Raw genomic sequence first — 54819 nt, forward strand, 5'->3', positions numbered from 1 at the left:
CAGCGGCTGCACGCCGCCGCCCAGGCCGTGCCCGGCCTGGTGGTCGTACCGGCCCACGATGCGCGGGTGTGGAGCACCCTGCCGCCCCTCCAGGCGCGGTAGCGCGTCCTATGCGGGCTGGGGCTCCAGGAAGCTGACCGCGGCCACCAGCCCGTCGGGCACCAGGTCGTGCACCACCGTGGCGACCCCGATCCTGACCGGACGCTCGCCGCCGTCCTTGACCAGGAAGGTTGTGTCGATCGTCGCCGGCTGGCCGCCCTGGAGCACGCTCTCCAGCGCCGCGGTCAGTTCGGCCCGGTCGCGCGGCCGCACGATGTCGGGCAGCCGGCAGGCCCGCAGCTCGTCCGCCGAGAAGCCGACCATCTGTGCGAAGCGATCCTCCACCGCGGTGAACACCCCGCGGACGTTGAGGCGCAGCGTCATGACCTGGGGCAGCATCGACAGCGCCGTCATCAGGGCGGTCGCCTCGTGCAGCTGAGTCTGCATCTCACGTTCGGCGGTGCGATTCTGGATCAGCACCGCGACCCCGCCCGGATAGGGGAAGGCGCGGATCGCGTAGCGCCGCAAACCAGGGCCGTCGCCGGGCGCCTCGAAGTCCAGCGCCTCGCCTGTGCGCAGGGCGCGCTTCAACTGCTCGCCCATAAGCGATCGGGCGGTCGGCGGGAACAGCTCCTCCCAGAAGCGCCCGACCACCTGCGAGGCGCTGTGGCCGACGAGGGCCTCGAAGACGTGGTTGACCGCCGTGATGTGCAGTTGGGCGTTCAGGGCCATGAAGGCCTCGGTCACGTGGTCGAGGATCGCCGACTGGCTCGTCTCGAACGAGGTCTCATGGTCCTCGCGAGGATGAAACGACGTGTCTTCTTTCCACGTTGAGTAGTAGTCGGCCGAAACCAGGACCACCCTTGGTCGTCCGTGGTGCGTCACAATAACCGGACCGCCGAGTGCTCGGTCCTGCCACTGTCCAAAATTCCGGCTGATCTCGCCGGCGGTCACAACCGAAGGTTCGCCATGGCCGTTGTTCATCGCTTATCGAGGTTCGTGTGAACTACGCAGATTGCGCAATCCGCGGAACTCTCGCCCCCAAGCTCAACTACGCCTGACCTAACGCTTGCGTTGCTTCGCTCCTGAATGCAACCCAGAAAGCTGCGACAAATTGAACGTGGCGTTTCCGCAAAAGTCCCGGAATTTGCGTAGATTGCGCGATTACTCTGCGCAAAGGCGCGAAGTCGCATCCTCACCAGGCATCGAGGGCCCAAGAAATGGGCGAAAGGTGGGGGTCATGAAGGCGGGTGGGCGGAAAGCGTCTTTCCGACGCGACGAGGACGGGGCCGCGGCGGTCGAATTCGCCTTCGTCGGGCCGATCCTGATCATGCTTATGTTCTCCATCCTCTGTTATGGCGGATACTTCTGGATCGCTCACGCTGTTCAGCAGTTGGCCAACGACAGCGCGCGCGCCGCGGTGTCGGGCCTGGACGACGCCGAACGCACCAGCCTGGCCAAGGCGTCCCTGACCGCCGGGATGGGCCAGTACGCCTATCTGAATCCCAAGGCGGCGGTCGTGACGGTCGCCCACCAGAATCAGGACATCGCCATCAACGTCGTCTACGACGCGTCGGGCTCGGCGTTCTGGGGCATGTCGAAACTCGTCCCGATGCCGTCGTCCAAGATCGAACGGCGCGCGGTGGTGCGGCTCGGAGGCTACTGATGCGCCTGCGTCCGGTCCGGCGGCTGGCGAGCGAGACCGCCGGCAGCGTCTCGATGATCTCGGCCTTCAGCTTCGTGTCGCTGCTCGGCGCCGCCGCCCTGGCGATCGACGTCGGGTCGATGTTTCTTCAGGCGCGCAAGCTGCAGGGCATCGCAGACCTGGCGGCCATGTCGGCGGCCCGTGACATCCCGCACGCCACGGCGGCCGCGCAGGCGACCGCCTCGGCCAATGGCTGGGGCAAGCCGCTCGATGTCGCGGTGAGCCTGGGCGTCTACAAGCCCGATCCGGCCATCGCGCCGGGGCAGAGGTTCGTAGCCGGCGGGAACAATCCGAACGCCGCCAAGGTGGTGGTGTCGGGCGACACCGACCTTTTCTTCGGTCGGCTGCTGGTCGGTACAAGCACCACCCGCATCACGCGCCAGGCCACCGCCGCGCGCGCCGACCTCGCGAGTTTCTCCATCGGAACCCGCCTGGCGGCCCTGCAAGGCGGAATCGCCAATCAGCTGCTGAGCGCCCTGACCGGCAGCACGGTCTCCTTGAGTGTGATGGACTACAATTCCCTGGTCGACGCCAAGGTCGATCTTCTGAGCTATGTCGAGGCTCTGCGAGCCTACGGTTCCCTGACCGGCGTCTCCTTCGAGCAGGTGTTGAAAAGCGACATCTCGACCGGCAAGGCGCTGTCCCTGCTGGCCGATGTCCTGCAGGACAGCGGACAGAGCCAGGCGGCCGCCTCGGCGCGCAAGCTGGCCATCGCCGCCGGCAACGGCACGCCGGCCAAGCTGGACGCCCTGATCGATCTCGGTCCCTATAGCGCTCAGGACCACATCAGCGGGGGCAAAAGCTCCCACGTCGCCATCAGCGCCATGGACATGGCCAACGCCCTGCTGCTGCTGAGCGGGCAGGGGCGCCAGGTCCAGCTCGACCTGGGGGCCAGCGTGCCCGGCGTCACCGACCTCGACGTCTGGCTGGCGGTCGGCGAGCGGCCTAACAACTCCCCCTGGCTATCCGTCGACCGCGACGGCGAGGTCGTGGTGCGCACAGCGCAGACGCGGCTCTACATCAAGGCCAAGGCGCTGAGCGCGCTCGGCCTGCTGGGCATCCAGCCGATCACCGTGCCGATCCTTGTCGAGGCGGCCTCGGGCGAGGCCAAGCTGACCTCGCTGGAATGTCCCGAGAGCGCCGCGGCGCAGGCCGCGACCTTGGCGGTGCGACCTAGCATCGGGCGTGTGGTGGTTGGCGAGGTCGACACCACGAAGCTCAACAATTTCAAACAGAACCTGACGATCTCTCCTGCCAAGATCGCCGATCTGCTGCTGGTCAAGGCGACCGCCCAGGCCGACGTGCATGTGGGCGGCGCGACTTGGAAGAACGCACGCTTCACCCGCTCCGACATCGAGGCAGGGACGATCAAGACCATAGCCACGGACGACGTCGCAGGCGACCATGAGCAGCCTGCTGGGCAACCTCCAGCTCAATGTCTCGCTGCTGGGGATCGGTCTCAATCTCGGCGCGATCACCTCGGCGCTGTCGGGAACCCTGACGGCCATCGCCGCCCCGCTCGACGGCGTCCTCAACGCCCTGACGGGCCTGCTCGGTGTGAAGCTGGGCGAGGCGGACGTGCGCGTGAACGGTTTGCGGTGCCGCGATGCGGCTCTTGTGGCTTAGCGTAGGAGACTTTGGATGTTCGGCCCGCTGTACGATGACATGGAGCCGCCCGACGGGCTGGAGGCGGCTAACGCGCCGCCCGCCGGTGGTCCGCCGGCGCCGCCGGCCAGCATCCGCAGCCGTCTGCACGTGATCTGCGCGCTCTATGCTCATACGCCCCAGCCGGATCGGCGGCTGGCGCTTCTCGACCACCTGGAGAGGCTGACGCTGGAGGCGGCCGAGGCCCTGGCGGCTCATATGCTCGCGAGCGGTTGGCGGCCCCGGACGCCGGACGGCGACAGGTCCGAGGCCGCCTGACGCGTCAGACGCCCGCCGTCAGCAGGGCGACGCCCTCGCTTGCGGCGATACGGTCCTCGGCGATCTTCCGATAGGCCTCGGAGGCCGCCCAGCGCCGGGCGCTGTCCTGGTCGGGGAATTCGATCAGGATCAGCTTCTGGCGGTCCCAACGGCCCTCCATCACCTCGGGCGCCTCGTCGGCCGACAACAGACGCCCGCCGTACGGCTGCAGCACCGGCATGAAGGCGGCCGCATAGCGTCCGTAGCGTTCGCGGTCATGGATAGTGATCTGGGCCACCACATAGGCGCTCATGCCGCGATCTCCTGCGGTGGGCGCTTGACCATCCGGAACACCGCATTGGCCCGCGCGCACGGTTCGCCGTCCGCCGTCACGATCGCCTGCGCGAAGGAGAGAGTGGAGCCGGTCTTGGCGAACACGGTGTCGAACTCCAGCCATTGCCCGACCTTGGCCGCGGCCAGGAAGTCCAGCGTCAGGTTCACCGTGACCAGGCTGGCGCTCTCGCCCAGCCGCCGTGCGCAGGACAGGCCCATGGCGTTATCGGCCAGGGCGCTGATCAGCCCGCCGTGGACCAGGCCCCGGCTGTTGGTGTGGGCGGTGTCGGCGACCAGCCCGAGGATGACCGCGTCATCGGTCTTGCGGCTGTAGAGCGGCTCCCACGGGTCGGTCACCGGGCTCTGGCGGAAGTGCCGCGCAAAGCCCGGTGGGATGGAGACGGTTTCGTGCATCATGCCTCTCCTCACGCAGCCGCCGCCAGCTTGGCGAGGCTCGCCAAGGTCTGGGCGCAGGCGCGGGCGGCTTCCGCCCCCTTGGTCAGGAAGTGCTCCCGGAAGAACGTCTGGTGGACGTCGTGCTCGTGGAAATGATGCGGCGTCAGCACTACCGAGAACACAGGCACCTCGGTCGTCAGCTGCACCTGCATGAGGCCGGAGATCACCGTCGAGGCGACGAAGTCGTGGCGATAGATGCCGCCGTCGACCACGAAGCCGGCGGCCACGATTGCGGCGTAGCGGCCCGTCTTGGCCAGGGTCTGGGCGTGCAGCGGGATTTCGAACGCGCCCGGGGTCTGGAAGCGGTCGACTGCGCTTTCCGAAAAGCCGAGGTCGGCGATTTCCTTGATGAAGCCCTGATAGGCGTTGTCGACGATCTCGCTGTGCCAGCTCGCCTGGACGAAGGCGATGCGGGCCAGGCGATAGGCGCCGTTGGCGGTGGGGACTTCGAAGTGGGTGACAGTCATGGTCATTTCCCTGGGTGGGGTTGAAACCACGACTCAGGGAGACGCCAGGCTGCGGCCGGACGGACTCCACGCACGCAGGCGCGAAGCGACCGGTCGCCGCCAGCGGTTCTCATAACCGGACTCTAACCGTCGGCCCCGGAATCACACCGGATCTGCTGTCCCCGACGAACCTATCGGCCATCGGGCGCCCGCGGGCTTGTGCGGCCTTGGCCGCCATCACCGCCGGTGGGGACTTTCACCCCGCCCTGAGAACGCGGTCGCCGGAACAGCCCGACGACAATCCCAAGGTTAGGCCGATGACGCCACGTCAAACAAGCGTTTAATTCGGGCTAGGCCCGCTTATTCAGGGTGATGGACGTCGCCGAAGCGGCGGGTGCGGCCACACCGCCCTGGCCATAGCCTGTTCCGGTGGCGCGCTTGGAGGCCACCTCGTCGGCGATCGCCTTGACGATGCCCTCGGTCACGGTCTTCGCCGCCTCCAGGGCGCGGCCCTGGCGGGCGAGGACGGCGTCGAACGCTTCGGTCGCACGGATCAGCCGGGTGCGCTGGGCCAGCGGCGCGCCGGCGATCAGGGCCGGGTTGGCCCGCACGCGCGCCGACTCGTGACGGTAGACGTTGGCCAGGCGCGAGGTCTCTTCGATGTTGGCGGCCGCGTCCTGGGGGCGGCGCTGCTCAAAAGCCTGGGCGTCCAGAGCGATCAGTTCGGTCAGGCGTTCGGTCAGAACGATCAGTTGGTCGACGCGGTCGGCCGCGTCCGTGGCGGAAATCGCCATGGCTACTCTCCTAACTCAAACCCTGAAGCTTCAGCATTTCCTGGGCGACGCGGCCGGACAGTCCGATCCCGCCGTTCTTGACCATCTGCTTGGCCATGGCGTCGCCGAGGAACGACTTGAACGCCGCCTCGCCGTGGCCGCCGTTGAACGGAGCCTCGGCGCCGACGTCCTTGAACATCTGGCCCAGCATCACCGACAGAAACGAGGCCTCGAAGTCCTTGGCGGTCTTCTCGATCTTGCCGCGCTTGGCCAGTTGCTCGGCAGTGAGCTCCTGCGTGGGCGCGGTCGGAAGGGCGAGGGCGGGAGCCAAGTCCATCACATCACCTCGATGTTGGCCTGCAGGGCCCCGGCGGCCTTGATGGTCTGCAAGATCGAGATCATGTCGCGCGGAGTGACGCCCAAAGCGTTAAGGCCGCTGACCAGGCTCGCCAACGAGGCGCCATCGCGAAGGGTCAGGAACTTCTTGCCCTTTTCCTCGTCCACCTGGACGTCGGACTGCGGCACGACCGCAGTCTGGCCGCGGCTGAAGGGAGCCGGCTGGCTGACCGCCGGGCTTTCGCGAACGGTGATGGTAAGGTTGCCCTGCGCGATGGCCACGGTGGACACGCGGACGTTCTCGCCCATCACGATCACGCCGGCGACCTCGTCGATCACCACCTTGGCCGGGGCGTCGGTGTCGACGCTCATGTTCTCGACCTGCGACATGAACGAGACCATGTCCTGGCCGCCCGGGGCGCGGACGGTGATGATGGTAGGATTGTCCGCGCGCGCCGCGCCAGGGAAGCGGCTGTTGACCACGTCGGCGATCTTCCGCGCCGTGGAGAAGTCGGGATTGCGCAGAGTCATGCGCATCTCGCCCATATTGGCCAGCTGGAAGCCGATTTCGCGCTCGACGATCGCTCCGCCGGCGATGCGGCCCGCCGTCGGCACGCCCTTCGACACCGATGAGCCCGAGGCGCCGCCGGCCGAGATCGAGCCGGTCTGCACGGTGCCCTGGCTGACCGCATAGGCCTGGCCGTCGGCGCCCATCAGCGGTGTGACCAGCAGGGTGCCGCCCTGCAGGCTCTTGGCGTCGCCCATGGCCGAGACCGAGGCGTCGATCGGCGTGCCGGCCGCCACGAAGGCGGGCAGCTTGGCGGTGACCATCACCGCGGCCACGTTCTTGGTGTTCAGCGTCACGTCGCGGGTGTTGACGCCCAGGCGCTCCAGCATCGCCTCCAGGCTCTGGCGGGTGAACGGCGCGTTCCGCAACGAGTCGCCCGTGCCGTTCAGGCCGACCACGAGGCCGTAGCCGACCAGCATGTTGTCGCGGACGCCTTCGAATTCGACGATGTCCTTGATCCGCGACTTGGCGAAGGCGGGACCCGCGGCCAGTGCGGCGGCGAGCAGGGCGGCGCTGAAGATACGGAACGGACGCATGTGACCCTGACGACGAATGACGCTCGTCAGCGCCTTGCTACAGGCGTGCCAACTCAAAAGGTCAGGAAAATCAATGCGGGAACCGGCCGGGGCGCCGGGGCGTTGGCGACCTGGCGGCAGAAATTGCCCGGCATTAACCATACCATAAGCATGGGCGGCGAAAGTCGGGCTCAAGCATGGTAGAGGACCTTGCATGAAGGTCAGCAGCACAAGCGGCGTCGGTTCGGCGGCAGGGCCTGGAAAGGCCAAGCCTGCGGCTGGCGGGCAGGGGTTCCAGATCGCCCAGCCGGCGGCGGGCGGGGGCGCGGCTCAGGTCGCCCGCGCGGCCGGGGTTTCCGGCGTGATGAGCGTCGATGCGATTCTCGCCCTTCAGGACGTGGGCGGGCCGCTGGAGCGCAAGCGCCGGGCGGTGGGCCGGGCGGGGCGCATCCTGGACGTTCTCGAAGACGTGAAGATCGGCCTCCTTTCGGGAGAGGTGACGGCCGACGATCTAGAGCGGTTGAAAAAGGCGGTTCGCGACGAGCGCGATGCGACCGACGACGAACGCCTTGAAGGTGTATTGAACGAGATTGAAACCCGTGCTGCCGTGGAGCTTGCGAAGCTCGAACGCGCGAATCGTGCGGCTTAACAGCCCGCGTAGAGCGAGGTTCGTTGAAAGCGCATATCGTTTTGGTATAAGCGCGCGACGTAATGTCGAGGGCATGTACCTAGGGGGCGTGAGGCGTCTATGAGCACGGCCACGATGTTGGCGGAAAAGCCTGAATATCGTCCTTCCGAGGACGAAGAGTTTATGAACGAGCGACAGCTCGAGTACTTCAAACAAAAGCTGATGAACTGGAAAGAGGACATTTTGCGGGAGTCCCGCGAAACCCTCGCCCATCTTCAGACCGAGACCGAAAATCATCCTGACCTTGCGGACAGGGCGACGTCGGAAACCGATCGAGCTCTTGAGCTGCGGACCCGCGACCGCCAGCGTAAGTTGATCTCCAAGATCGACGAAGCGCTGCGTCGAATCGAAGACGGTTCGTATGGCTACTGCGAGGACACCGGCGAGCCGATCGGCGTCGCCCGGCTCGAGGCCCGTCCGATCGCGACGCTCAGCCTCGAGGCCCAGGAACGCCACGAGCGACGCGAACGCGTCCATCGCGACGACTGATCTGACATCGGATCGAAAGGGCGGCCCCACGGGCCGCCCTTTTCTTTTCCGGGCTGTCGCCAAGCTTTCACGGAGCTGAGGCCGGAGCGTCACGCCTGCGCGTTAGCGAGCCCCCAAAACAAGCTCGGGGTGCTCCAAGATGCGACTGCTTTCCACCGTGGCCTGGTCCGCGATCGTCGTGGCCATGGCGACTCCTGCCGGCGCAGAAGCCGTCGATGCGACCCAGGTCGAGGACGTCATCGTCACCGGCACGCGGCGCGTGGACCGCACGGCGTTCGAGTCGGCCGCGCCGGTCGATGTGATTTCAGAGTCCGTGCTGGAGAGCAGCGTCTCGGATGAGCTGATGGAGAAGCTCGTCGCCGCGGTGCCCTCGTTCAACGTTCAGCGGCTGCCTGCCGCCGACGGCCAGGCTTTCGTGCGGCCGGCCACCCTGCGCGGTCTCTCGCCTGACCAGACCCTGGTGCTGATCAACGGCAAGCGCCGTCACCGTTCGGCCCTGCTGGGCGGGCGCGGCGCCCAGGGCGCAGACCTCGGCCAGATCCCCAGCTTCGCCATCAAGCGCATCGAGGTGCTGCGCGACGGCGCCTCGGCTCAATACGGCTCGGACGCCATCGCCGGGGTCATCAACCTCATCCTGAACGACCAGGCTGGCGTCAGCGCCTTCGCCCAGGCTTCGCAGTACTACGAGGGCGACGGGCGGGTGATGGAGGGCGGCGTGCGCGCCGGCTGGACCCTCGGCGCGGGCGGCCACCTGGTCGCGACCCTGACCTACACCGACTCCGAGGCCACCTCGCGCACCCGCCAGCGGCCGGACGCCATCGCCTTTCAGGCGGCCAACCCGACCCTTGCGGTGCCAAACCCGGTCCAGCGCTGGGGCCAGCCCGATCGCGACGCCATCCGCTTCGTGATCGATGCGGCCCTGCCGCTGAACGAGGCCGTCGAACTCTACGGCTTTGCGACCTACACCGACTCCAGCGGCGTCACCGACTTCAACTGGCGCAACCCCTCGACCGACACGTCCTATCGCAACAGCGCGGCCTTCCCGGGCTGGAACCTGAAGCAGGTCTATCCGGTGGGCTTCGCGCCCAAGTTCGGCCAGGACGAGACCGACTACGGCGTCAATCTGGGCCTGCGGGGCGAGTTGGCCGGCTGGTCCTGGGACTTCAACGCCTCGTTGGGCGAGGACAAGATTGACTACTTCATCCGGGACACCATCAACGCCTCGTTCGGGCCGCAGTCGCCGACGGCGTTCCGCGCGGGGGTGCTGACCCAGCGCGAGCAGAACCTGAACCTCGACTTCGCGCGCCCGATGGAGCTCTCCTTCCTGGCCGAGCCGGCCAACCTGGCCCTCGGCGTCGAGCGCCGGGTGGAGACCTATAAGATCGGTGCTGGCGATCGGATGTCGTACGAGGTCGGTCCCGGCGCGCCTGCGGGCCTGCCGTCGGGCTCGAACGGCTTTCCGGGCTACAGCAACACCCAGGCCGGCTCCTGGGACCAGACCAGCTATGCAGCCTATGTCGACCTCGACCTCGCCTGGACCGAGGCCTTCTCGACTGACATCGCGGTCCGTTACGAAGACTTCTCGGAGTTCGGCTCGACCACCGACGGCAAGATCGCCATGCGCTACGAACTGACCCCGAACTGGGCGATCCGCGCCGCCGCGTCGACCGGCTTCCGCGCGCCCACGCCAGGCCAGCTCAACAGCACCCGAACCTCGCAGGGGCTCGACACCACGACCCTGCAGCTCTTCACCGCCGGTCGCCTGTCGCCCTCGAACCCCGTGGCGAAGTTCTTCGGATCCAAGGCCTTGCAGGCCGAAACCTCGAAAAACCTGTCGTTCGGCGTCGTCTATCGCAATTCCGACCACGGGCTGACCGCCTCGATCGACTACTACCGTGTCGAGGTCGAGGATCGTTTCGCCGTCTCGCAGAACTTCACCGTCACCCCGGCCATCCGCGCCCAACTCATCTCGCTGGGGGTGCCGGGCGCCGACAGCCTGACCTCGGTCAGCTACTTCACCAACTCCTTCGACACCCGCACCCAGGGGATCGACGCGGTCGGGTCGTGGAAGACGAAGATGGGCGAGGGGGACCTGACCCTGACGGCGGCCTACAATTGGAACGACACCAAGGTGACGCGTTTCAAGCTGGCGGAGGTGTCGAACCTGGCGCGGGTGAACATCGAGGATGGCCTTCCCGAGCACACCGGCAACCTCACTGCGACCTACGCCTTCGGCCGCTTCGAGGGGATGGTCCGCGCTCGCTACTTCGGCGACTGGACCGACGCGCAGTTCCAGTCCTCGGCCGACCTGATCCAGACCTTCGGGGCGCGGACGTTCTTCGACGTCTCGCTCAGCGCGGCGATCACCGATCAGGTGAAGCTGACGCTCGGCGCCGAGAACCTGTTCGACAAGTATCCGGACGAGGCGACGTTCCAGGCCTCGCGCGGCCTGATCTACTCGCGCAACGCGGTCTATGACACCGACGGCGGCCTCTACTACGTTCGCCTGAACGCCAGCTTCTGAGGGACCCCATGATCCAGATCACGCGGCGCGCCATCGGAGGATTGCTCCTGGCCGCCGCGCCGGTCGCGGCGGGTGCGGCGGAGGCCGCCCGCGCTGCGCTCAACATCACCGAGAATCCGTTTGGTCCCAGCGCCGCGGCCAAGGCGGCGCTGGCCAAGGCGGTCAACCAAGTCGAGCACTATCCCCACGCCGAGGAGGAGGCGCTGATGGACGTGATCGCGCGGGCCAACGGCGTCAGCCCGGCCCAGGTCGTGATCTCGACCGGTGCGCTGGAGCCGCTGGCGATGATGGCCGCGTTCTGGACCCGGGATGGGGTGCAACTCGCGCCCGCCTTGACCTACGACACCCATGTCAAATACGCCGCCCGCGTCGGCCAGCAGGCCCGGCGCGCGGCCATGGCGCCGGACCAGCAGATCGACTTCGCGGCCATGGCCTCCGAGCTTAAGCCGGACGTGCGGCTGACCTATGTCTGCAATCCCAACAACCCGACCGGCCTGCTGGCCGACCGCGCGGCCCTGCGCGCCTTCTGCCGGCAGGCGGCCAAGACCGCGCCGGTGATCGTCGACGAGGCCTTCATCGACATGTGCTCGGACCCGGCGACGGAGAGCGTCGTCGACCTGGTGCGCGAGGGACACGACGTGATCGTGGTCGGCACCTTCTCGAAGTCCTACGCCCTGGCCGCCGTGCGCATCGGCTACTGCATCGCCCAGCCCGAGCGGGCGAAGGCGATCCGCATGCTGCTGGCGCCCTCGCGCAACGGCCCTGGTCTCGCCGCTGCAGCCGCCAGCTATCGCGACATGGCCTATCTGGCGGCCTCCAACCGGGCGGTGGAACAGGGGCGGCAGGCGATCTACCGGGCCTGCAAGGCCGCACGACGGCCCTATCTGCATTCGGCGGGCAGCTATGTCTGGGTCGATTTCGGTTCGAGCGAGGCCATCCGGGGGCTGGAGGATCAGGGCGTTCTGGTCCGACAGTTCACCGGCGGCGGCCCCGGGTGGGCGCGGGTGGCGGTCGCCGACCCGGCGGCCTTGCGCGTCTTTGCCGGCGCGTTGCAGAAGCTGGCCGCCTGAGACTGGCCGTTCGCCCCTGGCGAGGCTACATGACGGGGCATGACACAACGTCTCGTGATCGCCGCCGTACAGGCCAATCCGACCGTGGGCGCCGTCGCCCATAACGAGGCTCTCGCCCGCGAGCACCTGCGCAGGGCCCGCGCCGAGGGCGCCGACCTCGCGGTCTTCTCCGAGCTGTTCATCAACGGCTACCCGCCCGAGGACCTGGCGATGAAGCCGGCCTTCTGGGCGGCCGGCAAGGCGGCGGTCGAGCGCCTGGCCGCCGAGACCAGGGACGGCCCCGCCGCCTTGATCGGGGTGATCTGGCCGAACGCCGATCCGCTCAAGCGGCCGCACAACGCCCTGGCCTTCCTGGCTGAGGGCGAGGTGAAGGGCGTGGCCTTCAAGTGCGACCTGCCCAACTACGGCGTCTTCGACGAGAAGCGGGTGTTCGAGCCGGGGGCCGCGCCGTCGGTCTTCGAGTGGAAGGGCGTGCGTCTGGGCGTTCCCATCTGTGAGGACATCTGGTCGAGCGGCGTCTGCGCCCAGCTCAAGGCCCAGGGCGCGGAGATTCTGGTCGTCCCGAACGGTTCCCCCTATCGCCGCACCGCTGATGACGAGCGGATGGTCGTGGCCAAGGCCCGCGTGGCCGAGACCGGCCTGCCGCTGCTTTACGTGAACGAGGTCGGCGGCCAGGACGAACTGGTCTTCGACGGCGGCTCCTTCGCCCTGTCGGCGGGCGGCGAGACCGCCATGCGGCTGCGCATGTTCGAGGACGCCTTCGCCCTGACGGCCTGGGAGAAGGGCGAGCACGGCTGGGCCTGCGTCGAGGCGCCGATGGAGGATTGGGCGACCGGACCTGAGGAGGTCTATCGCGCCATGGTTCTCGGTTTGCGCGACTATGTGAACAAGTCCGGCTTCCCCGGGGTCCTTCTGGGGCTTTCCGGCGGGGTGGACTCGGCCATCGTGGCGGCTGTGGCGGCCGACGCCCTGGGGCCCGACCGCGTGCGCTGTTTCATGCTGCCCTCGCGCTACACCAGCCGCGAGAGCCTGGAGGACGCCGCCGACTGCGCCGGCCGGCTGGGCGTGCGCCTGGCCGAGATCCCGATCTCGCCGGCCGTCGACGCCTTCGCCGAGATGCTGACCCCGCATTTCGAGAACCGCCCGCCGGACCTGACCGAGGAGAACATCCAGGCGCGCATCCGCGGCCTGTCGCTGATGGCGATCTCCAACAAGCTCGGCTTCATGCTGCTGACCACCGGCAACAAGTCCGAGATGGCGGTCGGCTACGCCACGCTCTACGGCGATATGTGCGGGGGCTACAACGTGCTGAAGGACGTCTACAAGACCGACGTCTACGCGCTGTGCCGCTGGCGCAATGGCAACGATCCCTACGGCGTCGCCGCCGACCCGATCCCCGAGCGCATCCTGACCAAGGCGCCGTCGGCCGAACTTCGGCCGGACCAGAAGGACCAGGACAGTCTGCCTGAATACGCCGAACTCGACGCCATTCTGCATGGCTTGGTCGAGGAAGAGGCGACGCTCGACGAGATCGTCGCGCGCGGTCATGCGCCCGAGACGGTCGAGCGGGTCCAGCGCCTGCTGTACAATTCGGAATACAAGCGTCGACAGGCTGCGCCGGGCGTGAAGATCGGCGCCCGGGCCTTCGGCCGCGACCGTCGCTATCCGATCGTCAACGGCTTCCGCGACGTGGTGAGCAGCCGATGAGCGCTCCGGTCGTCGAAACCGAGCGTCTCATCCTGCGCGGCCACACCAAGGCCGACTTCGAGGCCTGCGCCGAGCTCTGGGGCGATCCGGACGTCACCCGGTTCATCGGCGGGCGGCCGTTTGGCAAGGACGAGGTCTGGGCGCGGCTGCTGCGTTATGTCGGCCATTGGCACGAAATGGGTTTCGGCTTCTGGGCGGTCTGCGAAAAAGACGGCGGCCGGTTCGTGGGCGATCTCGGCTTCGCCGACTTCAAGCGCACGCTCGAGCCGGGCTTTGGCGACACCCCCGAAATGGGCTGGGCCCTGATTCCGCAGGTCCACGGCAAGGGCTACGCCAGCGAGGCCATCACTGGCGCCCTGGCCTGGGCGGACGGCCATTTCGATGACCCGCGCACGGTCTGCATGATCAGCCCGGGGAACGCGGCGTCCCTGCGCGCTGCGCAAAAGGCCGGCTTCACCGAGTACGATCGCGTCGATTTCCACGGCGAGACCGTGCTGCTGGAGCGTTTTCGGAAGCGCTAGGCGGTACGGTTGACGCGTTCATCCCGGTCTTGCTTCGCAAGCCGGGATGTCGCTGACGGAAGATCCCCGAAGGGGGCTGCTGAACTCAGGTCAGCTGCGCCACGTCGGTCGCCGCATCGGGACCGGACGGGGCGTCGCGCCGCAGGGCGGGGACGATCTGCTCGATCGTTTCGACCGCGACCCAACTTTCCATGAAGCTCGGCGGGGTCAGGTTCTGATCGACCGTATGCTGGAACAGGTTGAACAGCGGCTCCCAGAAGCCATCTGGATTATAGAACACCACCGGTTTGCCGTGCAGATCCAGACGACGCCAGGACAGCAGCTCCACCACCTCTTCCAGCGTGCCGATGCCGCCGGGCAGCACCACGAAGCCGTCGGTGCGCTCGAACATCATCATCTTGCGCTCGTGCATGGAGTCGACCACCACGGTCTCGACGATGTCCAGCCGGCGCTCGCGCTCCTTCAGGAAGTGCGGGATAATGCCCAGCACCTTCCCGCCGGCCTCGTGCGCGGCCTGGGCGCAGGCGCCCATCAGCCCGACGCCGCCGCCGCCATAGATCATGGTCAGGCCCTCGCGGGCCAGGATGGCGCCGAAGTCGGCGGCGCTGGCCAGCAGGGCGGGGGCCGCCGCATCGGACGAGCCGCAGAATACGCAGACGGACTCGAGGCGTTCGGGCGTGTCGCCCATGCTGTAATGCTCCAGGAGAATCGCACGGCTCGCTTGCCGCCGCGCCGGGAAAGCCCGATTAGGCTCAGGGTCGAGGAGTAAACCGTGCAGCGCGTCCGTTTCAATCCCTTGCCGCCGACGGCCTTCGTCCTCGCGCTCGGCCTTGCGGCCTGCAGCGGCGGCGACGTCGTTCCAGCGGCCGCCGGCGGCGAGGCGCCGGCCTCGCAGGCGGACGCCGGCTATCTCACGGCGCCTGTGGTGCAGTCGGTCGCCGTGACCGCCGCGGGGCCGCGCCTGTCGGGTAAGGCGCCGCCCAACACCAAGGTCCGGCTGGCGACGCCCGAGGGCAAGGCGCTGTTCGCCGAGGCCGACGGCAAGGGCGCCTGGTCGCTGGCCCTGCCGGCCTCGGATCAGGCGCGCATCTTCGGCCTCTCGGCCACAGCGGGCGCGCGCACCATCCAGAGCGAGGGCTATCTGCTGATGACGCCGGACGGCGAAGCCGTGCTGCTGCGCGCCGGCGCGGGGGCGCTGCGGGTCGGCCGCAATGGCAAGAACACCCTCGACGCCGTGGATTTCGACCGCGAGGGCGGGGCGGTCATCTCCGGCCGCGCCCCGGCCGGCGCATTGCTCAGCATCCACGTCGACGGCCGCAAGCTCGCCGAGGGCCGGGCCGACGCCAAGGGCCGCTACGCCATCGCCCTGACCCAGCAGCCGTTGTCGGGACGCCGCCAGATCGACGTCTTCGGGGACGCCACCGAGAACCCGGTGACGCTGGACATCACGCCCGCGCCGCAGCTGGCCGCCGGCCCGTTCCGCGCCAGTGCCGTCGACGCGGGCCTGCGGATCGACTGGATGACGCCGGGCGGCGGGGCCCAGTCGACGGTGCTGCTGAAGTGAGCGGCCGCCCATGACCCCCGGCATGGTCGCGCGCCGCGGCCCGGAAGCGATCGCGGGCGCCGTCTCGCTGCCCGCCGTGAAGTTCGACTTCTGGCGCTCGATGGCCGACCTCGGGGCGCTGGTGATGCGCTCGGGCGCGCCGGGGCTCGGCTGGCGGGTCGGCGCGTCCCTCGCCCTGGTCTTCGTCGGCAAACTGGCGGGCGTGGCGGCGCCGGTAGCCCTCGGTGATGCGATCAATCGCCTGGCGCCCGGGGGCGGCGAGGCGGCCGCGCTCGGATTTGATTTCCTGCTGCTGGCCCTCGCCTTCGTCGGCCTGCGCTTCATCGCCGCCTTCGCGCCGAACCTGCGAGACATGATTTTCACCGTGGTCTCGCAGTCGACCATGGCCAAGGCCGCCACCGAGACTTTCGCTCACGCCCTGGCTCTTGGGCTCGACTATCACCAGGGCAAGCAGACCGGCAGCCTGTCGCGGGTCATCGACCGCGGCGCGCGCTCGACCGATTTCCTCATGCGCAGCGTGGTCTTCAACCTGGGCCCGACGGCGGTCGAGCTGGTCATGGCCATGGTGGTCATGGCTATGCGCCTGGACTGGCGCTTCGCCGTCACCGCCTTCGTCACCATCGTGCTCTATGCGGTCATCACCTTCCGCATCACCGACTGGCGGCTCAGCCACCGGCGCGAACTGAACGAGGCCGACAGCCGCACCGCCGGCCTGTCGGTCGACGCCCTGCTGAACTACGAGACGGTCAAGACCTTCGGGACCGAGGAACGCACGGTCGGCCGCTACGAGGACGCCATGGCCGACTATGTCCGCGCCAGCGTCCGGTCGAACTCGTCCCTGGCCATGCTCAACGCCGTGCAGGCCCTGGTGCTGAACCTGGGCCTGGCGCTGATGACCGTCATGGCCGGCTACGAGGTGCTGAACGGCCGGATGCGGATCGGCGACGTCACCATGGCGATCCTGCTGCTGATCGGCATCTATGGCCCCCTCAACATGCTGGGGTTCAACTATCGGGAAATCCGCCAGGCCTTCATCGACATGGAGCAGATGGTCCAGTTGAAGGCGGTAAAGCCCGATATCGTCGACGCTCCTGACGCACGGCCGCTGCCGCCGGCGACCGGGCGCGGCGCCGAGATCGTCTTCCGCGATGTGGAGTTCCGCCACGACGCCCGCTCGACGGGGCTGATGGACGTCAGCTTCCGCGCCGCGCCGGGCGCGACGGTCGCACTGGTCGGCCCCTCGGGCGCGGGCAAGACCACGGCGGTTCGCCTGGCCCTGCGCCTGATCGATCCGCAGTCGGGCGCGATCACCATTGACGGCGTCGACCTGCGCAAGGTCGCCCAGGCGGACCTGCGCCGGGCCGTCGCCCTGGTGCCCCAGGACGTGGCGCTGTTCAACGACACCCTGTCCGCCAATATCGCCTTCGCCCGACCCGAGGCGAACGCGGCCGAGGTGCGGGCCGCGGCCGACGCCGCCGAGCTCGGCCCCTTCATCGACGGCTTGCCGAACGGCATGGCGACTATGGTCGGCGAGCGCGGGCTGAAGCTCTCCGGCGGCGAGCGCCAGCGTGTGGGCATCGCCCGCGCCCTGCTGGCCGACCCGCGGGTCCTGATCCTCGACGAGGCGACCAGCGCGTTGGACGGCCCGACCGAGGCTGCGATCCAGGAGACCCTGCGCAAGGTGAGGGCGGGCCGCACCACCCTGGTGATCGCCCACCGCCTGTCGACCATCGTCGACGCGGACCTGATCCTGGTCCTGCGCAGGGGCCGGATCGTCGAACAGGGCCGGCACGCTGAACTGCTGGAAAGGGGCGGCGAGTACGCCGCGCTCTGGCGTCGCCAGACGCGCGCGTCGTGACGCGCAACAAACCGCCATCAGCCGCGGTTAGAGAGAGGAACGATCATGACGCGGGGCGGGCGAATGAACCCTTGGCTGCGGCTTTCGATGAACACCTGGATGCTCGGTGTCGAGGCGGCCGGGGTCATCGCCCTGCGCAGCCTCAAGCTGGCCGGCGGCGGCGTGGATGCGGCGAGCGAAGCCCAGCGCATGGTCGCCGAGAAGATCGATGCGGCCGTCGCGGTCCAGTCGGAACTGGCGCGCGGAGCGTTGTCTGGCGCGCCGCACGCCGCCCCGGCGCGGGCTGTCGCGCTCTACCGCCGCAAGGTGCGGGCGAACCGGCGCAGGCTGGCCCGCGCCGGCTGAACCCTTACTCGGCCGCCTTCGGCACGTCGGGATCGTCCAGAACGATGGGGCCAAGCGGACGGCGCGGCGAGGTCTTGCCCCTCACGGCGCGCCAGATCCCGCCGAACCGCCGGCCATAGACCTTCGGCGCGGCCAGCATCACCGGCGTCAGGATAAGGGTCAGCAGGGTCGCGAACGACAGGCCCCAGACCACCGCGCCAGAGAGCTGCACCCACCATTCCGAACCGGGCGCCTTGTACTCCATGTGCATGCCGTGGAAGTTCGGATGCAGCTGGAACATCAGCGGCAGAAGGCCGACGACCGTCACCAGGGTGGTCAGCATGACCGGGCGGAACCGCTGGGTCGCCGCGCGCACCGCCGCCTCGTCGGCGGGGAAGCCCGAACGGCGCAGCTGATAGTAGGTGTCGACCAGAACGATGTTGTGGCCGACCACCACCCCGGCCAGGGCCACGACCCCGGTCCCCAGCATGATCACCGAGATGTAGTCGAAGGTGTGGTGGATGTTGACGACCACGCCCAGCAGCACGCCTACAGTCGACAGCGCCACCGCCGACAGGGTGACCAGCACCCCGTAGAACGAGTTGAACTGCCACAGCAGGATCACGCCCATCAGGAACAGCGACGCGGCCATGGCGACCATGAAGAAGCGCGCGGCCTCCTGGCCTTCCTCGTCGGCGCCGGTGAACTTCCAGCGGACGGCTGGGTCCAGATTGGCCTTCTCCAGCCAGGGGCGCAGCTCGGAGATCTTGTGGCTCGCCGCCACCCCCTCGATGGCGTTGGCCTGGATCACGACCAGCCTCTGGGCGTCGCGCCGCTGGATGGTCGTCACCTGCTGGGCCGGGGCCAGCTTGATGAAGTAGCTGGCCGGCACCGGGCCGAACTGGGTCGGGATCTTCAGGGTGTCGAACGCCGCGACATTGCGATTTTCAGGGGGAAAGCGCACGCGGATGTCGAGCTCGTCGTCGGCGTCGTCGGGCCTGAAGCGGCCGACCAGCACGCCGCCGGTCACGAACTGGATCGCCTGCCCCACCGTGAGGACATCCACGCCGTAGCGGCCGGCGGCTTCGCGGTCGACGGTCATGTTCCACTCGATGCCGGGCGAGGTGCGGTTGTCCTCCAGCTCATAGAGCTGGCGGTCGCCGGCCAGCCGGGCCTTGACGATGTCGGCGGCCCTGTTGAGCGCCGCCGGGTCCTGGCTGCGCAGTTCGACCTGCACGTCCTTGCCGGTCGGCGGCCCGCCCTGCGGCTCGCGCACCTCGACCTCGATGCCGGGGATATTGGTGACGCGCTTGCGCACCTCGTTGGCGATGTCCTTGCCGACCACGCCCAGCGCCAGGCGGTCTTCGTAGTCGACGAAGTCCACGCTGATGCGCCCGACCGTGTCGTTGGGAATGGAATTCTGGCCGCCTCCGGGGCTGGCGGTGCCCGAGCGGACGAAGATCGAGTTCACGCCCTTCAGGCCGATCAGCCGGCTCTCCACCTGGCGCACCAGCTGGTCCTGAGCCTGCGGCGACAGGTTGCCTCGCGCCTTGACGTAGACCGCGACGTATTCCGGATCCTGCTGCAGGAAGAACTCGGTTGGCTTGTTCTCGAGTTTGAAGGCCCAGCCGACCGCGACGATGATCACCAGGGTCGCGAACATGGCCGAGGTCGGGTGGCGCGCCAGGATGTCGATCGTGCGGGCGTACCACCCCATGAAGCCGGTCATCTCGCGCGGATCGCCGCGCTCGGACTTCTCGATCTCCTTCAGGTGCGCCTCGTCGACCGCCGCCTTGCGACCGAAGATCGAGCCCAGCGCCGGGGTGAAGATCAGAGCGATGAAGATCGACGCGCCCAGCACATAGAACAGGGTCATGGGCAGGAAGCTCATGAACTTGCCCGGGATCGAGTTCCAGAACAGGAAGGGCAGGAAGGCGCAGAGCGTGGTCAGGGTGCCGTTCAGCACCGGCCAGAACATGCGCTTCCCGGCGGCCGCGAAGGCCTCTTCCTTGGCCATGCCCTCGGCCATCTTCCGGTCGGCGTACTCGACCACCACGATGCCGCCGTCGACCAGGATGCCGACCGCCAGCACCAGGCCGAACATCACCATCTGGTTCAGCGTCACGCCGGTGGCGTTCAGCATCAGGAAGGCCAGCATGAAGCAGGCCGGGATCGCCGCGCCGACCATCAACCCCTGGCGGATGCCCAGGGTGGCGACGATGATCAGCATCACCAGGATGGTGGCGATGATCAGGCCGCTTTCCAGAACCACCAGGGTCCGGCCGATGAAGTCGCTCTCATCGAAGATGTAGGAGACCTTGACCGTCTCGGGCCAGCGCTTCTGTTCCTCGGCGACGACCTTGCGGACTTCCTTCACGGTGTCGAGGATGTTGGCCCCCGAGCGCTTGGCCACGTCCACCGAGAAGGCCGGCTGGCCGTTGAAGCGGGTGATGAAGTTGGCTTCCTTGAAGGTGCGGCGCACGTCGCCGATGTCGCCGACCGTGATCAGCCGGTCGCCGTTCTTCTTGATGGGCAGGGCCAGGATATCCGCCGGCTGGTTGACCACGCCGGGCACCTTGACCGCGAACTTGCCGCTCCCGGATTCCAGGTTGCCGGCCGGCACCAACTGGTTGTTGCGCCCGATCACCTGGGCCAGTTCGCCGGGCGAGACGTTGGCCGCCTCCATGCGAACCGGGTCGATGGTGACCTCCAGCATCTCCTCGCGGCCGCCGTTCAGATAGACCTCCAGCACGCCGGGGGTCGCTTCCAGCCGGTCCTGCAGGCTGCGCGAGATCTGGAACAGCGTCCGTTCCGGCGCCCCGCCGGACAGCACGATGCCGATGATCGGGTCGCCCGAGGCGTTCGCCTCCTCGATGATCGGTTCTTCGGCGTCGGGCGGGAACTTGCCGCGCGCCAGATCAACCTTGGCGCGCACCTCGGCCAGGGCCTTGTCCTTGTTGAAGTCCGCCTCGAACTCCAGGTTGACGATCGCCATGCCCTGGCGGGCGACGGCGTTCATCTCCTTGATGCCTTCGATGGTCTGCAGCTCGGTCTCGATCGGCCGCACCAGCAGCCGCTCGGCGTCCTCGGGACTGACGCCGGGGTAGGGGACCACCACCGAGATGAACGGGAAGTCGATGTTCGGGTTGGATTCCCGGGGCATCGACAGATAGGCGAAGAAGCCGAACAGGCCGGCGATCAGCGTGACCGCCAGGACGACCTTTCTGCGCTTGATGGCGCCGTCGATCAAAGGTCCGATCATTGGCCTTGTCTCCCCAAGGGGCGGCGGGCGCGCCTAGCGCGCCGCGACCACCCGAACCTTCTGGCCTTCGGCGACGTAGGACTGGCCCACGGTGATGAGGCGGACGGGACCTTTCAGGCCGGTCACCCAGATGCCTTTCGGCGTCTCCTCCAGCACCTTGATCGGCGCGAAGGCCACCTTGTCGTCGGCCAGCACGTAGCGCACGCCTTGCCGTCCGGCCGCGTCCAGCACGAGCGCGGAGAGCGGCACAAGATGGGCAGGGCCCGCGCCCGAACCGATGCGAACGTCCGCCGACAGGCCCGAGCGGGTCATCTGCGGGTTGGCGACCGAAACCTCGACCCGGTAGGTGCGGGTCTGCGCGTCGGCTTCGCGCGCGGCGTAGCGGACCTTGCCGGTCAGGGTCTCGCCGGAAATCAGCTTTGCGGTGGCGTGGGCGCCGACCTGAATCTTCGAAGCCTCGGTCTCGGGCAGGTCGCCGACCACCAGCAGCGGGTTCAGCTCGATCATGGTGCCGCACGGCTGGCCGGGGGACAGATACGTCCCGATTTCGGCGTCGCGCTTGTCGAACACCCCGTCGAACGGCGCGCGGATGCTCATCTGCTCGACGCCCAACTCCGCCTGGCGCACGGTGGCGGCGGCCGAATCCAGATTGGCCTGGTCCTGCAGCACCTGGGTCTGCGAGCGGTATCCCTTGGCGGCGAGGTCGGCCGAGGCCTTCTGCTGCAGCTGGCGCGAGCGCAGGTTGGCGCGGGCCTGGTCCAGGGTCGCCTGGCGGGCGTCGACGTTCAGCCGGCAGAGCACCGCGCCCTTGCGGACGAACGAGCCTTCAACGGCCGGAGTCGCGGCGACCACGCCGGCGGTTTCCGAGCGGACGACAACGCTGCGCGCCGCTTCCGTCCGGCCGCGGATCGCGGTCGCATACTCGCGCGCCACTTCCGGCGTCAGGGTCGCCTGCACGGTGGGCGTGCGCTTCGCATCGGTGGTCTTGGCCTCGGCGGAGCCGGACTTGCCGCCGCGGTTGACAATCGTCCCGATCGCGAACGCGACGACCAGCACGGCCACCGTCACGACCACGAACATGTACTCGGGCTTGAGTCGCATAAGAACCGTTTCCCCCGGAACGCAGCAACGAAGTCGCGACCGCTTTGAATCGCAGTCGTACGCCCGGGCCGCTCAATCAGATTTCTGGACTTCTGATGCCACCGTTCTGCGAGCGCAAATGAAATCGCGGACAGGTGAGCCGAAGCCCGGATATTGTGCCCCGGACGCCGCAGGATTGCAGCAAGGCCTTGCCTGCTCTTTAAGGTGCGCGACAAGCCGCGCCCATTTCGGAAAGAAGGTTCGCCGTCGTGAGATATCTGCACACCATGGTCCGCGTTTCGGACCTCGACGCCTCGCTCGACTTCTACTGCGACAAGCTGGGCCTGGTCGAAGTCTCGCGGGTCGAGAACCCCGGCGGGCGCTTCACCCTGGTCTTCCTTTGCGCGCCGGGCGACGAGGCGGCTGCGCGCGAGAAGAAGGCGCCGACCGTCGAGCTGACCTTCAACTGGGACCCAGAGGACTACAAGGGCGGCCGCAATTTTGGCCACCTGGCCTACGCGGTCGACGACATCTACGCGGTCTGCCAGCGGTTGATGGACGGCGGGGTGACGATCAACCGCCCGCCGCGCGACGGCCACATGGCCTTCGTGCGCTCGCCCGACGGCATCTCGATCGAGCTGCTGCAGGCGGGCGAGCGCAAGGCGCCGGCGGAGCCCTGGGCTTCCATGCAGAACACGGGCGCCTGGTAGTGGCGGGGCGTCTGGCGGGGCGCGCGGCGCTCATCACCGGCGCGGCGGGCGGCATCGGCCTGGGCTGCGCCGAGGCCTTCGCGGCCGAGGAGTGCGATCTCGTCCTTCTCGATCTCGACGAGAAGAAGGTCGCCGCCGCGGCCAAGGACCTGGCCAAACGGTCGGGCCGCAAGGTCCATGCGCTGGCCTGCGACCTCGCCGACGCCGAGGCCGCGCGCAAGGCGGTGATCCGCGCCGCGGCCTTGCTGGGACGTATCGACGTGCTGGTCAACAACGCCGGCATCCTCGCCCAGGGCGACATCCTCGACGCCGAGCTGGAGGACTTCGATCGGGTGATGGCGGTCAACCTGCGCGCGCCCTTCGTGGTCGGCCAGACCGTGGCGCGGCACATGGTCGACGCCAAGATCCGCGGCTCGATCATCAACATGTCCTCGATCAACGCCGTGCTGGCGATCCCAAACCAGCTTGCCTACGTCGCCTCCAAGGGCGGGATCGCCCAGCTGACCAAGGCCATGGCGCTGGGCCTTGCGCCGCACGGCGTGCGGGTCAACGCCATCGGCCCCGGCACCATCGTCACCGACATCCTGCAGGGGGTGATGGAGAACGATGCGGCCCGCCGCCGGGTGCTCCAGCGCACGCCGCTGGGCCGTTTCGGCCAGACCTCGGAGATCGGCCGCGTCGCCGTCTTCCTGGCCAGCGACGATTCCTCCTACATCACCGGCCAGACCATCTATCCCGACGGCGGGCGCCTGGCGCTGAACTACACCGTGCCGGTGGATTGAATTTTCCTCCCCCTTGTGGGGACGGAAGGCTAAAAGCCCGCCGATGCTGCGACTGACCGAACTGAAGCTGCCCCTGGACCATCCGCCGGAGGCGCTGCGCGCCGCCGTTCTCGAACGGCTGGGCGTGGCCGACGCCGACCTCGTTTCCTTCGAGATCTTTCGCAGGGCCAACGACGCGCGCCGCAAGGCTGCGATCCTGATGGTCTATACGGTCGATGTGGCGGTGAAGGACGAGGCCGCGGTCCTGGCGCGCCACGCGGGCGACCGCAATGTCCAACCGACCCCCGACATGGCCTACCGCCACGTCGCCCAGGCGCCTGCGAACCTGGCTCGCCGCCCGGTGGTGATCGGGGCCGGTCCCTGCGGCCTGTTCGCCGGGCTGATCCTGGCCGAGATGGGGTTCAAGCCGATCATCCTCGAGCGCGGCAAGGTGGTGCGCGAACGCACCAAGGACACCTGGGACCTCTGGCGGCGCAGCAAGCTGCATCCCGAATCCAACGTCCAGTTCGGCGAGGGTGGGGCCGGGACCTTCTCCGACGGCAAGCTCTACAGCCAGGTCAAGGACCCGCGCTTTCTCAGCCGCAAGGTGCTGACCGAGTTCGTCGCCGCCGGCGCACCGCCCGAGATCCTGACCGAAGCCCATCCCCACGTCGGCACCTTCCGCCTGGTGACCATGGTCGAGGCCATGCGCGAGAAGGTCGAGGCGCTGGGCGGCGAATACCGCTTCCAGCACAAGGTCGAGGACTTCGACATCGCCGAGGAGGGCGGCCAGCGTCGCCTGCGCGGCCTGCGCCTGCAAGGCGGCGAGTACATCGAGGCCGACCGCGTCGTCCTCGCCCTCGGCCACTCCTCGCGCGACACCTTCCAGGTGCTGTTCGACCGCGGCGTCCATGTCGAGGCCAAGCCGTTCTCGCTCGGCTTCCGCATCGAGCATCCGCAGTCCTGGATCGATCGCGCCCGCTACGGCTCCAGCGCCGGCCACAAGGACCTGGGCGCGGCGGCCTACAGCCTCTCGCACCACTGCTCCAACGGCCGCACGGTCTACAGCTTCTGCATGTGCCCCGGCGGCACGGTGGTGGCCGCGACCTCCGAGCCGGGCCGCGTCGTCACCAACGGCATGAGCCAGTATTCGCGCAACGAGCGGAACGCCAACGCCGGCATCGTCGTGGGCATCGACCCTCAACGCGACTATCCGGACCATCCCCTGGCCGGCATCGCCCTGCAGCGTCATTGGGAATCCCAGGCCTTCGTCGCCGGCGGCGGAACCTACGCCGCGCCGGGCCAGCGGGTCGGCGACTTCCTGGCCGGCCGGCCCTCGACCAGCCTGGGCGAGGTGGTCCCGTCCTACCGCCCCGGCGTCACGCCCACCGACCTCTCGACCTGCCTGCCGGACTTCGCCATCGCCGCGATCCGCGAGGCCCTGCCGGTCTTCGCCCGCCAGATCCCCGGCTTCGACCATGCCGACGCAGTGCTGACCGGCGTCGAGACCCGCACCTCCTCGCCCGTCCGTATCACCCGCGGCGCCGACTTCCAGAGCCTCAACACCACCGGCCTCTACCCGGCCGGCGAGGGCGCAGGCTACGCCGGCGGCATCCTCTCGGCCTCCATCGACGGCATCAAGGTCGCCGAAGCCGTGGCGAAGAGCTTGGCGGGGTAATCGGCTGTTTGGGCCGGATGCGGCCCAGGGCGTCCAGCACCTTCAGGCGTCGCCCAGGAACGCCGCGATACTCGTCGATCGATCGGCGCCCGTCGTGGTCCTCGACAGTGGTGACGAAGCCGGCGAGCGCGCCTGCTCCGGAAAATCGGACGGTCAGTCGGCGAAACGCGTCAACTTGCGCCCCATGCCGATCGCAGAGGCCGGGCAGGGCGTCGGAGTAGGCTCGGACCGCTCGGACGAGGGCTGCCGACGGCTCTGCGCCGGTGATGTCGCCCGCTAGGAAATCGATCTCGATCCAGCCTCCCGGCGAGCGGCCGACTTCGCCGAAGAGGTCGACGTCGTAGACGCCGACCATCAACCCGGCTCCGCTTGCCAGGGAGTCGGCGACGTTGTGCGCGATAGATGTCAGGACGCCCAGCTTCACGGCCGCGCCGCGTCGCCGGGATAGATGTCGAAGGACAGATCCAGGCCCAGTCGAGCCAGCCGGCCGAGCAGGCCGTGCTCGAGAATGTCGCCGCTGTTTCCGCCGTCTATGAACCAGCCGATGAAGAATTCGGCGTTTCCGCCAGAACGGCTCAGCTCGGCAAAGAAGCTCGCCTTGTCTTCGAGCCGGTCAAGAACGCCGGAGAGGGAATCGCCGAGTTCCCGCGGCGGCCAGGCGCCTTCCGCCATGGTGGCCGTCCAGAAGCTCTCATGCCGCAAGCCCTCCAGCGGCCCGTCCTTTCGCGTGGCGTGTGGTTCGCCTGCACGCCAGACGCGGTCCGGCTCCATACCGAGCGCAGCGGTGAACTCGTCCGGATCGCGCGACGGATGATCAAGCCTCAGGCTGATGCAGTAGGAATAGCCGGCCATCTTCCCGCGCCTAGCTCAGCGACAGCGTCATCCGCACCGCGCCGCCGCCTTCGGTCGGCGTCGCTGCGGCGTTGGTGACGAACACCCGGGTGGCGTTGACCTGGCCGTCCTCCATCAGCGCGGTCTGCACCGCCTCGGCGCGGGTGCGGCCCAGTTGCGCCAGGTCCTGGTCGCTGACGGCGACGCGGCTGCGCAGTTTGTCTTCCAGCCAGGTGATCTCCGCGGCCTGGACGGCGGCCTTGTCGCCCTCGGCCTTGGGCGGTTCGGGCTTGGCGGCGAACTGCTTGCGATAGAAGTCCGAAAGGATCGCGTGGCGCGTCTTGCCGTCGGCGAGCGCGGCGTCGACCGCCGCGGGGGTGCTCTTCTTCCCGAGCCGCTCGCCCGCCGCCGCACGCAGTCCAGCCTTGAAGCGCGCCTCGACCAGGGCGGCGCGGTCGGCCTGGGGATCCGACGTCATCGGGATTTCGAGGTTCAGGGCCGGACGCTCGGCCAGGGCCTTGGCCAGTTGCGTCACCTTGGCCTTGCCGGCCTCGTCCAGGGTCGAGGCGCCGGGCGCGAAGTCGATGAACTGCAGATCCTCGCCCCCGCCGCCCAGCGAGCCCAGCAGGGCGAAGGGCGAGGTGACGATCTTGGTGAAGAGGTTGCCGACGATCTTCCAGATCACCGGCCAGACCTTGAACTTCGGGTCGTCCAGGGTGCCGCTGATGGCGATCGGGATGTCGATCACCCCGTGGCGGTCCTTCAGCAAGGCGATGATCAGCTTGACCGGCAGCTTGGTGGCGTCGGCGCTGTCGACCTTTTCGCCCAGCTCGAGCTGGTTGATCACCACCCGGTGGTTGGCGTCCAGCTTCTGGTCGTCGATGCGGTATTCCAGGTCGATGTTCAGCTTGCCCTTGTTGATCCGGTAGCCCGCGAACTTGCCGGAATAGGGGGTGAGCGTCGTCATCTCCATGTTCTGGAAGCTCATCTTCAGGTCGGTGAAGCTGCGCGCGGCGAAGTAATTGATCTGGCCGTCGATCTTCACCGGCGAGAAGCGGTCGACCTCGCCCTCCAGCGCCACGTCGGCCCGCGCGTCCTGGCGGCCCGACAGCCCCTTGATCGTTCCGTCCAGGCTCTGGATGCCCGCCGCGAAGTTCGGGTTCAGGGTCAGGTCGGCGAAATCCATCCGTCCGGCGACGATCCGCACCAGCGCGATCTCGATCGGCAGCGCCGCCTTTGGAGCGGACGGCGGCGGCGGGGGCGGCGCCGGGGCGGGCTTGGGCTTCCTGGCGAACAGCGAGGCCTTCTTCACGGGCGCCGGCGCCGGCGGCGGCGCGGCCGCAGCGGCCTTGGGGTTCAGGATGCTCGTGACGTTCATCACATAGTTCGGGCCGACCACGACCTTGGCGTAGGGCTCGCGGGCCACGACCTCGCGTACCTTGACCGCAAAGGGCTTGGTGGTGGCGCTGAGGCCGTCCAGTCGCAGGCTGCGCCAGTTGACGAAGTCCTGGCCCAGCACGTTGTCGACCGTGTGCAGGCGGTCGATCTGGGCCATGCCGTCGAATGAAAGCCCGCCGTCTGCGAACCTCGCCTTGCCCGCCGCCGAGGCCGCGCCCGACTTCAGCGTCAGGGCGACGCTGTCGCCGAGATAGGGCTGCAGGCGGACGAGATCGAGATTGTCGGCCTGGAGGTCGAGGTCGGCGGAGACTTTGTCCAGCACGACGGTTCCCTTGGCCGCGACCCGCCCGCCGCCGTCGACGCCGCTCGACGCCTCGACCTGCACGGGGGCGGCGATCGGCAGGGCCAGGCCCGTCACCGTCACGTCGAGAGGACTGGCGACGAACCGCACTGGCTTGGCGGGCGACCGCTCCTCGAAGTCGAGCTTGCCGCCGCGCACCCGCAGCTCGGGCAGGGCGACGGTCCAGCCAGGCCCGGGCTTGGCGTCGGTCTTGGCCTGTGGTGGGGCGGGCTTGGCCGCCGGCGCGTAGCGGGCCAGGTTCACGCCGCCGCCGGTCTCGGTCCAGGCCTTCACACTGGGGTTCGTCGCCTCGATCAGGCCCACGCTTACGGCCTGCTTGGGCACGTCGACATGGATTTTCGAGGCCGTGACCTGCGGCAGCGCGATCCAGTCGGCGTCGGCGCCCGCGGCGCGTAGGCCGGTCCCGCTCAGCTTCACGTCGTCCACGTCGACGCCCAGCTTCAGCGCCTCGCCCTTCATGGCGAAGTCGTAGCTGCCCGACAGGTCCAGCGCCCCGCCGGTCACCTCGAATGGGACGGCCTCGCGGGCGATCTCCCACAGGGGGCGCACCTGCACGCGGCTGATCGCGAAAGCCCCGCGCGAGGCGAGCGGGTTGAGGCCCAGACTGCCGCGCCAGGCCAGCCCCTCGCCCCGTTCGGAAAGGGCGTTGAGCACATAGGCGCCGCCGTCGCTGACCGTGCTGAAGTCCTTCAGGGTGAAACCGATCGGGCTGAAGGTCTTGGTCAGCGGTTCGCGCCGGGCCAGGTCGACCACCTCGGCGCGGCCGTTGCGCACCTCCAGGTGGTCGATCATCACCTTCTTGGCCGGCTCGTCGGTCTTCGGGGGGATCAGGTCCTGGATGTTCAGCCGCCGGTCGGCGCGGCGCACCAGTCGCACCTTGGGCGCGATCACGCTGATCTCGTTGAACGCCAGCCCGCCGCGCCAGATCGAAGCTGGGGAGAAGTCCACCGTCAGGGCGTCGAAGCCGATCATCGGCTTGCCGTCCGCGTCCGGCAGCCGGAAGTCGTGCGCCTCCAGCCGGAAGGTGAAGGGGTTGAGCTTCACCTCGCCGATCGCGGCGGTGCGGTGATACTTCTCGGCGACCTGGCTGACCACCTGCGAGCGGATGACCTTGGGCGCCACCCAGAAGCCCAGGCCCGCATAGAGCCCGACCAGGGCGGCCGGCAGGCCCACGCCCCAGGCCGCCAGTTTCAGCAGGCCCGCACGCCGTTTTGGCTGCGTCCCGGACGCAGGAGACTCCGTCGATGAGGACACGCCACCTCTCCTGACTCGCCGAGGCGAAGCGACGATAGCGCAATACCCAGGGTTGGACATCAGAGCGGGTCTGCGAAAGTTCCCACTGCTGACATGGTCCTGCGCAGATGCTGCGATGGTGGCCGGCGAGAGGAGGCGATCCATGCCCAAACCCAAGGCGTCCGCCGTACAGGCGCTCGGCCGCTGCGTCTGTGGGGCGGTGGAGCTGGAGATCGACGTGCCCGCCCGCTGGGCTTGGCACGATCATTCGGCCGCCAGCCGCCTGGCCCAGGGCTGCGCCTACGCCACCTATGTCGGCTCCTGGCGCAGTCGCTTCCGCGTGCTGAAAGGCGAGGATCGCATCGGCCGATATGAGGACGCGCAAGCGCGCACGAGCCGCAGCTTCTGTACGGCCTGCGGGACCCCGTTGTTCTACGAGCGCGCCCGCTCGCCGACCATGGTCAACATCCCGCGGGCGCTCTTCGTCGAGCGCACCGGCCGCGAGCCGCGCTACCACATGAACCTCGGCGAGCAGGCCGACTGGATCTATGCGGGCGAGCCGCTGGCTCCGCTCAAGGGCTATCCGGGCGTGATGTGGGAGCGGCCCCGCCGTCGCAAGCGGCGCGACGAGGAGCCCTTCCTTTAGGCCGTAACCAGGGCCGGGGTCTTCTCCCGGGCGAACCAGGCGACGATCACGCCGAAGGCCAGCATGGCCAGGCCGTTCTTGACTAGGCCCTCGACGCTGAAACTGGGCGAGCGGCCCACCGCCGACAGCGGCATGACGACGTAGTTCATCACCACGTAGATCACTGCGCCATAGACCAGACCCGCGGCCAGCCAGTGGCGTCGCAGGATCGGCGCGCGCAGGCTCGCAAAGACGAAGACCGCGGCGATGATCAGGCCCATCAGGTTCTGCAGCACGAAGCCCAGGGCGATGGTCGCCGCGCCGCCCGTGAAGGACGACTTGCCGATCAGGCCGCTGGCGATGAACTGCATGACGATGCCGGGGTCCTTGCCGCTGATCAGGCTCGCGGCGCCGATGTCCAGCGTCCCGGCGATCAGCCCGCCCAGCAGGATCGCGTTCAGTGCGGATCGGGTGTCGTTCACGAAAATCCTCAGCCTCGCGGCGGCGTTGGGCCGTCGACGAGGGGACGCTAGTGCAAGAACGATGTTTGCTCAACGGCTGTTCAAATGGGAATTTTCTTGCTTAAATCCTTGTATTCAAGGGCGTAACTCCTGAGTTACCTCACGCCCTGGCGAACGCCGCCAGGTCGGCGTTCAGCGGCGCGATATGGGTCGCGAACAGGCCGTGCGGCGCGCCTGGGTAGACCTTCAGTCTTCCGTTCTTCAGCAGACCGGCGGCCGGCTGTCCGGTGATCGCCAGCGGGGCCGAGGCGTCCCTGTCGCCATGGATCACCAGGCACGGCAGGTCGATGGCGGCCATCTCGTCGCGGAAGTCCGCAGTGATCATCGCTCGGTTGCAGTCGACGATCGCCTTCATCGAGGCCTGCATCATCATCGCCTTGATCCAGGTGCGGATCCCCTGGGAGGTCTCGGGAACCACGAACGGGTCGGTGTTGGCGTCCAGCCAGCCGGGGAAGTCGGCCAGGAACGCCTTGCGGCCCATCTCCAGCATCTCCATCGGCACGCCGTTCGGATTGTCGGCCTTGCGCGCCAGGCAGGGCAGGGTTGGGGCCAGGAACAGCACCCTGGCCACGCGGCCCGACTTGCCATGCCGGCTGAGGTATCGGACCGCTTCGCCGCCGGCCATCGAATGGGCGACCAGCACGACGTCGCGCAGGTCCAGCGCGTCCAGCACCGCCGCCAGGTCGTCCGCCAGCGTGTCGTAGTCGTAGCCGTGGCCGGGATCATCCGACTTGCCGTGGCCGCGCCGGTCGTAGGCGATGCAGCGGAAGCCCGCCTCGCTCAGCGGCGCCATCTGGTAGGCCCACATGTCGGAGGAGAGCGTCCAGCCAGCCAGGAACACGACCGGCCGCCCCGCGCCCCAGTCGCGCAGGAACAGGCGGGCGCCGTCCGCGGCGACGACGTGGGGCCGCGCGGGGCCGGTGGCGGGTGCTGCAGCGCTCGGCGCGGCGGCGGTCATCGCTGGGCCGGCCAAGGCGGCGGCGAGCAGGTTGCGGCGGTTCATGTGGCGCTCCTCGATCTGACGACCAAGGGATGCCGCAGGACGCGAGGCGCCGCGATTACGCGTCAGGTAATCGGGACGCTGCGGGCGGATAGGCGTGGCGCGCGCCGTTCGGGTCCTCGACCTCGCCGTCGCCCAGATAGTTCGGACCCACCGGCGCCTTGCCGTGCCCGCCCGGAATGTCGAGCACATAGGTCGGCTGGCAGAGGCCCGAATAGGTCCCGCGCAGGGCCCGCATGACCGCCTGACCCTCTTCCAGGCTGGTGCGCAGGTGCGAGGTGCCGGGCGCCAGGTCGCCCTGGTGCAGGTAGTAGGGCCGGATTCGCAGTTCGACGAAGGCGCGCATCAGGCCGCCCAGGATCTCGGGATCGTCGTTGACCCCCTTCAGCAGCACGGTCTGGCTCAGCATCGGCAGGCCAGCGTCGATGATCCTGGCGCAGGCGGCCCGCGCCGCGGGCGTCAACTCGCGCGGATGGTTGGCGTGCAAGGCGACATAGACCGTCTTGCCCTCGCAGCGCAGGGCCGCGATCAGTTCGTCGGTGATCGCCGCGGGATCGGCGGCCGGGACGCGGGTGTGATAGCGGACGATTTTGACGTGCTCGATCTGCGCCAGCCGCGCCGACAGCTCCGCCAGCCGCCGCGGCGACAGTACGAACGGGTCGCCGCCGGTGACGATCACTTCCCAGATCTGCGGACGCTCGGCGATGTAGGCGAGGGCGGCGTCGAGCTGCGCGGGCGTCAGGTTCGACAGCCCCTCAGGTCCCACCATCTCGCGCCGGAAGCAGAACCGGCAATAGACCGCGCAGGTGTGGGTGGGCTTCAGAAGCACCCGGTCGCGGTAGCGGTGGACGATCCCCTCGACCGGGCTGTGCGTGAAGTCGCCGATCGGATCGGCGTTTTCCAGCGGGCCGCTCTCCAGTTCCTCGCCCGACGGCATGAATTGGCGCGCGATCGGGTCGTGCGGGTCGGCCGGGTCGATCAGTTCGGCCATGGCGGGCGTGATGGCCAGGGCGTAGCGCGCGGCCACGCGCTCCAGCTCCGGCAGCCGCTCCAGCGGCGCCAGGCCGGCGGCGACCAGGTCGCTGGCTTTGCGGATCGTGCTCATCGCCGCGCATATGGCCCATGCCGGGACGGGGAGCAAATGCGTCACCTTCACCGAGTGTCATCCCGGTTTGCGAAGCAAGACCGGGATCCATGGACACCGGATAGATCAGGATGCGGCTCGGCCGCGTCACTTCTTCGAATTCAGACGTGAATGGGTCCCGGCCTCCGGCTACGCCGAAACCGCAATGACGCTTAGGAAAATGGCTCGGCGACCGGCGTCCAGATCACGTCCTCGATCCGGCGCGCGCCGGTCGCCAGCATCACCAGCCGGTCGAATCCCAGCGCCGATCCACAGGCCGGCGGCATGTGAGGCAGGGCGGCCAGGAAGTCCTCGTCGATCGGATAGCGCTCGCCATAGACGCGGGCCTTCTCGTCCATCTCGGCCTCGAAACGCCGCCGCTGCTCGACGGGGTCGCTGAGCTCGCCGAAGGCGTTGGCCAGTTCCACCCCGCAGGCATAGAGCTCGAAGCGCTCGGCCACCCGCGGGTCCTCCGGCTTCGGCCGCGCCAGCGCCGCCTCGCTGATCGGGTATTCGCACAGCACGGTGGGCCGGCCGATCCCCAGGTTCGGCTCGATCTTCTCGACCAGCGCCTTGGAGTAGACATCGGCCCAGACGTCGTCGTCCGAGACCCGCACGCCCGCGGCCCGCGCCGCCGCCGCCAGCCCGTCGCGGTCGGTCTCCCCGTTCGCCCCGACGGTGGCGAGAAGGTCGATCCCGGCGAAGCGGTCGAACGCCTCCTGCAGGCTGAGCCGTTCAGGTTCCTGGAAGGGGTCGGACGAAACCTGCCGATAGGAGAGGGTCTTGGCGCCCGCCGTATCGGCCGCCAGGGCGAGCAGGTCGGCGCAGTCGGTCATCAGCTGCTCATAGGGCTCGTGCGTCCGATACCACTCCAGCAGGGTGAATTCGGGATGGTGCAGCGGCCCGCGCTCGCGATTGCGCCAGACCCGGGCGAGGTCGAAGATCCTCGTCTCGCCCGCCGCCAGCAGCTTCTTGCAGGCGAACTCAGGCGAGGTGTGCAGGTGCAGTGGCCGCCGCTCTCCGGAATTTCCAACGATTTCAGTGGTGAAGGCGTGCAGGTGCGCCTCGTTGCCGGGCGAGGTCTGCAGCGCCGCGCCCTCGACCTCGGTGAAGCCGCGATCCTCGAACCAGCGGCGCACCGCTCGCGTGATCGCTCCGCGCGCCGTCAGGAACGGACGGCGATCCTGGTGGATGTCGGCGCGCCACCACGGCGCGGAGCGATGCTCGTTCATGCGGCCATTTCGATCATGACTGGCGAAAATCGCCCTCTTCGTATAGGTGCGCGGCCAAGACCGCCGCTCGGCGGAATCGCGCGGGGCCGATGTCCGGCCTCCCCAATAGGCTCGAGGACGAACTACGTGAAGGTCGCTGCCAGCTCGCTCAGGAAAGGCGCCGTCGTTGATATGGACGGCAAGCTCTATGTCGTCCTGACCGCCGAAAACATCCATCCCGGCAAGGGCACCCCGGTGACCCAGCTCAACATGCGCCGCATCTCGGACGGCGTGAAGGTCTCCGAGCGCTGGCGCACGACCGAGCAGGTCGAGCGCGCCTTCGTCGACGACCGCACCTACAACTTCCTCTATCAGGATGGCGAGGGCTACCACTTCATGCAGCCCGAGACCTACGATCAGGTCGTGGTGTCTGAAGAGACCGTGGGCGACAACGCTCCGTGGCTGACCGATGGCCTGTCGGTGATCCTGTCGGTGCACGAAGGCGTCCCGATCGCCATGGAGCTGCCGCGCACCGTGATCTTCGAGATCGCCGACACCGAGCCGTCGGTGAAGGGCCAGACCGCGTCGTCGTCCTACAAGCCCGCCACCCTGACCAACGGTCAGCGCATCATGGTCCCGCCGTACATCGCCGCCGGCACCCGCGTGGTCATCCTGACGGAAGACTGGACCTACTCGGAACGCGCCAAGGACTAAGCGCTTCGCACGGCGGGGAGAGAGCATTTTCTGGAAAGAAGATGCTCTCTTTTCAAATGAGTTGGAGCGGATCGGCGGATCCGCCCTAGGCGAACCGCTTGGCCCCCGCCACGCACAGCACCACTCCGGCGGTCACGGCCGCCATGGGCCAGCCGACCGGCTCGCCCAGCAGGCCCGCCGCCAGGGCCAGGCCCATGAAGGGCTGCAGCAGCTGCAGCTGCCCCACCGCCGCCACCCCGCCCAACGCCAGGCCGCGGTACCAGAACACGAATCCGATCAGCATGCTGAACAGCGAGACATAGGCAAGGCCCGTCCAGGCCGGCGCGCCGACGTGCGCCACGCTGATCGGCCAGGCATAGATCGCCACCACCGCCATGAACGGCGCGGAGATGACCAGCGCCCAGCAGATCACCTGCCAGCCGCCGAGCCGCCGCGCCAGGCGTCCGCCCTCGGCGTAGCCGAGGCCGCATACCACGACCGCCGCCAGCATCAGCAGGTCGCCGATGACGGAGCCTTCGGCCCCGCGCGTCATGGCGAAGCCCGCCACCAGCGCCGCGCCGATCAGCGAGAACACCCAGAAGGACCAGCGCGGCCGCTCGCCGCCCAGCAGCACCGCAAAGGTGGCGGTCGCCACCGGCAGCAGGCCGACGAAGACGATCGAATGGGCGGCCGTGATGTGCTTCAGCGCCAGGGCGGTCAGCAGGGGAAAGCCCAACACCACGCCGACGGCGACCAGGACCAGCGGAAACAGGTCGCGCCGCGCCGGCCTCTCGGCCTTCAGCGCCGCCAGCAGGCCAAGCCCCAGCAGCCCGGCGAACAGGGCCCGCGCCGCCGTCAGGAAGACGGGGTCCAGGTCGGCCACGGCGACCCGGGTTGCGGGCAGGGACCCCGAGAAGATCGCCACCCCGATGAAGCCATCGATCCAGCCGCGCGTGCGCTCGTCCATGTCCGCCTCCAGAAAACGAGGCGCGGATATGCCGCCGGCCGCCTGGCCAGGCCAGGAACGGTTGGGTACAATTGTCTCAAACTGTACTGATCCAAAAGGCGATACAATGAGCTTGGAGGGTGGGATTACCCGCGTCGAGCAGGTGATGGGCGCCGTGCGCGCCAGGATCGCGACGCGGGCGCTGCAGCCGGGCGCGCGGGCGCCCTCGATCCGGGCGATGGCGCAGGCGATGAACGTCTCCAAGTCGACCGTGGTCGAGGCCTACGACCGTCTGGCGGCCGAGGGCGTGGTGGAAGCGCGGCGCGGCTCGGGCTTCTATGTCGCCGGCCGGGCTGCGCCCTTGGCGCTGTCCGAGATCGGACCGCGGCTGGACCGCTCAATCGATCCGCTCTGGATTTCGCGTCAGTCGCTGGAGGCCGGGCCGGGCGTCCTTAAACCCGGCTGCGGCTGGCTGCCGGCCGACTGGATGCCCCAGGACGCCATGCGCCGGGCCATGCGCGCCCTGGCCAGGACCGAGCGCGTCAACCTGACCGATTACGGAACGCCCCTGGGTTTGACGTCGATGCGCAGCCTGCTGTCGCGCCGCCTGGCCGAACGGGGCGTGGAGGCGGCTCCGGCCCGGATCATGCTGACCGAGTCGGGCACCCAGGCGATCGACCTGGTCTGCCGCTTCCTGCTGGAGCCGGGCGACGCGGTCATCGTAGACGATCCCTGCTACTTCAACTTCCACGCCATGCTGCGCGCCCATCGCGTCCGCGTGTTCGGCGCGCCGTGGACCCCTCATGGCCCGAACCTCGAAGTGTTCGAGCAGTTGCTGTCCGAGCATCGGCCGCGGCTCTACATCACCAATTCGGGGCCCCAGAACCCGACCGGGGCGACGCTCTCGCCCGTCGTCGCCCATCGCCTGCTGAAGTTGGCCGAGCGGCACGACCTGACGATCATAGAAGACGACATCTATGCCGACCTCGAGCACGAGCCCGCGCCCCGCCTTGCCGCCTTCGACGGCCTGGAGCGCGTCGTGCATATCGGCAGCTTCTCCAAGACCCTGTCCGCCGCCGCGCGCTGCGGCTTCGTCGCCGCCCGCGCCGACTGGATCGACGGCTTGGCCGACCTGAAGGTGGCGACCTCGTTCGGCGCTGGCCAGCTCTCGGCCGAGCTGGTGCTCTCCATCCTCACCGACGGCGGCTATCGTCGCTATCTGGCGGCCTTGCGCGAGCGGCTGGCGCGGGCGCGTGGCGAGACCCTTCGGCGGCTGGGCGGTCTCGGGCTCACGCCATGGATCGAGCCGCAGGCGGGCCTCTTCCTCTGGATGCGCCTGCCAAGCGGTCTCGATGCGGGGCGCGTCGCCCAGCAGGCGCTGACGGACGGCGTCGTGCTGGCGCCGGGCGACGCCTTCAGCCCGTCGCAAAGCGCGACCAGCTACCTGCGTTTCAACGTCGCCCAGTCGGGCGACGTGCGGCTCTACGAGGTGCTGGCGCGCGCGATGGACGCCTAGGCCGGCGCCCGTCGGGCGGTGACGATCTTCACCGGCTTGGCGAGAATCTCGCCCTTCATCACCCCTTCGCCGGCGGTGGGGGATGTGGGTTCGGCCAGGATCTTCTTCACCGTATCCATGCCCTCGACGACCTTGCCGAACGCCGCAAAGCCCAGGTTGTCGCCCGGCTGCTTGGGGTCGGCGTCCATGTAGGTCATGTCGCCGACGCAGATGAAGAAGTCGGACGTCGCCGTCCCCGGCGAGGTGCGGCCCATAGAGAGCGCCCCGTTCACATGCGACAGGCCGGTCTTCGTCGTCGGCTCGTGGGCGATCGGCTTCAATACACGCTTGGGATCGTTCTGCACGCCGCCCTGCACCAGCCCGTATTCCGGCGCGTTGGGCACTTTCGAGGCCCGGTAGAAGGTCGCGCCGTCGAAGCGCTTCTCGTCGACATAGCGAAGGAAGTTGCCGGCCGTGATCGGCGCCTTGTCCGGATAGACCTCCACCAGGATCGGCCCGTCGGCGGTGTCCAGGGTCACGCGGACCGGGCCGGCGGGCGCCGGCTGGGCGTGCGTCATGGCCGCTGCGGTCGCGGCGGCGGCCAGGACTGTAATGAAGAGGCGGCGTTTCATGTGCGGCTCCGAGCGTTGTGCGAGAGCTTATCGCGCGCGGTCGGTCACGCAACGGCGCAAGCGCTCGTTGCCGAGATTTAAATATCGACGTTATTTTGGCGTGTTCGTCGGCGGTATAAGGGCGAATGGTAACATTAGTAATGTTACCGGTTTGAAATAAATGAAAATACTGGACGAATGGGGTTTCGGGACATTGCATTAAATGTAGATAATGGAATCGTGACGTGGGGGCGTCTGTTGCAATGATGATTGGTCCGAACTCTTCGAGTGCAGATGAGATTTTGCAATTACTCGAAGGTTCGAGCCGACCGTTGCGACGGGCCGAGGTGAACGGTCTGGCTGGGCCGCTGGCCCGCGCGCTGCACCTGGATGCAGCCGGGATGATCTCGCTGATGTTCGCCTTGCAGGGCGACTTTCGTCATGCCGTCCAGTTGGCCGAGCGCATCCTGCCGCGGGGCGAGACCTGGACGATCGATCCAGACCCGCGCGTCGGCCGCCGTGGCGGCCTTTGCGTGGTGCGGATCGGCGAGGCGGGGGCGAAGGGAAGCGTCCCGGCCCTGGTCCTCGCCGCGGCGCTGCTGCGCGTGAGCCTCGGGGCCTAGTCCCGTTGCGGGCGTTAAGTGCTGCTTAACCATCGGGGGCGGAACCTCGCCTGTGTCTTCCTTGAAGACACCCCACCATCACCGAACTTCGATGAAAGCCCGGCTCCGGCCGGGCTCTTTTTTTGATCTGTGGGCAAAGTCGATTTGAGCGCTTGCGCACCGCGCCGGGCCTGGGTATATGCCCGGCCTCCAACGTGATCCCCGATAGCTCAGTTGGTAGAGCAGTCGGCTGTTAACCGACTTGTCGCAGGTTCGAGTCCTGCTCGGGGAGCCACTTGGACTTCTGGCCCTGACCAAAGAACTCCCTGACAATCAAGCATATGAACGCGCGACGCTCGGCGCCCTCGACGCTGGCCGCCTGCACGGCTACCACCGGGCGGCTTCGACGATTCAAGGGCGGAAATGCGCATCCACTTCACCGGCATAGCGGGGGCGGGCATGAGCGCCGTGGCCCTCATGATGCGCAGCGCCGGCCACGAGGTCTCGGGTTCCGACGAAGACGTCTTCCCGCCGATGTCGACCTATGTCGAAGGCCTTGGCTTCCCGTTCCACCGCCGATTCGCCGCCGAGAATCTGCCCCAGGGGCTTGACCTGCTGGTGCTCGGCACCAGCGCCAAGCTGGGGGCGGAGGCGAATCCCGAGGTCGTGGCCGCCCGCGCAGCCGGCGTTCGAATCACCACCTTCGCCGAGTTGCTTGGGGAAACGACGGCCGCGCGCGACGTGACCGTGGTCGCCGGCTCCTTCGGCAAATCCACCTGCAGCGCACTTGCGGCTCATATCCTCGACCAAGCCGGCGCCGATCCGGGCTGGATGGTGGGGGCGATCTCGCCATCCTTGCCGGCTACGGGGCAGTGGGGCTCGGGGCCGATGATCCTGGAGGGCGACGAATACGTCGTCTCGACCACGGACCGCCGCTCGAAGTTCGCGCTCTACGCGGCCGATCATCTGCTGCTGACCTCGCTTATCCACGACCACGTCAATGTCTTCCCGACCTTCGCGCAGTACGAGGCGCCGTTCCGCGAACTGCTGCGCCGCCTGCCGGAGGAGGGCCTCGCCGTTCTGCGCGACCATCCGGCCATCCGCGCGGTCGCCCACGAGACCCGCGCCCGCGTTGTCTGGTACGACGCCGAGCCCTGCGAGGGCTGGCACGCACGCGACATCGTCTATGGCGAGACGACCAGTTTCGAGCTCGTGGCGCCGCACGGCCGGACCATTCGCCTGGCCACCGGCCTGCTGGGCGCCCACAACGTCGAGAACATCGTCGGGGTCGCCGCCCTGCTGCTTGAGCGCGGTCTGGTGTCCGAAGACGCCCTGGCCGCGGGCGTCGCCAGCTTCGCCGGCATCCGCCGTCGTCTGGACCGTCTGACCGGCGCCTCGCGCGTGCCGTTGATCGAGGGCTTCGGCAGCTCCTACGAAAAGGCCCGCTCGGCGATCGAGGCCATGCGCCTGCACTATCCCGACCGGCCGCTTGTCGTGGTGTTCGAGCCCCACACCTTCTCCTGGCGCAGCCGCGACGCCCTGCCGTGGTACGACACGGTGTTCGAGGGCGTGGAGCAGGTGTTGCTGATCCCCCCGCCGACCCACGGCGCGGCCAGCCATCACCAGTCGACTTTCGACGAGATCATCGCCCGCATCGCATCCGCCGGCGTCGCGGTGCAGGGCGTGGCGGACGCGCGGTCCGCCACCCAGGTCCTCTCGCACCTGACCGGCGGCGAGGTGGTCCTGCTGCTGTCTTCCGGCCCGCTGCTGGGCCTGCCCGACAGTCTGCCCCCGGTCTTCGACCGCCTTTACGCTTAAGCGTCCTTGAACTGCGCCCGGCGGGGGCCGAGATAGCCGAACAGGAAGGCGGCGACCTTGCGCATCTGGATCTCCTCGCTGCCCTCGGTGATCCGATAGCGGCGGTGGTGGCGGTAGATGTGCTCGAAGGGCTTGTGCCGCGAATAGCCGATGCCGCCGTGCACCTGCATGGCCCGGTCGGCGGCCTCGCAAACCAGGCGGTTAGCCCAGTAGTTGCACATCGAGACCTTGTCCGAGAGCTGCTTCTCGACCTCCTTGTGGGGCATGCGGTCCATCTCCCAGGCGGTCTTGCGGATCAGCAGCCGCAGCATCTCGGTCTGGGTCGCCAGCTCGACCAGCGGCCACTGGATCGCCTGGTTCTCGGCCAGAGCCTTGCCGAATGGCTTGCGGGCGCGGGCGTATTTGACGCTTTCCTCGATGCAGTAGACCGCCGCGCCCAGCGACGAGGCCGCCTGGCGGATGCGGTTCTGGTGCACGAAGGACTGGCCGAGGCCCAGGCCCCGATCGATCTGGCCCCAATAGCTGTCCTCGGGGATCCACACGTCGGTGAAGCTGACCCGCGGATGGTCGGTCGGCATGTTGAAGGTCCACAGCCACTCCTCGACCTTCACGCCGGGCGCGTCGGCCGGGACGATGAAGCAGGTGATGCCGGTGGCGTCGCCGTCCTCGCCGCTGGTCCGTGCGAACACCATGCAGTGGGTGGCCACATGCATGCCCGTCGACCACATCTTTTCGCCGTTGATCAGCCAGCCGGGCTGGCCGTCGCGATCCTGGCGGACCGCGCGCGTCTCCATGTGGGTGGCGTCCGAGCCGTGGTTCGGTTCGGTCAGGCCGAAGATGGTCCGCATCTGACCGGCCAGCAGCTTGGCCGAGTCGCGCTCGTACTGGGCGTTGGTCGCGAACTCCTTGAACATCAGGATGAAGGGGTTGTTGCCGACGATCGAGTGTTCGTTCTGCAAGTCGTTGTGCAGGCCCAGCCCCTTGGCGGCCAGGTGCTCGCGGATCACCGCCATGTCGAGATTGCTGCCGTTCTTGCCGCCCATCTCGCTCGGCCAGGCATAGCGCAGGTGGCCGGCTGCATCGGCGCGGCGGCGGGCCTCGGCCAGCAGCTGCTCCCACTCGTGCTTGGGCAGGCCGCCGGCTTCCCAGTCCGTGCGCTCGTACTCCCGCCGATGGTCGAAGAACCGGATATTGTCGTTCTCGTTCTCCAGCGGCTTGATCTCCTTCTCGATGAAGACGTCGAGCTCGGCCAGATAGGCGACAAGTTCCGGCGACAGGCTGAAGTCCATTGGCGTCTCTCCCTCTTTTGGGAGCAGCCTAACCCAGGTTTTCGCTGACGCCGGGTCATCCATCGGTTGACGTGGCGTCGCCGTTTACAGCCGGCCCCCGGCGGCGCCTGATGGCGAAAAGGCGGGAGAGGGAGGCGATGTCGGATCTGGTGCGCGCGGGGCTTGAACGGCTGGCGGCCCGCCTCGGCGGCGAGGGGGCGCGACTGGCCGATCTCCAGCGGCTCTCGGGCGGGGCGAGCATGGAGACCTGGGCCTTTGCTGTCGAGGGCGAGCGCGGCCGCCAGGACCTGATCCTGCGCCGCCGGTCCGCGCCTATGGACCCGGGGGAGGGGCGTTCGGTCTCGCTGGCCACGGAGGCAGCCCTGATCGTCGCGGCCCACGGCGCCGGCGCGCCGGTCGCAGAGCTCGTCCATCTGGCCGCGCCGGACGATGGCCTGGGCGAAGCGCACATCACCCGCCGTGTCTCCGGCGAGACCCTGGGCCGCAAGATCGTCTCCGATCCGCGCTTCGAAGCGGTCCGTCCGCGCCTCGCCCGCCAGTGCGGAGAGATTCTGGCCCAGATCCACTCGGCGGCCCCTCCGCCGGCGCTCAAGACCGTCGACGCGCTCGAGGAACTGGCCCGCTACGAGGAGGCCTATCGCAAATCAGGGGCGCAGCGCCCGATCCTGGAACTGGCCTTCCAGCATCTGAAGAAGCACGCGCCGCCGCCCATGGCTCCGGTGTTGCTGCATGGCGACTTCCGGAACGGCAATCTGATGATCGACCCGGACCAGGGCGTCGTCGCCGTGCTGGACTGGGAGCTGTCGCACTGCGGCGACCCGGCCGAGGACCTGGGCTGGATCTGCGTCAATTCCTGGCGCTTCGGCCGCGCCGATCGCCCGGTCGGCGGCTTTGGCGACTACCAGGACCTGCTTGACGGCTACCGCGCCGCGGGCGGGGCCGACATTCCGCTCTCGCGGCTCCGCTACTGGCAGGCGCTGGGTTCGCTGAAGTGGGGCGTCATGTGCCTGATGATGTACGCCAGCTACGCGAGCGGCGCCGAAAGCTCAGTCGAGCGCCCGATGATCGGCCGCCGCGTTTCCGAGACCGAGATCGACCTCGTCACCCTGCTGGAGAAGGGCCTGTGATCGAGCATCCGAAAGCCGAGGAACTGGCCCAGGCCGTGGCCGGCTTCCTGGAAAGCATCCGCTCCCAGCTCAATCCGCGCGACGCCTTCCTGGCGCGCGTCGCCGCCAACGCCATGGGCGTGATCGGCCGCGAACTGGCTGGCGGCCGGGCCGCAGAAGACGCCGCGGCGGCAAGGCTCTCGGCCCTGCTCGGGCGCGAGGGGGCGCTGACCGAGCTCAACGCCGACCTCTGCGCGCGGCTGCGGGCGGGCGAGATGGACGCCGCCACGCCGGGCCTGCTGTCCGCCCTGCGGTCGAACATCACCGACCAGATCGCCATCGACCAGCCAAGCTACGCGCCTGAGCCGCGTTAGCAGGGCAAAATCTTGCTCAAGATCCCCTCCCGGACAGCTTGAACCAACCCAATCGGGAGGAGCGGGGGCGTCCTTCGTAGTCAAAGCGGGAAGGGCCCTGGCGGAGGTCGTCGTTCGCGGATAGAGCGGCGACATGTTGACTCGTGAAGACTGTCAGGACCTCGACGCGCAGGACCCGCTTTGCGGCCGCCGCGAGCTGTTCGACCTGCCGGACGGGGTGATCTATCTCGACGGCAATTCGCTGGGCGTGCTTCCCCGCAATGTCCCGCCCCGTCTGGAGGCGGCGGTGCGGAACGAATGGGGCCGCGACCTCATCAAGAGCTGGAACACCGCCGACTGGATCCATCTGCCTCAGCGGGTGGGCGCCCGGATCGCCCCGCTGATCGGCGCGGCGGCCGACGAGGTGATCGCCGCCGACTCGACCTCGGTAAACCTCTTCAAGCTGGCGGCCGGCGCGCTGAAGCTGCGGCCCGGCCGCAAGGTGATCGTCACCGAGCCGGGCAACTTTCCGACCGACCTCTACGTCCTCCAGGGCCTGCGCGACCTGATCGGCGACGTGCAGCTGCGCGTGGTCGAGCCGGCGGGCCTGGAGGCGGCGCTGGACCAGGACGTGGCCCTGCTGCTGCTCACCCACGTCCATTACAAGAGCGGCCGGCTGCACGACATGGCGGCCCTGACGGCCCGGGCTCATGCGGTCGGCGCCCTGGCGATGTGGGACCTCAGCCATTCGGCGGGCGCACTGGCCGTGGACCTGAACGGTTGCGGCGCGGACCTGGCGGTCGGCTGCGGCTACAAGTACCTGAACGGCGGGCCCGGCGCGCCGGCGTTCCTATTCATCGCCAAGCACTTGCAGGGTGATTTTAAGACGCCGCTCAGCGGTTGGATGGGCCATGCCGCGCCCTTCGCGTTCCACGACGAGTATACGCCCGCGCCAGGCGTCCTGCGCGGCCTCTGCGGCACGCCGGCTGTGCTCGGCCTCACGGCCCTGGAGGCGGCGTTGGAGGCCTTCGACGGAGTCGACATGGGCCAGGTTCGCGCCAAGTCCCGCGCCCTCGGCGACCTCTTCATCGACCTGGCGCTGGAACGCTGCCCGCAGTTCGGCCTCGGCTGCTCTCGCGACTCCGCCGGCCGCGGCAGTCAGGTCGCCCTGACCCACGAGGCCGGCTACGCGATCATGCAGGCCCTGATCGCCCGTGGCGTCATCGGCGACTTCCGCGCGCCGGAAGTTCTGCGCTTCGGCTTCACCCCGCTTTACCTGCGCTATGTCGACGTCTGGGACGCCGTCGACATCCTGGCCGACGTCATGGGCACGGAACAATGGCGCGATCCCCGCTTCCACGAGGTCTCCGCCGTCACATGAGCGACAAACTGCACACCCCGCCGGCCATGAGCTACGGCGACTATCTGGGCCTCGACACCCTGCTGGCCTCCCAGAACCCGCGGTCGGACGAGCACGACGAATTGCTGTTCATCGTCATCCACCAGGCCTCCGAGCTGTGGCTGAAGCTGTCGCTGCACGAACTGCGCGCCGCGCGCGAGCACATCCGCGCCGACGATCTGGGCCCGGCCTTCAAGATGATCGCCCGGGTCAGTCGTATCCAGGGTCAGCTCATCCAGTCCTGGGACGTGCTCGGCACCATGACGCCCAGCGATTATCACGCGCTGCGCCCGCACCTGGGACAAAGCTCGGGATTCCAGTCGTTTCAGTACCGGATGCTCGAGTTTCTGATGGGCGCCAAGGACGCCTCCATGCTGCGCGTCCATGAGGGGACCGAGGTCCACGCGCCACTGAGCGCGGCCCTGGCCGAGCCCAGCCTCTACGATGAAGCGGTCCGCCTGCTGGCGCGGCGCGGCTTCGCCATCCCGTCCGAATTGCTGGAACGCGACTGGCGCACGCCGCACGTCTCCCACCCGGCTGTCGAGGCGGCCTGGGCCGCCGTCTATCGCGACCCGGACGAGCACTGGGATCTCTATGAACTGGCCGAGAAGCTGGTGGACCTGGAGTTCCGCTTCCAGCAGTGGCGCTTCGCCCACCTGAAGACCGTCGAGCGGATCATCGGCTTCAAGGGCGGCACCGGCGGCAGCGCCGGCGCGGCGTACCTCAAGAAAGCCTTGGAAGGTTCGTTCTTTCCAGAACTTTTCCAGGTTCGCACGACGCTCTAGGGGGGCGCGACCGCCTGTTCGATCGCCCGGCCCAGGGCGTCCGACAGCAGCGGCTTTTCGACGATGTCCACCCCTGCGGCCTGGGCGCGCCGACGGACCTGCGCCGTCGGGTTGGTCGTGATCAGCACTGCGGGCAGACGCACGGAACGCCGACGCAGGGCTTCGATCAGCGTCAGTCCGTCCATTCCCGGCAGCTCGTAGTCCACGATCAGGCAGGCGTGGTCGGCTGGAAGCCTGGCGCAGCGCGCCAGGCTCTCGCCGTCGGGAAAGGTCTCGACCCGGTATCCGTCGAGCTCGAAGGCGAACTTCAGGGCCCGGCGGACGGCCGCGTCGTCATCGACCAGGAAGAGCGAGTCGCCGACCATAGGATCAGGCCGCCGCCTTCCAGGTCGGCTCCAGCGCCTGGTGCGGCGGACAGGGCGCGACTGCGGTCTGAGGCAGGCCCACCATTTCGTTGGCGAAGCCGTGGTTCACGTCGCGGTGGTGCGCCTCGTCGGCCCGGACCACCAGCACGACGTCGCGCAGGGTCGCGGTCTCGGGCAGGCCCCAGTAGCGCTTGGCGATTTGCGGGGCGGGCACGTTCTCGCTGCGGCCCTCGTCGATCTCGGCCAAGTAGTGGGTGTAGCTGATCACCGCCTCTTCCTCGAAGTAGCCGACCACGCGATGCGCAGTCTTCGGGGAGACGACGTAGAGGCCGAAGAAGAACAGGTAGAACACCCACTGCACCGCCACGACCACGAAGCGTTCGAACAGGGTCGGCTTGCAGACCTCGATGAAGGTCATCAGGTGCATGCGCTCGTTCTCGGCCTCGTCCATCAGCGTCTTGATCCAGCCGCGGTCGTCGCACATGCGGCGCAGGCACTTCAGGTGGGTGAGGGTGGCGCCGACCATGCCCGGCACCGCCGCGACGGTCTCCAGCACCACCGCGCGGTGGCCATAGCGCTTGGCGAAGAAGGTGTCGGCGAAGAATCGAAGCATCTTCACGAAGCCGAACGCGACGGTGTCTGAGACGCCGGTCGGGCGATGGTGCACGGAGGTGTCGACGAGGGGAGGGGTCATGTCCGGAGTCCTACTTGGCCGCCGCGATGGGGCTGGGCATGGAGAAGGAACTACGCCCGCGCTCCGCTGGACGACATCCGTGTCTTGTTCGTAAGGGGTATCCCTTAGCCTCTACGGCGGGACCGATCGGGTATGAAGCGGTTGAGCAATTTCGCCTGGAGCCGGAGGATAACCCTGCAACAGCTCTGGACCGGCGCCCTGCTGGCCGTGCTCGGGGCATTGGCGGGCGCGGCCGCCCACATCGTCCTCAAGCCGGTGCTGGGCGATCAGGTCGCTTTCCTGGTCTTCGTGCCGGCGGTTGTGGTCGCGTCGGCCTATGCTGGCCTGATCCCCGGCGGCCTCGCTGCGATCCTGGGACTGGCGGCCGGCCTCTTCCTTGCCCTTCACGACCACGCCTTCAGCAACGCCGACGCGGCCAGCGCCCTGGTCTTCGCCGCCGTCGCCTGCGCGGTGATCGCCGGCGGGGAATCCTTCCAGCGTTCCCGCCGCGAGGCGATCGCCGTCAACCGCGACCTCGCCGCGCGCGAGGCGCACCTCAGCTCGATCCTCGACACGGTGCCCGACGCCATGATCGTCATCGACGAGCAGGGCGTCATGCAGTCGTTCTCAGCCACCGCCGAGCGGCTGTTCGGCTGGGCGGGGGACGAGGTGATCGGCCAGAACGTCAAGATCCTGATGCCCGCGCCGCACCGCGAGGCGCATGACGGCTACCTGGAGCGCTACTACCGCACGCACGAGCGGCGGATCATCGGCATCGGCCGCGTCGTGGTCGGCCAGCGCAAGGACGGCTCGACCTTTCCCATGGAACTGGCCGTCGGAGAGATGCGAACCGAGGGCGGCCGGTTCTTCACCGGCTTCGTCCGCGACCTGACCGAGCGCCAGGAGACAGAGGCGCGGCTGCAGGAACTGCAGTCCGAGCTGGTGCACATCTCGCGCCTCACCGCCCTGGGCGAGATGGCCTCGACGCTGGCGCACGAACTGAACCAGCCGCTGTCGGCCATCGCCAACTACCTGCGCGGCTCGCTGCGCCTGCTGACCAACGAGGACGTGCCGCGCGAGCGCCTGGCCGAGGCGCTCGACAAGGCCTCGGAGCAGACCCTGCGCGCCGGGGAAATCATCCGCCGCCTGCGCGACTTCGTTTCCCGCGGCGAGACCGAGCGGCGGGTCGAAAGCCTGCCCAAGCTGATCGAGGAGGCCGGAGCCCTGGCCCTGGTCGGCGCCAAGGAGCATGGGGTGCGGGTCGCCTTCGACCTCGACCCCGAGGTCAATCTGGTGCTGGCCGACCGCGTCCAGATCCAGCAGGTGATCCTGAACCTGATCCGCAACGCTATCGACGCGATGGACGCGAGCCCGCGCCGCGAACTGCGCATCGCCGTGCGGCCGGACGGCGAAGACATGGCGAGGATCATCGTCGCCGATACGGGCCCCGGCGTGAGCGCCGAGGTCGCCGAACATCTCTTCCAGCCCTTCATCACGACCAAGCGTCATGGCATGGGTGTGGGCCTGTCCATCTCGCGCACCATCGTCGAGGCGCATGGCGGGCGGATCTGGGTGGAGGAGACGCCGGGCGGCGGCGCGACGTTCAACTTCACCCTGCGTAGCGTGGGAGCCGAGGAACTCGATGGCTGAAGACCTGGTGCACGTGATCGACGACGACCCCGCCGTGCGGGATTCGCTGTCGTTCCTGCTGGAGACCGCCGACCTGCGGTCGCGCACCTACGAATCGGCGGTGGCGTTCCTGGAAGCCCTGCCGGAGGTGAAGGGCGGCTGCGTCGTCACCGACGTGCGCATGCCGGAAATGACCGGCATCGAATTGGTCCGACGGCTGAAGGCTCAGGGCTTCGCCCTGCCGATCGTGATGATCACCGGCCACGCGGACGTGCCGCTGGCGGTCGAGGCGATGAAGGCCGGGGTCGCCGACTTTATCGAAAAGCCGTTCGACGACGAGGCCCTGCTGTCGGCGATCCGCACCGCCCTGGCGGACGGCGAGAAGGACCGGCAGGGGGCGGCCGAAGCGGCTGAAATCGCCACGCGCCTGGCGTCCCTGTCGGGGCGGGAGCGCGAGGTTCTGGAAGGCCTGGTGGCGGGCCACGCCAACAAGGTCATCGCCTATGACCTGGGCATCAGCCCGCGCACCATCGAGATCTACCGCGCCAACGTCATGACCAAGATGAAGGCGGCCAGCCTGTCGGAGCTAGTCCGCATGGCCATGCGGGCTGAGCGCGCCTAACGCTTGCCGCCCATCGCGCTCCAGACCGATACGCCGCCCAGCGTCAGGGCGAAGGCCGAAAAGGCCGCGACCACCAGGCCGAGATAGAGGGTTTCGAAGGACATCGGGCTCTCCTTTGCTGAGCCCACGGTCGCGCTTGCCGGGCGTCGGCGAAATTCGTGAGTGCTCCTTAAGGGGACTTACGGAGGCCCCGAACGCCGGCTTGCGAGAAAACCTAGCGGTCGCTAGATATTATTCCTAGTGCTCACTAGGAATCGGCTCGCGTGTTCATCGGCATCGACTGCGGCGGCGGCAAGACGGCCGCGGCGCTCTGCAACCGCCAGGGCAGGGTGCTGGCCCAGGTCCGCGACATCGGCGCGGCGATCGTCGGCCTGCCGGATCTGCGATTCTACAAGGTCGTCGGCCGGGTGCTGGCGCGCCTGGCCGAGCAGTCGGGCGTTCGGCTGGACCAGGTGGAGCGCGTCGCCCTCGGCCTCAGCGGCGTCGACTACGCCGACGAGCAGGCCCAGCAGCACGAACTGATCGCCGCCCGCTTCAAGCTGGAGGGCCGCCTGGACCTGGTGAATGATGGTCTGGTCGCGCTCTGGGGCGCCTCGGCCGCGCCGGCCTCGGCGCTATTCCAGCACGGCACCGGCGTGACCACGGCGTACCGATCCGACTTCGGGGGCGAGGCGATCTTCGACAGCCTCGACGTCGCCCAGGTCTTCGACCTGCGCCGCGCAGCCTTCGCGCTCACCGCACGGATGATCGACGGGCGCGCCGAGCCGACGCGGCTGAAGGACCGCGTGCTCGTCCGCTGCGGCGTCGAGCCGGGACGCTTCGCCGAATGGGCGTTCCGCGATCCGAACGCCCGCACGGTCCGCGCCGCGATCGCCTCGGTGGTGTTCGAGGCATGGCGGGCCGGCGATCCGGCCGCCGCCGGGCTCGTGGCTCAGGCCGCCGACGACTACGTCCTGACCATGCGGGTCATGGGCGAGCGGATCGGCCGACCGTTCGAGGCGGCCTTCGGCGGCGGCGTCATCGCCCTGGGCGGGGCCGATTTCCAGCGGCTGCTGGGCGAGCGGCTGGTCGCCTGCGCGCCCGATGCACGGCTCGCCCCTATCGCCCTGCCGCCGGAGCGCGGCGCCCTCGTCCTCGCCGCCCACGGCTGCGGCGCCGATCCATCCGACCTCTTCGCCAAGCTCGCCGCCCTGGAGCCCGCCTCGTGAGATCCATCGTCCTCTGTATCGTCGGCGCCGGCGGCAGCTATACGCCCGAGATCATCGAGGGCGTGCTGGAGCGACCCGGCCTCTCGGTCGCCCAGATCAGCCTGACCGACAGCGATCCCCAGCGCCTGGGGGTGATGGCGGGCCTGGCGCGCCGCATGGTCCAGGCCTCTGGCCGCCGGATCGAGGTGCGTGAGAGCGTCGACCTGGCGCAGGCCGCCCGCGGCGCGGACTTCGTCGTAACCCAGATCCGCGTCGGCGGCATGGCCGCGCGCCAGATCGACGAGACCATTCCCCTCCGCTACGGCGTCATCGGCCAGGAGACCACCGGCCCGGGCGGCATGTTCAAGGCCCTGCGCACCATCCCTGTGATGATCGAAGTCGCCCGCACGATCAGCGAGGTCGCCCCGGGCGCCTTCATCCTCAACTACACAAACCCCAGCGGCGTGGTGACCGAGGCGGTGCTGAACCACACCGACGCGCGCCTGCTCGGCCTCTGCTCGTCGATCCCGCTGCTGCAGCACCGCCTGCGCGGCCTGCTGGCCGAGCCGTTCGGCGAGGTGGAAATCGCCAGCGTCGGCCTCAACCACCTCGGCTTCGTGCACCGGATCACCGCGGGCGGTCAGGACGTGACGCGGGCGGCCATCGACCACCTGCACGCCCGGCATGCGACGAACGACGGCCTCTTCGCCTCGGCCCTGAAGATCGCCCCGCTGCTGGGCGCCATTCCGGTCGAGAAGTACGGCGATCTCTATTTCCACCGCCGCGCGGAGTTCGCGGCCATGGCGGGCGCCGAGCGCACCCGCGCCCAGGCGGTCATGGACATCGAGGCGCAGGTCCTGGCCCAGGCCGCCGACCCGGCGGTCTGCTCCAAGCCGCCGGCCCTGATCCAGCGCGGCGGCGAAGGCTACAGCGGCGTCACCTTCGACACCTTGGAGGCCATTCTCGAGGATCGGGGATCGAAGATCGTGATGAGTACGCTGAACCGCGGCGCGGTCGCCGGCCTGCCGGACGATGCCGCCATCGAGGCGGTCTGCGAGGTCGGGGCCCAGGGCGCGCGAGCCCTGCCGGTCGGTGAGATGCCGCTGGCCTGGCGCGGCTTGGTGCAGGCCGTGAAGGCGCACGAGAGCCTGACCGTCCAGGCCGCCGTGAGCCGCAGCCGCGACGCGGCGCTCCAGGCGCTGCTGGCCCATCCTCTGGTCGGCGACATCGACGTCGCGGCGCCGATGCTGGACGATCTGCTGGCCGCCCACGGCCTGGACTATCGGTAAGGGACCGCCATGAGCCTCGTCGAACGCCTGGGCTACGCACCGGACGACCGCCTGCTGATCCTCAACTGCGACGACGTCGGCTCCAGCCACGCCGCGAACCTGGCCTGCCTGGAGGCCATGACCTCGGGGATCGCCACCAGCGGCACCCTGATGGTCCCCTGCGCCTGGGCGCGCGAAGCGGTCGGCCTCTTCGCCGGCCTCGACCTCGGCGTCCACCTGACCCTGACCTGCGAATATCCCGGCTATCGCTGGCGCTCGCTGACCGGCTCGGCCTCCCTGCACGACGCCGATGGTTTCCTGCCCGCGACCATCTCCGAGGTCTTCGCCCGGGCGAGCGTGCAGGATGTGCGCGCCGAGTGCAGGGCTCAGATCGAGCAGGCCCTCGCCTGGGGCGTCGACGTCACCCACATCGACTCGCACATGGGGACCAATCAGGTCGATCCGCGCTTCTTCGAGGTCTATGTCGAGATGGCGCTCGAATTCGCCCTGCCGCTGCGCATGGTCGGACCGGCGATCGAGGCCAGGATCGGCTTTCCGGGCCGTGCCCGGGCTGCGGCCGCCGGGGTGGTTTTCAATGACGAGTTCGTTTCCCAGTGGGGGCGCCCGACTGGCGAGCTGATGCGTTCGGTCCTGCCGAAGCTCGCCCCTGGCGTGGCCGAGGTGAACTTGCATCCGGTCCATGACGGCGCGGAACTGCGCGGCTACGACAAGCGCGAGCCGCAGATCCGCATCGACGACCATGCTGTGGCGATGGACCCCGCGATGGCCGCCTTCGTCGCCGATCAAGGGTTCAAGCCGATCAGTTTCCGCCCCCTGCGCGATCTCCAGAGGGCCGGCCGGTGAACGCGCCCGCGGGCACGCGCCAGCCGCGGGGCTTGGCCCGCCGGGCGGCGATCCTCGACGCCGCGCGCCGCCTCTTCGCGCGCCAGGGCTTCAAGGGCGCCAGTCTGGCCGCCATCGCCCAGGAGGCGGGCCTGACGGACGCTGGGCTGATCTATCACTTCCCGACCAAGAACGACCTGCTGCTGGCGGTGATCGAGGCTGGCGACGCCGAGCAGGACCAGGCGCTGGCCCCCGTCCGCGCCCGCCGCGGCCTGGCGCTGCTGCGCCGCCTGGCCGAGTTCGGCGCGGACTTGGAAGCCGACCCCGTCCTCACCGCCCTCGACGTCACGCTGTCGGCCGAGCACCTGCAGGAGGACTCCAAGGTCAACCGCTACTTCGTGCAGCGCTACGAGCGTTTCCGCGCCCTGCTGGCGGGAGCCTTCGAGGAGGCGAGGGCGGCCGGCGACCTGCGCGCGGACCTCGACCCAGCGGTCGAGGCCGCCAATATGACCGCGGTGCTCGACGGCCTGCGCCTGCAGTGGCTGCTGAGCGATGGCGCGGTCTCCATGGCCGGGGGTATGCGCGCCTATGTCGAGGGCGTCATCGCCCGGCTGTCGCCGCCTTAGCCCTCGTCCAGCGGCAGCTTCTTGGCGGTCATCTCGCCCCAGGCGTAGAGCGCCCAGACCAGCACCGCGACAGCCGCCGCTCCCAGCCACATGGTCTGCTCGGGGAACTCGGCCGGCGCCACGGCGATGGGCGAGGGGTTGTTGCTGGCCACGATCAGCCCGGCCAGCGCCACGTTGAACAGGCTCTCGCCGACGATGAAGCCAGACGCCAGCAGCACGCCCAGGCGCTGGGCGGCGGGGCCATGGGGTCCCTTGGCGACCTTGCGGTCGTAGAGCCAGCCGACGAACGCCCCCAGCACCACTGGCAGGGTGACGGCCGGCGGCAGGTAGATGGCGATACCGACGCCCAGCGGCGGCAGGCTGTACGTCTTCGTGCGGCGCAGCAGTTCGTCGACGATCACCAGCACGACGCCGAGGCCGATCCCCACCCCGATGAAGCGCCAGGGCAGGTCGCCCTGAATCACGCCCTTGGCCAGGGTCGAGATCAGCACCGCCTGTGGCGCGGCCAGCGGCTGGTCGGAGATGGTGTTGAGGTTGGCCGCGCCCGCAAAGCCGAAGGCCTTGTTCAGCACGTCCAGGATCGGCGGGATCACGCAGGCGCCGGCGACCACGCCGACCACCAGCGCCGCCTGCTGCTTCCAGGGCGTGGCGTCGACCAGCTGGCCGGTCTTCAGGTCCTGCAGGTTGTCGTTGGCGATGGTCGCCACGTTCAGCAGCACGGCGGTGACGAAGAGGGCGTAGGCGACCAGGGCCGCGTGGCCGGTCGGCCCGACCGTGTTGGCCGCCAGCGCCACCAGCAGCAGCGAGGCGCCCAGCACCGACAGGATGGCCAGGCCCGAGACCGGGCTGTTGGACGATCCGATCAGCCCGGCCATGTAACCGCACACGGCGGCCACCAAGAACCCGGCCAGCACCACGTACAGCACTCCGCCGGCGATCAGCGGGAAGATCACCTGCTCCAGCGGCCCGGCCGCCAGGAAGTCGTAGAGCAGCACCGCCAGCGGCACGAGGCTGGCCAGGATCACCGCCCCGACGATCCAGATGGGGATGTCGCGCTCGGTGCGGGGCAGAGCTTGCCCCTGGCCATGGGCGCGCAGGTCCGAAGCGCGCATGGCGCCCATCAGCCCCACCCAGACAGGGGCGGCCAGCTTGGCCAGGGTCCAGATCGCGGCGGCCCCGATGGCGCCGGCCCCGATGAAGCGCACGTTCGGCGCCCAGGCGGACTGGGCGACCTCCGCCGCCGGCCCAGCCACGGGATGCAGGTGGGTCATGATCGGCACCGCGACGCCCCAGGCGATGATGGAGCCGACCAGCATGGCCACGCCGACGGCGACGCCCATCAGGTGCCCTGCGCCGATCAGCGCGAGTTGCAGGCCTCCTGCCACGCCGGTGGCGGTCGTTGGGGTCGGGCGGAACCAGAAGCCGATCTCGCCGGCCACGACCCGCATGCCGGCCGCCGCGGCCACGAGGGCCGAGCCGATCGAGCCCAGGATCACCGCGTTCAGCCCGGCCTTGGCCTCGGCGCCGCCGCCCGACCCGCGCGAGCCGGAGCCGACTTTCAGCACTTCGGCCGCCGCGCGGCCTTCGGGATAGGGCAGGTCCGAGGTGGTCACCAGCGCCCGGCGCAGGGGGATCGTGTACATCACGCCCAGCACCCCGCCGATCACGCAGATCGAGAACGAGGTCCAGAACGGAAAGCCCGTCCACCAGCCGACCATCACCAGGCCGGGCAGGACGAAGATGATGGAGGACAGCGTCCCAGCCGCCGAGGCGACGGTCTGGACGATGTTGTTCTCCCAGATGGTCGAGGTCTTCAGCCCCCGCAGCACCACCATCGAGATCACCGCCGCCGGGATCGACGAGGCGAAGGTCAGGCCGACCCGCAGGCCCAGATAGACGTTTGCCGCCGTGAAGACGACGGTGATCAGGCATCCGAGCGCCAGCCCGCGCAGGGTCAGTTCGACCCGCTTGCCGTCCGCGTCCATCGGCGACTCCCCCGTGGCGATGTTCGATCGGTCAGTGGTGGCAGATCGCGCCGCCTCGCGCCAGCGGCGGCGTCAGGCGACGGCCTTGCGGTCCTTGACCCGGCGCTCGGTGACGTTTTCGGGAGTCAGCGGCTTGCGGCATTCGCTGCAGACCACGGCTGCGTCCACCGGCTGTTCGCACTGGCGGTGGGTGACGATGATCGGCGGCTCCTCGCCCGGCTTCAACAGCCACTTCTCGGCCCAGAGCAGCAGCGCCAGGGCGTGCGGATAGAGGTCCTTGCCCTTCTTGGTCAGCCAGTACTCGTAGCGCGGCGGCGACATTTCGTAGAGCCGGCGCTCGAACACACCGTTGGCCACCAGCACGCGCAGGCGGTCGGTCAGGATGTTGGTGGCGATCTCCAGCGCCGACTGGATATCGTCGAAGCGGTGGATGCCGAAGTACTGGGTCGAGATGACCAAGCCCGTCCAGCGGTCGCCGGTCATGTCCACCACGTCGGCGATCGGCGGGGCGGCGTCGTCCGAGGCGGACTGGCGGCGGCGATGCAGGCGGGTCACCTCCATCTCCTCGATGCCGGCGCCGGGGCCTTCGTGGTGGCGGCAGGCGTGCAGCGAGATGTCGCCGCCGCAGTGACGGCAGACCATGGTCGGCAGCATCGGCTTGCCGCATTCGGTATGGATCAGGCCCGCCGGGCCGTTCGGCGCCGTCGCGTCCCAGCGGATGCCCCAGGTCCAGGCGATCAGCACCGAGTCGTAGAGGTCCAGGCCCATGGGCGTCAGGTGATAGGACTGCCGCGCGCCGCCTTCCTTGGCCGCGCGCTGCTCCAGGATTCCGTTGGCCACCAGCCCGCGCAGGCGTGAGGACAGGGTGTTGCGCGGCGCATTGGTGCGCGCACGGAACTCCTCGAACCGCGA

General features: G+C 68.7%; 55 protein-coding genes, 1 tRNA gene and 1 riboswitch (2 of these 57 running past the window's edge). Of the genes, 32 read left to right on the plus strand and 24 right to left on the minus strand.

Annotated elements, in window-relative coordinates:
* Window positions 1-102, plus strand: partial view of an MBL fold metallo-hydrolase gene (locus ACE3T2_RS03585; RefSeq protein ID WP_374654787.1) — the 3' portion only. It extends 819 nt beyond the left edge of the window; only the last 102 of its 921 coding nucleotides appear in the window; its start codon lies off the left edge, out of view; it ends in the stop codon at window positions 100-102.
* Between the two features lie 6 nt (window positions 103-108).
* Here the strand turns inward: ACE3T2_RS03585 and ACE3T2_RS03590 are convergent, their stop codons facing one another.
* A complete protein-coding gene (locus tag ACE3T2_RS03590) occupies window positions 109-1023 on the minus strand; it encodes a type II toxin-antitoxin system prevent-host-death family antitoxin (protein WP_374654789.1) in 915 nt (304 codons plus the stop codon).
* Between the two features lie 256 nt (window positions 1024-1279).
* On the opposite strand from ACE3T2_RS03590, the gene ACE3T2_RS03595 reads away from it, so the two are divergent.
* Genes ACE3T2_RS03595 through ACE3T2_RS03605 form a run of 3 tightly spaced genes read left to right on the plus strand, consistent with a single transcriptional unit; the run spans window position 1280 to window position 3667 of the window.
* Window positions 1280-1705, plus strand: coding sequence for a TadE/TadG family type IV pilus assembly protein (locus tag ACE3T2_RS03595; protein WP_374654791.1), 426 nt, complete (start codon window positions 1280-1282; stop codon window positions 1703-1705).
* On the plus strand, window positions 1705-3375 hold the full coding sequence (locus ACE3T2_RS03600) for a TadG family pilus assembly protein (RefSeq protein WP_374654793.1): 1671 nt from the start codon (window positions 1705-1707) through the stop codon (window positions 3373-3375). The genes ACE3T2_RS03595 and ACE3T2_RS03600 overlap by 1 nt, the downstream gene beginning before the upstream one ends.
* Window positions 3376-3385: 10 nt before the next feature.
* Window positions 3386-3667 (plus strand): hypothetical protein, encoded by a 282-nt coding sequence (locus ACE3T2_RS03605; protein ID WP_374654795.1) that lies wholly within the window; start codon window positions 3386-3388, stop codon window positions 3665-3667.
* A gap of 4 nt (window positions 3668-3671) precedes the next feature.
* Here ACE3T2_RS03605 and ACE3T2_RS03610 read toward each other — a convergent pair whose 3' ends face one another.
* From ACE3T2_RS03610 to ACE3T2_RS03635, 6 genes are all read right to left on the minus strand, one after another.
* Window positions 3672-3959: a DUF1330 domain-containing protein gene (locus tag ACE3T2_RS03610; RefSeq protein WP_374654797.1), complete on the minus strand. Its 288-nt coding sequence runs from the start codon at window positions 3957-3959 to the stop codon at window positions 3672-3674.
* A complete protein-coding gene (locus tag ACE3T2_RS03615) occupies window positions 3956-4396 on the minus strand; it encodes a PaaI family thioesterase (protein WP_374654799.1) in 441 nt (146 codons plus the stop codon). The genes ACE3T2_RS03610 and ACE3T2_RS03615 overlap by 4 nt, the downstream gene beginning before the upstream one ends.
* Window positions 4397-4404: 8 nt before the next feature.
* Entirely contained in the window at window positions 4405-4902 is a 498-nt protein-coding gene (locus ACE3T2_RS03620; RefSeq protein WP_374654801.1) for a 6,7-dimethyl-8-ribityllumazine synthase, read from the minus strand.
* 101 nt (window positions 4903-5003) lie between these two features.
* Window positions 5004-5159, minus strand: a riboswitch (FMN riboswitch).
* Window positions 5160-5231: 72 nt separating this feature from the next.
* Complete coding sequence (locus tag ACE3T2_RS03625; RefSeq protein WP_374654803.1) at window positions 5232-5675, minus strand: flagellar basal body protein; 444 nt, start codon at window positions 5673-5675, stop codon at window positions 5232-5234.
* 10 nt (window positions 5676-5685) lie between these two features.
* Window positions 5686-5991: a rod-binding protein gene (locus tag ACE3T2_RS03630; protein ID WP_374654805.1), complete on the minus strand. Its 306-nt coding sequence runs from the start codon at window positions 5989-5991 to the stop codon at window positions 5686-5688.
* On the minus strand, window positions 5991-7094 hold the full coding sequence (locus ACE3T2_RS03635; protein WP_374654807.1) for a flagellar basal body P-ring protein FlgI: 1104 nt from the start codon (window positions 7092-7094) through the stop codon (window positions 5991-5993). The genes ACE3T2_RS03630 and ACE3T2_RS03635 overlap by 1 nt, the downstream gene beginning before the upstream one ends.
* 193 nt (window positions 7095-7287) lie before the next feature.
* Between ACE3T2_RS03635 and ACE3T2_RS03640 the strand changes: the two genes are divergently transcribed.
* The 6 genes from ACE3T2_RS03640 (at window position 7288) to ACE3T2_RS03665 (ending at window position 14072) form a co-directional block, all read left to right on the plus strand.
* The gene (locus tag ACE3T2_RS03640) at window positions 7288-7722 is read left to right on the plus strand and encodes a flagellar assembly protein FliX (RefSeq protein ID WP_374654809.1); all 435 of its coding nucleotides are present in this window, start codon (window positions 7288-7290) and stop codon (window positions 7720-7722) included.
* A 99-nt stretch (window positions 7723-7821) separates the two neighbouring features.
* A complete protein-coding gene (dksA, locus tag ACE3T2_RS03645; RefSeq protein ID WP_374654811.1) occupies window positions 7822-8250 on the plus strand; it encodes an RNA polymerase-binding protein DksA in 429 nt (142 codons plus the stop codon).
* A 139-nt stretch (window positions 8251-8389) separates the two neighbouring features.
* Window positions 8390-10774, plus strand: coding sequence for a TonB-dependent receptor plug domain-containing protein (locus ACE3T2_RS03650; RefSeq protein ID WP_374654813.1), 2385 nt, complete (start codon window positions 8390-8392; stop codon window positions 10772-10774).
* An 8-nt stretch (window positions 10775-10782) separates the two neighbouring features.
* Window positions 10783-11844 carry a histidinol-phosphate transaminase gene (locus ACE3T2_RS03655; protein WP_374654815.1) on the plus strand — a complete coding sequence of 354 codons (1062 nt, stop codon included), beginning with the start codon at window positions 10783-10785 and terminating at the stop codon, window positions 11842-11844.
* A 39-nt stretch (window positions 11845-11883) separates the two neighbouring features.
* Window positions 11884-13551 carry an NAD+ synthase gene (locus ACE3T2_RS03660; protein WP_374654817.1) on the plus strand — a complete coding sequence of 556 codons (1668 nt, stop codon included), beginning with the start codon at window positions 11884-11886 and terminating at the stop codon, window positions 13549-13551.
* Window positions 13548-14072 carry a GNAT family N-acetyltransferase gene (locus ACE3T2_RS03665; protein ID WP_374654819.1) on the plus strand — a complete coding sequence of 175 codons (525 nt, stop codon included), beginning with the start codon at window positions 13548-13550 and terminating at the stop codon, window positions 14070-14072. Before ACE3T2_RS03660 ends, ACE3T2_RS03665 begins: the two co-directional genes overlap by 4 nt.
* A gap of 85 nt (window positions 14073-14157) precedes the next feature.
* On the opposite strand, the gene ACE3T2_RS03670 is transcribed toward ACE3T2_RS03665, so the two are convergent.
* On the minus strand, window positions 14158-14760 hold the full coding sequence (locus ACE3T2_RS03670) for a TIGR00730 family Rossman fold protein (RefSeq protein ID WP_374654821.1): 603 nt from the start codon (window positions 14758-14760) through the stop codon (window positions 14158-14160).
* An 84-nt stretch (window positions 14761-14844) separates the two neighbouring features.
* On the opposite strand from ACE3T2_RS03670, the gene ACE3T2_RS03675 reads away from it, so the two are divergent.
* The 3 genes from ACE3T2_RS03675 (at window position 14845) to ACE3T2_RS03685 (ending at window position 17839) form a co-directional block, all read left to right on the plus strand.
* A complete protein-coding gene (locus ACE3T2_RS03675) occupies window positions 14845-15636 on the plus strand; it encodes a hypothetical protein (RefSeq protein WP_374654823.1) in 792 nt (263 codons plus the stop codon).
* A 10-nt stretch (window positions 15637-15646) separates the two neighbouring features.
* A complete protein-coding gene (locus tag ACE3T2_RS03680; protein ID WP_374654825.1) occupies window positions 15647-17494 on the plus strand; it encodes an ABC transporter ATP-binding protein/permease in 1848 nt (615 codons plus the stop codon).
* A gap of 63 nt (window positions 17495-17557) precedes the next feature.
* Entirely contained in the window at window positions 17558-17839 is a 282-nt protein-coding gene (locus ACE3T2_RS03685; RefSeq protein ID WP_374654827.1) for a hypothetical protein, read from the plus strand.
* A 4-nt stretch (window positions 17840-17843) separates the two neighbouring features.
* On the opposite strand, the gene ACE3T2_RS03690 is transcribed toward ACE3T2_RS03685, so the two are convergent.
* Window positions 17844-21080, minus strand: coding sequence for an efflux RND transporter permease subunit (locus tag ACE3T2_RS03690; protein ID WP_374654829.1), 3237 nt, complete (start codon window positions 21078-21080; stop codon window positions 17844-17846).
* 33 nt (window positions 21081-21113) lie between these two features.
* Window positions 21114-22181, minus strand: coding sequence for an efflux RND transporter periplasmic adaptor subunit (locus ACE3T2_RS03695; RefSeq protein WP_374654831.1), 1068 nt, complete (start codon window positions 22179-22181; stop codon window positions 21114-21116).
* 248 nt (window positions 22182-22429) lie between these two features.
* On the opposite strand from ACE3T2_RS03695, the gene ACE3T2_RS03700 reads away from it, so the two are divergent.
* From ACE3T2_RS03700 to ACE3T2_RS03710, 3 genes are read left to right on the plus strand one after another with little or no spacing between them, the layout of a single operon-like run.
* Window positions 22430-22870, plus strand: a complete 441-nt coding sequence (locus ACE3T2_RS03700) for a VOC family protein (protein WP_374654833.1) — start codon at window positions 22430-22432, stop codon at window positions 22868-22870.
* Window positions 22870-23652, plus strand: coding sequence for an SDR family NAD(P)-dependent oxidoreductase (locus ACE3T2_RS03705; RefSeq protein WP_374654835.1), 783 nt, complete (start codon window positions 22870-22872; stop codon window positions 23650-23652). The genes ACE3T2_RS03700 and ACE3T2_RS03705 overlap by 1 nt, the downstream gene beginning before the upstream one ends.
* A gap of 43 nt (window positions 23653-23695) precedes the next feature.
* On the plus strand, window positions 23696-25309 hold the full coding sequence (locus tag ACE3T2_RS03710) for an NAD(P)/FAD-dependent oxidoreductase (protein ID WP_374654837.1): 1614 nt from the start codon (window positions 23696-23698) through the stop codon (window positions 25307-25309).
* Here ACE3T2_RS03710 and ACE3T2_RS03715 read toward each other — a convergent pair.
* The 3 genes from ACE3T2_RS03715 to ACE3T2_RS03725 are packed head-to-tail and all read right to left on the minus strand — an operon-like array spanning window position 25269 to window position 29153.
* Entirely contained in the window at window positions 25269-25733 is a 465-nt protein-coding gene (locus ACE3T2_RS03715) for a hypothetical protein (protein ID WP_374654839.1), read from the minus strand. The two genes, ACE3T2_RS03710 and ACE3T2_RS03715, sit on opposite strands and share 41 nt — an antisense overlap.
* The gene (locus ACE3T2_RS03720) at window positions 25730-26161 is read right to left on the minus strand and encodes a DUF4279 domain-containing protein (RefSeq protein ID WP_374654841.1); all 432 of its coding nucleotides are present in this window, start codon (window positions 26159-26161) and stop codon (window positions 25730-25732) included. Before ACE3T2_RS03720 ends, ACE3T2_RS03715 begins: the two co-directional genes overlap by 4 nt.
* 10 nt (window positions 26162-26171) lie before the next feature.
* Window positions 26172-29153, minus strand: coding sequence for a DUF748 domain-containing protein (locus ACE3T2_RS03725; RefSeq protein ID WP_374654843.1), 2982 nt, complete (start codon window positions 29151-29153; stop codon window positions 26172-26174).
* Window positions 29154-29295: 142 nt separating this feature from the next.
* Here ACE3T2_RS03725 and ACE3T2_RS03730 point away from each other — a divergent pair, with 142 nt between their 5' ends.
* The gene (locus ACE3T2_RS03730; protein WP_374654845.1) at window positions 29296-29778 is read left to right on the plus strand and encodes a GFA family protein; all 483 of its coding nucleotides are present in this window, start codon (window positions 29296-29298) and stop codon (window positions 29776-29778) included.
* On the opposite strand, the gene ACE3T2_RS03735 is transcribed toward ACE3T2_RS03730, so the two are convergent.
* The 4 genes from ACE3T2_RS03735 to epmA form a co-directional block, all read right to left on the minus strand.
* On the minus strand, window positions 29775-30239 hold the full coding sequence (locus ACE3T2_RS03735; RefSeq protein ID WP_374654847.1) for a hypothetical protein: 465 nt from the start codon (window positions 30237-30239) through the stop codon (window positions 29775-29777). The genes ACE3T2_RS03730 and ACE3T2_RS03735 overlap by 4 nt on opposite strands.
* 139 nt (window positions 30240-30378) lie before the next feature.
* On the minus strand, window positions 30379-31281 hold the full coding sequence (locus ACE3T2_RS03740) for an alpha/beta fold hydrolase (protein ID WP_374654849.1): 903 nt from the start codon (window positions 31279-31281) through the stop codon (window positions 30379-30381).
* A 55-nt stretch (window positions 31282-31336) separates the two neighbouring features.
* The gene (locus ACE3T2_RS03745) at window positions 31337-32383 is read right to left on the minus strand and encodes a lysine-2,3-aminomutase-like protein (protein ID WP_374654851.1); all 1047 of its coding nucleotides are present in this window, start codon (window positions 32381-32383) and stop codon (window positions 31337-31339) included.
* Between the two features lie 191 nt (window positions 32384-32574).
* The gene (gene epmA, locus ACE3T2_RS03750; RefSeq protein ID WP_374654853.1) at window positions 32575-33633 is read right to left on the minus strand and encodes an EF-P lysine aminoacylase EpmA; all 1059 of its coding nucleotides are present in this window, start codon (window positions 33631-33633) and stop codon (window positions 32575-32577) included.
* A gap of 126 nt (window positions 33634-33759) precedes the next feature.
* Between epmA and efp the strand changes: the two genes are divergently transcribed.
* A complete protein-coding gene (gene efp, locus ACE3T2_RS03755; RefSeq protein ID WP_374654855.1) occupies window positions 33760-34326 on the plus strand; it encodes an elongation factor P in 567 nt (188 codons plus the stop codon).
* Between the two features lie 85 nt (window positions 34327-34411).
* Here efp and ACE3T2_RS03760 read toward each other — a convergent pair whose 3' ends face one another.
* Window positions 34412-35272 carry a DMT family transporter gene (locus ACE3T2_RS03760; protein WP_374654857.1) on the minus strand — a complete coding sequence of 287 codons (861 nt, stop codon included), beginning with the start codon at window positions 35270-35272 and terminating at the stop codon, window positions 34412-34414.
* Between the two features lie 106 nt (window positions 35273-35378).
* Here ACE3T2_RS03760 and ACE3T2_RS03765 point away from each other — a divergent pair, with 106 nt between their 5' ends.
* Window positions 35379-36767: a PLP-dependent aminotransferase family protein gene (locus ACE3T2_RS03765; RefSeq protein WP_374654859.1), complete on the plus strand. Its 1389-nt coding sequence runs from the start codon at window positions 35379-35381 to the stop codon at window positions 36765-36767.
* Here the strand turns inward: ACE3T2_RS03765 and ACE3T2_RS03770 are convergent.
* A complete protein-coding gene (locus ACE3T2_RS03770) occupies window positions 36764-37378 on the minus strand; it encodes a peptidylprolyl isomerase (RefSeq protein ID WP_374654861.1) in 615 nt (204 codons plus the stop codon). The two genes, ACE3T2_RS03765 and ACE3T2_RS03770, sit on opposite strands and share 4 nt — an antisense overlap.
* 311 nt (window positions 37379-37689) lie before the next feature.
* On the opposite strand from ACE3T2_RS03770, the gene ACE3T2_RS03775 reads away from it, so the two are divergent.
* The 3 genes from ACE3T2_RS03775 to ACE3T2_RS03785 all read left to right on the plus strand — a co-directional run bounded on the left by ACE3T2_RS03775 (window position 37690) and on the right by ACE3T2_RS03785 (window position 39777).
* Window positions 37690-37980, plus strand: a complete 291-nt coding sequence (locus ACE3T2_RS03775; RefSeq protein ID WP_374654863.1) for a hypothetical protein — start codon at window positions 37690-37692, stop codon at window positions 37978-37980.
* 198 nt (window positions 37981-38178) lie between these two features.
* Window positions 38179-38254, plus strand: a tRNA-Asn gene (locus tag ACE3T2_RS03780).
* A 128-nt stretch (window positions 38255-38382) separates the two neighbouring features.
* On the plus strand, window positions 38383-39777 hold the full coding sequence (locus tag ACE3T2_RS03785; protein ID WP_374654865.1) for a Mur ligase family protein: 1395 nt from the start codon (window positions 38383-38385) through the stop codon (window positions 39775-39777).
* Here ACE3T2_RS03785 and ACE3T2_RS03790 read toward each other — a convergent pair.
* Window positions 39774-41066, minus strand: a complete 1293-nt coding sequence (locus ACE3T2_RS03790) for an acyl-CoA dehydrogenase family protein (RefSeq protein WP_374654867.1) — start codon at window positions 41064-41066, stop codon at window positions 39774-39776. The genes ACE3T2_RS03785 and ACE3T2_RS03790 overlap by 4 nt on opposite strands.
* A gap of 137 nt (window positions 41067-41203) precedes the next feature.
* On the opposite strand from ACE3T2_RS03790, the gene ACE3T2_RS03795 reads away from it, so the two are divergent.
* The 4 genes from ACE3T2_RS03795 to kynA all read left to right on the plus strand — a co-directional run bounded on the left by ACE3T2_RS03795 (window position 41204) and on the right by kynA (window position 44709).
* Window positions 41204-42193: a phosphotransferase family protein gene (locus tag ACE3T2_RS03795; RefSeq protein WP_374654869.1), complete on the plus strand. Its 990-nt coding sequence runs from the start codon at window positions 41204-41206 to the stop codon at window positions 42191-42193.
* Window positions 42190-42546: a DUF6285 domain-containing protein gene (locus ACE3T2_RS03800; RefSeq protein ID WP_374654871.1), complete on the plus strand. Its 357-nt coding sequence runs from the start codon at window positions 42190-42192 to the stop codon at window positions 42544-42546. Before ACE3T2_RS03795 ends, ACE3T2_RS03800 begins: the two co-directional genes overlap by 4 nt.
* 133 nt (window positions 42547-42679) lie before the next feature.
* Complete coding sequence (gene kynU / locus ACE3T2_RS03805) at window positions 42680-43906, plus strand: kynureninase (RefSeq protein WP_374654873.1); 1227 nt, start codon at window positions 42680-42682, stop codon at window positions 43904-43906.
* A complete protein-coding gene (kynA, locus tag ACE3T2_RS03810) occupies window positions 43903-44709 on the plus strand; it encodes a tryptophan 2,3-dioxygenase (RefSeq protein ID WP_374654875.1) in 807 nt (268 codons plus the stop codon). The genes kynU and kynA overlap by 4 nt, the downstream gene beginning before the upstream one ends.
* Here kynA and ACE3T2_RS03815 read toward each other — a convergent pair.
* Both ACE3T2_RS03815 and ACE3T2_RS03820 read right to left on the minus strand, forming a co-directional pair.
* Window positions 44706-45074, minus strand: a complete 369-nt coding sequence (locus ACE3T2_RS03815) for a response regulator transcription factor (protein WP_374654877.1) — start codon at window positions 45072-45074, stop codon at window positions 44706-44708. The genes kynA and ACE3T2_RS03815 overlap by 4 nt on opposite strands.
* A 4-nt stretch (window positions 45075-45078) precedes the next feature.
* Window positions 45079-45768, minus strand: coding sequence for an alternative oxidase (locus ACE3T2_RS03820; RefSeq protein ID WP_374654879.1), 690 nt, complete (start codon window positions 45766-45768; stop codon window positions 45079-45081).
* Between the two features lie 132 nt (window positions 45769-45900).
* Between ACE3T2_RS03820 and ACE3T2_RS03825 the strand changes: the two genes are divergently transcribed.
* The 6 genes from ACE3T2_RS03825 to ACE3T2_RS03850 all read left to right on the plus strand — a co-directional run bounded on the left by ACE3T2_RS03825 (window position 45901) and on the right by ACE3T2_RS03850 (window position 51922).
* On the plus strand, window positions 45901-47397 hold the full coding sequence (locus tag ACE3T2_RS03825; RefSeq protein WP_374654881.1) for a PAS domain S-box protein: 1497 nt from the start codon (window positions 45901-45903) through the stop codon (window positions 47395-47397).
* Entirely contained in the window at window positions 47390-47998 is a 609-nt protein-coding gene (gene fixJ / locus ACE3T2_RS03830; RefSeq protein WP_374654883.1) for a response regulator FixJ, read from the plus strand. Before ACE3T2_RS03825 ends, fixJ begins: the two co-directional genes overlap by 8 nt.
* A gap of 263 nt (window positions 47999-48261) precedes the next feature.
* Complete coding sequence (locus tag ACE3T2_RS03835; RefSeq protein ID WP_374654885.1) at window positions 48262-49206, plus strand: BadF/BadG/BcrA/BcrD ATPase family protein; 945 nt, start codon at window positions 48262-48264, stop codon at window positions 49204-49206.
* Window positions 49203-50474 (plus strand): hypothetical protein, encoded by a 1272-nt coding sequence (locus ACE3T2_RS03840; protein WP_374654887.1) that lies wholly within the window; start codon window positions 49203-49205, stop codon window positions 50472-50474. The genes ACE3T2_RS03835 and ACE3T2_RS03840 overlap by 4 nt, the downstream gene beginning before the upstream one ends.
* A gap of 9 nt (window positions 50475-50483) precedes the next feature.
* A complete protein-coding gene (locus tag ACE3T2_RS03845) occupies window positions 50484-51317 on the plus strand; it encodes a ChbG/HpnK family deacetylase (protein ID WP_374654889.1) in 834 nt (277 codons plus the stop codon).
* On the plus strand, window positions 51314-51922 hold the full coding sequence (locus ACE3T2_RS03850) for a TetR family transcriptional regulator (RefSeq protein WP_374654891.1): 609 nt from the start codon (window positions 51314-51316) through the stop codon (window positions 51920-51922). Before ACE3T2_RS03845 ends, ACE3T2_RS03850 begins: the two co-directional genes overlap by 4 nt.
* Here the strand turns inward: ACE3T2_RS03850 and ACE3T2_RS03855 are convergent.
* A complete protein-coding gene (locus ACE3T2_RS03855) occupies window positions 51919-53907 on the minus strand; it encodes an OPT family oligopeptide transporter (RefSeq protein WP_374654893.1) in 1989 nt (662 codons plus the stop codon). The genes ACE3T2_RS03850 and ACE3T2_RS03855 overlap by 4 nt on opposite strands.
* 72 nt (window positions 53908-53979) lie before the next feature.
* Window positions 53980-54819: the 3' portion of a winged helix-turn-helix transcriptional regulator gene (locus ACE3T2_RS03860; protein WP_374654895.1), read on the minus strand. Its footprint extends 105 nt past the window's final position; only the last 840 of its 945 coding nucleotides appear in the window; its start codon lies off the right edge, out of view; its stop codon occupies window positions 53980-53982.

Origin of the sequence: Phenylobacterium sp., assembly GCF_041919955.1 — a bacterium.
Taxonomy (GTDB): Bacteria; Pseudomonadota; Alphaproteobacteria; order Caulobacterales; family Caulobacteraceae; genus Phenylobacterium.

What these genes read in the sequence shown, in the direction of transcription:
- ACE3T2_RS03720 (WP_374654841.1), bottom strand. Translation starts at nt 26,161, where the DNA reads ATGGCCGGCTATTCCTACTGCATCAGCCTGAGGCTTGATCATCCGTCG.
- kynU (WP_374654873.1), top strand. Translation starts at nt 42,680, where the DNA reads ATGTTGACTCGTGAAGACTGTCAGGACCTCGACGCGCAGGACCCGCTT.
- ACE3T2_RS03610 (WP_374654797.1), bottom strand. Translation starts at nt 3,959, where the DNA reads ATGAGCGCCTATGTGGTGGCCCAGATCACTATCCATGACCGCGAACGC.
- ACE3T2_RS03745 (WP_374654851.1), bottom strand. Translation starts at nt 32,383, where the DNA reads ATGAGCACGATCCGCAAAGCCAGCGACCTGGTCGCCGCCGGCCTGGCG.
- ACE3T2_RS03655 (WP_374654815.1), top strand. Translation starts at nt 10,783, where the DNA reads ATGATCCAGATCACGCGGCGCGCCATCGGAGGATTGCTCCTGGCCGCC.
- ACE3T2_RS03845 (WP_374654889.1), top strand. Translation starts at nt 50,484, where the DNA reads ATGAGCCTCGTCGAACGCCTGGGCTACGCACCGGACGACCGCCTGCTG.
- ACE3T2_RS03670 (WP_374654821.1), bottom strand. Translation starts at nt 14,760, where the DNA reads ATGGGCGACACGCCCGAACGCCTCGAGTCCGTCTGCGTATTCTGCGGC.
- ACE3T2_RS03640 (WP_374654809.1), top strand. Translation starts at nt 7,288, where the DNA reads ATGAAGGTCAGCAGCACAAGCGGCGTCGGTTCGGCGGCAGGGCCTGGA.
- ACE3T2_RS03795 (WP_374654869.1), top strand. Translation starts at nt 41,204, where the DNA reads ATGTCGGATCTGGTGCGCGCGGGGCTTGAACGGCTGGCGGCCCGCCTC.
- kynA (WP_374654875.1), top strand. Translation starts at nt 43,903, where the DNA reads ATGAGCGACAAACTGCACACCCCGCCGGCCATGAGCTACGGCGACTAT.
- ACE3T2_RS03695 (WP_374654831.1), bottom strand. Translation starts at nt 22,181, where the DNA reads ATGCGACTCAAGCCCGAGTACATGTTCGTGGTCGTGACGGTGGCCGTG.
- ACE3T2_RS03765 (WP_374654859.1), top strand. Translation starts at nt 35,379, where the DNA reads ATGAGCTTGGAGGGTGGGATTACCCGCGTCGAGCAGGTGATGGGCGCC.
- dksA (WP_374654811.1), top strand. Translation starts at nt 7,822, where the DNA reads ATGAGCACGGCCACGATGTTGGCGGAAAAGCCTGAATATCGTCCTTCC.
- ACE3T2_RS03615 (WP_374654799.1), bottom strand. Translation starts at nt 4,396, where the DNA reads ATGATGCACGAAACCGTCTCCATCCCACCGGGCTTTGCGCGGCACTTC.
- ACE3T2_RS03760 (WP_374654857.1), bottom strand. Translation starts at nt 35,272, where the DNA reads ATGGACGAGCGCACGCGCGGCTGGATCGATGGCTTCATCGGGGTGGCG.
- ACE3T2_RS03630 (WP_374654805.1), bottom strand. Translation starts at nt 5,991, where the DNA reads ATGGACTTGGCTCCCGCCCTCGCCCTTCCGACCGCGCCCACGCAGGAG.
- ACE3T2_RS03815 (WP_374654877.1), bottom strand. Translation starts at nt 45,074, where the DNA reads ATGGTCGGCGACTCGCTCTTCCTGGTCGATGACGACGCGGCCGTCCGC.
- ACE3T2_RS03710 (WP_374654837.1), top strand. Translation starts at nt 23,696, where the DNA reads ATGCTGCGACTGACCGAACTGAAGCTGCCCCTGGACCATCCGCCGGAG.
- ACE3T2_RS03825 (WP_374654881.1), top strand. Translation starts at nt 45,901, where the DNA reads ATGAAGCGGTTGAGCAATTTCGCCTGGAGCCGGAGGATAACCCTGCAA.
- ACE3T2_RS03605 (WP_374654795.1), top strand. Translation starts at nt 3,386, where the DNA reads ATGTTCGGCCCGCTGTACGATGACATGGAGCCGCCCGACGGGCTGGAG.
- ACE3T2_RS03690 (WP_374654829.1), bottom strand. Translation starts at nt 21,080, where the DNA reads ATGATCGGACCTTTGATCGACGGCGCCATCAAGCGCAGAAAGGTCGTC.
- ACE3T2_RS03680 (WP_374654825.1), top strand. Translation starts at nt 15,647, where the DNA reads ATGACCCCCGGCATGGTCGCGCGCCGCGGCCCGGAAGCGATCGCGGGC.
- ACE3T2_RS03820 (WP_374654879.1), bottom strand. Translation starts at nt 45,768, where the DNA reads ATGACCCCTCCCCTCGTCGACACCTCCGTGCACCATCGCCCGACCGGC.
- ACE3T2_RS03600 (WP_374654793.1), top strand. Translation starts at nt 1,705, where the DNA reads ATGCGCCTGCGTCCGGTCCGGCGGCTGGCGAGCGAGACCGCCGGCAGC.
- fixJ (WP_374654883.1), top strand. Translation starts at nt 47,390, where the DNA reads ATGGCTGAAGACCTGGTGCACGTGATCGACGACGACCCCGCCGTGCGG.
- ACE3T2_RS03855 (WP_374654893.1), bottom strand. Translation starts at nt 53,907, where the DNA reads ATGGACGCGGACGGCAAGCGGGTCGAACTGACCCTGCGCGGGCTGGCG.
- ACE3T2_RS03625 (WP_374654803.1), bottom strand. Translation starts at nt 5,675, where the DNA reads ATGGCGATTTCCGCCACGGACGCGGCCGACCGCGTCGACCAACTGATC.
- ACE3T2_RS03660 (WP_374654817.1), top strand. Translation starts at nt 11,884, where the DNA reads ATGACACAACGTCTCGTGATCGCCGCCGTACAGGCCAATCCGACCGTG.
- ACE3T2_RS03620 (WP_374654801.1), bottom strand. Translation starts at nt 4,902, where the DNA reads ATGACTGTCACCCACTTCGAAGTCCCCACCGCCAACGGCGCCTATCGC.
- ACE3T2_RS03635 (WP_374654807.1), bottom strand. Translation starts at nt 7,094, where the DNA reads ATGCGTCCGTTCCGTATCTTCAGCGCCGCCCTGCTCGCCGCCGCACTG.
- ACE3T2_RS03790 (WP_374654867.1), bottom strand. Translation starts at nt 41,066, where the DNA reads ATGGACTTCAGCCTGTCGCCGGAACTTGTCGCCTATCTGGCCGAGCTC.
- ACE3T2_RS03665 (WP_374654819.1), top strand. Translation starts at nt 13,548, where the DNA reads ATGAGCGCTCCGGTCGTCGAAACCGAGCGTCTCATCCTGCGCGGCCAC.
- ACE3T2_RS03785 (WP_374654865.1), top strand. Translation starts at nt 38,383, where the DNA reads ATGCGCATCCACTTCACCGGCATAGCGGGGGCGGGCATGAGCGCCGTG.
- ACE3T2_RS03740 (WP_374654849.1), bottom strand. Translation starts at nt 31,281, where the DNA reads ATGAACCGCCGCAACCTGCTCGCCGCCGCCTTGGCCGGCCCAGCGATG.
- ACE3T2_RS03590 (WP_374654789.1), bottom strand. Translation starts at nt 1,023, where the DNA reads ATGAACAACGGCCATGGCGAACCTTCGGTTGTGACCGCCGGCGAGATC.
- ACE3T2_RS03770 (WP_374654861.1), bottom strand. Translation starts at nt 37,378, where the DNA reads ATGAAACGCCGCCTCTTCATTACAGTCCTGGCCGCCGCCGCGACCGCA.
- ACE3T2_RS03595 (WP_374654791.1), top strand. Translation starts at nt 1,280, where the DNA reads ATGAAGGCGGGTGGGCGGAAAGCGTCTTTCCGACGCGACGAGGACGGG.
- epmA (WP_374654853.1), bottom strand. Translation starts at nt 33,633, where the DNA reads ATGAACGAGCATCGCTCCGCGCCGTGGTGGCGCGCCGACATCCACCAG.
- ACE3T2_RS03685 (WP_374654827.1), top strand. Translation starts at nt 17,558, where the DNA reads ATGAACCCTTGGCTGCGGCTTTCGATGAACACCTGGATGCTCGGTGTC.
- ACE3T2_RS03730 (WP_374654845.1), top strand. Translation starts at nt 29,296, where the DNA reads ATGCCCAAACCCAAGGCGTCCGCCGTACAGGCGCTCGGCCGCTGCGTC.
- ACE3T2_RS03650 (WP_374654813.1), top strand. Translation starts at nt 8,390, where the DNA reads ATGCGACTGCTTTCCACCGTGGCCTGGTCCGCGATCGTCGTGGCCATG.